General features: G+C 66.4%; 62 protein-coding genes and 2 tRNA genes (1 of these 64 only partly in view). 37 read left to right on the plus strand and 27 right to left on the minus strand.

Features of this window, described 5'->3' with window-relative positions; all coding sequences use genetic code 11:
• On the plus strand, positions 1-239 hold the final stretch of the coding sequence (hydA, locus tag Q0Q36_RS00515) for a dihydropyrimidinase (protein ID WP_293794799.1). 1,243 nt of this gene lie to the left of the window's left edge; 239 of the gene's 1,482 nt are visible here — the last part of the coding sequence; its start codon lies beyond the left edge, outside the window; its stop codon occupies positions 237-239.
• A gap of 121 nt (positions 240-360) precedes the next feature.
• Here hydA and Q0Q36_RS00520 read toward each other — a convergent pair whose 3' ends face one another.
• Positions 361-900, minus strand: coding sequence for a LysE family transporter (locus Q0Q36_RS00520; RefSeq protein ID WP_293794801.1), 540 nt, complete (start codon positions 898-900; stop codon positions 361-363).
• Positions 901-927: 27 nt separating this feature from the next.
• Here Q0Q36_RS00520 and Q0Q36_RS00525 point away from each other — a divergent pair, with 27 nt between their 5' ends.
• The gene (locus Q0Q36_RS00525; RefSeq protein ID WP_293794803.1) at positions 928-1,125 is read left to right on the plus strand and encodes a hypothetical protein; all 198 of its coding nucleotides are present in this window, start codon (positions 928-930) and stop codon (positions 1,123-1,125) included.
• 99 nt (positions 1,126-1,224) lie between these two features.
• Here Q0Q36_RS00525 and Q0Q36_RS00530 read toward each other — a convergent pair whose 3' ends face one another.
• Complete coding sequence (locus Q0Q36_RS00530) at positions 1,225-1,881, minus strand: O-methyltransferase (protein WP_293794805.1); 657 nt, start codon at positions 1,879-1,881, stop codon at positions 1,225-1,227.
• Between the two features lie 94 nt (positions 1,882-1,975).
• On the opposite strand from Q0Q36_RS00530, the gene Q0Q36_RS00535 reads away from it, so the two are divergent.
• From Q0Q36_RS00535 to Q0Q36_RS00565, 7 genes are all read left to right on the plus strand, one after another.
• Complete coding sequence (locus tag Q0Q36_RS00535; RefSeq protein ID WP_293794901.1) at positions 1,976-2,641, plus strand: TetR family transcriptional regulator; 666 nt, start codon at positions 1,976-1,978, stop codon at positions 2,639-2,641.
• Positions 2,642-2,876: 235 nt separating this feature from the next.
• Positions 2,877-4,376 carry a PLP-dependent aminotransferase family protein gene (locus Q0Q36_RS00540; protein WP_293794807.1) on the plus strand — a complete coding sequence of 500 codons (1,500 nt, stop codon included), beginning with the start codon at positions 2,877-2,879 and terminating at the stop codon, positions 4,374-4,376.
• 114 nt (positions 4,377-4,490) lie between these two features.
• Entirely contained in the window at positions 4,491-5,264 is a 774-nt protein-coding gene (locus tag Q0Q36_RS00545) for an ABC transporter ATP-binding protein (protein WP_293794809.1), read from the plus strand.
• A gap of 31 nt (positions 5,265-5,295) precedes the next feature.
• Complete coding sequence (locus tag Q0Q36_RS00550; protein WP_293794811.1) at positions 5,296-6,078, plus strand: transporter substrate-binding domain-containing protein; 783 nt, start codon at positions 5,296-5,298, stop codon at positions 6,076-6,078.
• 47 nt (positions 6,079-6,125) lie between these two features.
• Complete coding sequence (locus Q0Q36_RS00555; RefSeq protein ID WP_293794902.1) at positions 6,126-6,824, plus strand: ABC transporter permease subunit; 699 nt, start codon at positions 6,126-6,128, stop codon at positions 6,822-6,824.
• A complete protein-coding gene (locus Q0Q36_RS00560; RefSeq protein ID WP_293794813.1) occupies positions 6,821-7,552 on the plus strand; it encodes an ABC transporter permease in 732 nt (243 codons plus the stop codon). The genes Q0Q36_RS00555 and Q0Q36_RS00560 overlap by 4 nt, the downstream gene beginning before the upstream one ends.
• Positions 7,539-8,324, plus strand: a complete 786-nt coding sequence (locus tag Q0Q36_RS00565; RefSeq protein ID WP_293794815.1) for an inositol monophosphatase family protein — start codon at positions 7,539-7,541, stop codon at positions 8,322-8,324. The genes Q0Q36_RS00560 and Q0Q36_RS00565 overlap by 14 nt, the downstream gene beginning before the upstream one ends.
• Positions 8,325-8,761: 437 nt before the next feature.
• Here Q0Q36_RS00565 and Q0Q36_RS00570 read toward each other — a convergent pair.
• Together Q0Q36_RS00570 and Q0Q36_RS00575 are read right to left on the minus strand one after the other, a co-directional pair.
• Positions 8,762-8,846 (minus strand) — tRNA-Tyr (locus tag Q0Q36_RS00570).
• Between the two features lie 274 nt (positions 8,847-9,120).
• Positions 9,121-9,678 carry an AAA family ATPase gene (locus tag Q0Q36_RS00575; protein WP_367187141.1) on the minus strand — a complete coding sequence of 186 codons (558 nt, stop codon included), beginning with the start codon at positions 9,676-9,678 and terminating at the stop codon, positions 9,121-9,123.
• A gap of 98 nt (positions 9,679-9,776) precedes the next feature.
• Between Q0Q36_RS00575 and Q0Q36_RS00580 the strand changes: the two genes are divergently transcribed.
• The 4 genes from Q0Q36_RS00580 to Q0Q36_RS00595 all read left to right on the plus strand — a co-directional run bounded on the left by Q0Q36_RS00580 (position 9,777) and on the right by Q0Q36_RS00595 (position 13,221).
• A complete protein-coding gene (locus Q0Q36_RS00580; protein WP_293794816.1) occupies positions 9,777-10,577 on the plus strand; it encodes an RNA methyltransferase in 801 nt (266 codons plus the stop codon).
• Between the two features lie 273 nt (positions 10,578-10,850).
• Complete coding sequence (locus Q0Q36_RS00585; RefSeq protein ID WP_293794817.1) at positions 10,851-12,509, plus strand: MFS transporter; 1,659 nt, start codon at positions 10,851-10,853, stop codon at positions 12,507-12,509.
• Between the two features lie 216 nt (positions 12,510-12,725).
• Positions 12,726-13,019 (plus strand): GYD domain-containing protein, encoded by a 294-nt coding sequence (locus Q0Q36_RS00590; RefSeq protein ID WP_265059977.1) that lies wholly within the window; start codon positions 12,726-12,728, stop codon positions 13,017-13,019.
• A 127-nt stretch (positions 13,020-13,146) separates the two neighbouring features.
• Positions 13,147-13,221 (plus strand) — tRNA-Thr (locus Q0Q36_RS00595).
• 61 nt (positions 13,222-13,282) lie between these two features.
• Here Q0Q36_RS00595 and Q0Q36_RS00600 read toward each other — a convergent pair.
• The gene (locus tag Q0Q36_RS00600) at positions 13,283-13,774 is read right to left on the minus strand and encodes a DUF3617 family protein (protein ID WP_293794818.1); all 492 of its coding nucleotides are present in this window, start codon (positions 13,772-13,774) and stop codon (positions 13,283-13,285) included.
• A 173-nt stretch (positions 13,775-13,947) separates the two neighbouring features.
• On the opposite strand from Q0Q36_RS00600, the gene Q0Q36_RS00605 reads away from it, so the two are divergent.
• From Q0Q36_RS00605 to Q0Q36_RS00625, 5 genes are all read left to right on the plus strand, one after another.
• Positions 13,948-14,238, plus strand: coding sequence for a hypothetical protein (locus Q0Q36_RS00605; protein WP_293794820.1), 291 nt, complete (start codon positions 13,948-13,950; stop codon positions 14,236-14,238).
• A gap of 82 nt (positions 14,239-14,320) precedes the next feature.
• Positions 14,321-14,833: a hypothetical protein gene (locus Q0Q36_RS00610; protein WP_265059980.1), complete on the plus strand. Its 513-nt coding sequence runs from the start codon at positions 14,321-14,323 to the stop codon at positions 14,831-14,833.
• A 121-nt stretch (positions 14,834-14,954) separates the two neighbouring features.
• Complete coding sequence (locus Q0Q36_RS00615) at positions 14,955-15,380, plus strand: hypothetical protein (RefSeq protein WP_293794821.1); 426 nt, start codon at positions 14,955-14,957, stop codon at positions 15,378-15,380.
• Positions 15,381-15,457: 77 nt separating this feature from the next.
• Positions 15,458-16,441, plus strand: a complete 984-nt coding sequence (locus tag Q0Q36_RS00620) for an MBL fold metallo-hydrolase (protein ID WP_293794823.1) — start codon at positions 15,458-15,460, stop codon at positions 16,439-16,441.
• A 151-nt stretch (positions 16,442-16,592) separates the two neighbouring features.
• Complete coding sequence (locus tag Q0Q36_RS00625; RefSeq protein ID WP_293794825.1) at positions 16,593-17,366, plus strand: NAD kinase; 774 nt, start codon at positions 16,593-16,595, stop codon at positions 17,364-17,366.
• Between the two features lie 6 nt (positions 17,367-17,372).
• On the opposite strand, the gene Q0Q36_RS00630 is transcribed toward Q0Q36_RS00625, so the two are convergent.
• Both Q0Q36_RS00630 and Q0Q36_RS00635 read right to left on the minus strand, forming a co-directional pair.
• Complete coding sequence (locus Q0Q36_RS00630) at positions 17,373-18,587, minus strand: DUF2336 domain-containing protein (RefSeq protein WP_293794826.1); 1,215 nt, start codon at positions 18,585-18,587, stop codon at positions 17,373-17,375.
• A complete protein-coding gene (locus tag Q0Q36_RS00635) occupies positions 18,584-19,663 on the minus strand; it encodes a lytic transglycosylase domain-containing protein (RefSeq protein WP_293794827.1) in 1,080 nt (359 codons plus the stop codon). The genes Q0Q36_RS00630 and Q0Q36_RS00635 overlap by 4 nt, the downstream gene beginning before the upstream one ends.
• A 190-nt stretch (positions 19,664-19,853) precedes the next feature.
• Here Q0Q36_RS00635 and Q0Q36_RS00640 point away from each other — a divergent pair, with 190 nt between their 5' ends.
• The 3 genes from Q0Q36_RS00640 to Q0Q36_RS00650 are packed head-to-tail and all read left to right on the plus strand — an operon-like array spanning position 19,854 to position 21,462.
• Entirely contained in the window at positions 19,854-20,351 is a 498-nt protein-coding gene (locus Q0Q36_RS00640) for a MaoC family dehydratase (protein ID WP_293794828.1), read from the plus strand.
• Between the two features lie 3 nt (positions 20,352-20,354).
• Positions 20,355-21,233 carry a CoA ester lyase gene (locus tag Q0Q36_RS00645; RefSeq protein WP_293794829.1) on the plus strand — a complete coding sequence of 293 codons (879 nt, stop codon included), beginning with the start codon at positions 20,355-20,357 and terminating at the stop codon, positions 21,231-21,233.
• 19 nt (positions 21,234-21,252) lie between these two features.
• Complete coding sequence (locus Q0Q36_RS00650; RefSeq protein WP_293794830.1) at positions 21,253-21,462, plus strand: heavy-metal-associated domain-containing protein; 210 nt, start codon at positions 21,253-21,255, stop codon at positions 21,460-21,462.
• Positions 21,463-21,468: 6 nt separating this feature from the next.
• Here the strand turns inward: Q0Q36_RS00650 and Q0Q36_RS00655 are convergent, their stop codons facing one another.
• Entirely contained in the window at positions 21,469-22,074 is a 606-nt protein-coding gene (locus tag Q0Q36_RS00655; RefSeq protein WP_293794831.1) for a flavin reductase family protein, read from the minus strand.
• A gap of 4 nt (positions 22,075-22,078) precedes the next feature.
• Entirely contained in the window at positions 22,079-22,648 is a 570-nt protein-coding gene (locus Q0Q36_RS00660; RefSeq protein WP_293794832.1) for a nitroreductase, read from the minus strand.
• A 102-nt stretch (positions 22,649-22,750) separates the two neighbouring features.
• Here Q0Q36_RS00660 and Q0Q36_RS00665 point away from each other — a divergent pair, with 102 nt between their 5' ends.
• Positions 22,751-23,668, plus strand: a complete 918-nt coding sequence (locus Q0Q36_RS00665; protein ID WP_293794834.1) for a hypothetical protein — start codon at positions 22,751-22,753, stop codon at positions 23,666-23,668.
• Positions 23,669-23,830: 162 nt separating this feature from the next.
• Here the strand turns inward: Q0Q36_RS00665 and Q0Q36_RS00670 are convergent, their stop codons facing one another.
• The 6 genes from Q0Q36_RS00670 to yidD form a co-directional block, all read right to left on the minus strand.
• Positions 23,831-24,517 (minus strand): GDSL-type esterase/lipase family protein, encoded by a 687-nt coding sequence (locus Q0Q36_RS00670; protein ID WP_293794836.1) that lies wholly within the window; start codon positions 24,515-24,517, stop codon positions 23,831-23,833.
• A 59-nt stretch (positions 24,518-24,576) separates the two neighbouring features.
• Positions 24,577-25,803, minus strand: coding sequence for an OpgC family protein (locus Q0Q36_RS00675; RefSeq protein ID WP_293794838.1), 1,227 nt, complete (start codon positions 25,801-25,803; stop codon positions 24,577-24,579).
• Between the two features lie 373 nt (positions 25,804-26,176).
• Complete coding sequence (locus tag Q0Q36_RS00680) at positions 26,177-26,794, minus strand: GDYXXLXY domain-containing protein (protein ID WP_293794840.1); 618 nt, start codon at positions 26,792-26,794, stop codon at positions 26,177-26,179.
• Complete coding sequence (locus tag Q0Q36_RS00685) at positions 26,794-28,083, minus strand: DUF2157 domain-containing protein (RefSeq protein ID WP_293794842.1); 1,290 nt, start codon at positions 28,081-28,083, stop codon at positions 26,794-26,796. Before Q0Q36_RS00685 ends, Q0Q36_RS00680 begins: the two co-directional genes overlap by 1 nt.
• A gap of 156 nt (positions 28,084-28,239) precedes the next feature.
• Entirely contained in the window at positions 28,240-30,237 is a 1,998-nt protein-coding gene (thrS, locus tag Q0Q36_RS00690; RefSeq protein WP_293794844.1) for a threonine--tRNA ligase, read from the minus strand.
• Positions 30,238-30,302: 65 nt separating this feature from the next.
• Entirely contained in the window at positions 30,303-30,650 is a 348-nt protein-coding gene (gene yidD / locus Q0Q36_RS00695) for a membrane protein insertion efficiency factor YidD (protein WP_293794904.1), read from the minus strand.
• A gap of 101 nt (positions 30,651-30,751) precedes the next feature.
• On the opposite strand from yidD, the gene Q0Q36_RS00700 reads away from it, so the two are divergent.
• Positions 30,752-31,498, plus strand: coding sequence for a hypothetical protein (locus Q0Q36_RS00700; RefSeq protein WP_293794846.1), 747 nt, complete (start codon positions 30,752-30,754; stop codon positions 31,496-31,498).
• Here the strand turns inward: Q0Q36_RS00700 and Q0Q36_RS00705 are convergent, their stop codons facing one another.
• Positions 31,499-31,945: an iron-sulfur cluster assembly scaffold protein gene (locus Q0Q36_RS00705; protein ID WP_293794848.1), complete on the minus strand. Its 447-nt coding sequence runs from the start codon at positions 31,943-31,945 to the stop codon at positions 31,499-31,501. It lies immediately after the preceding gene.
• A 184-nt stretch (positions 31,946-32,129) separates the two neighbouring features.
• Here Q0Q36_RS00705 and folE point away from each other — a divergent pair, with 184 nt between their 5' ends.
• The 3 genes from folE to Q0Q36_RS00720 all read left to right on the plus strand — a co-directional run bounded on the left by folE (position 32,130) and on the right by Q0Q36_RS00720 (position 34,429).
• Positions 32,130-32,774: a GTP cyclohydrolase I FolE gene (gene folE, locus Q0Q36_RS00710; protein WP_293794850.1), complete on the plus strand. Its 645-nt coding sequence runs from the start codon at positions 32,130-32,132 to the stop codon at positions 32,772-32,774.
• A 68-nt stretch (positions 32,775-32,842) separates the two neighbouring features.
• On the plus strand, positions 32,843-33,250 hold the full coding sequence (hisI, locus tag Q0Q36_RS00715; protein ID WP_293794851.1) for a phosphoribosyl-AMP cyclohydrolase: 408 nt from the start codon (positions 32,843-32,845) through the stop codon (positions 33,248-33,250).
• Positions 33,251-33,451: 201 nt separating this feature from the next.
• Positions 33,452-34,429, plus strand: a complete 978-nt coding sequence (locus Q0Q36_RS00720) for a patatin-like phospholipase family protein (RefSeq protein WP_293794853.1) — start codon at positions 33,452-33,454, stop codon at positions 34,427-34,429.
• A gap of 178 nt (positions 34,430-34,607) precedes the next feature.
• Here Q0Q36_RS00720 and Q0Q36_RS00725 read toward each other — a convergent pair whose 3' ends face one another.
• Both Q0Q36_RS00725 and Q0Q36_RS00730 read right to left on the minus strand, forming a co-directional pair.
• Complete coding sequence (locus Q0Q36_RS00725; protein WP_265060003.1) at positions 34,608-35,039, minus strand: CBS domain-containing protein; 432 nt, start codon at positions 35,037-35,039, stop codon at positions 34,608-34,610.
• A gap of 196 nt (positions 35,040-35,235) precedes the next feature.
• Entirely contained in the window at positions 35,236-36,063 is an 828-nt protein-coding gene (locus tag Q0Q36_RS00730; RefSeq protein ID WP_293794854.1) for a rhomboid family intramembrane serine protease, read from the minus strand.
• A 401-nt stretch (positions 36,064-36,464) separates the two neighbouring features.
• On the opposite strand from Q0Q36_RS00730, the gene Q0Q36_RS00735 reads away from it, so the two are divergent.
• Together Q0Q36_RS00735 and Q0Q36_RS00740 are read left to right on the plus strand one after the other, a co-directional pair.
• Entirely contained in the window at positions 36,465-37,034 is a 570-nt protein-coding gene (locus Q0Q36_RS00735) for a PAS domain-containing protein (RefSeq protein ID WP_265060005.1), read from the plus strand.
• 60 nt (positions 37,035-37,094) lie between these two features.
• Entirely contained in the window at positions 37,095-37,709 is a 615-nt protein-coding gene (locus Q0Q36_RS00740) for a PilZ domain-containing protein (protein WP_293794856.1), read from the plus strand.
• Between the two features lie 32 nt (positions 37,710-37,741).
• Here Q0Q36_RS00740 and Q0Q36_RS00745 read toward each other — a convergent pair whose 3' ends face one another.
• On the minus strand, positions 37,742-38,383 hold the full coding sequence (locus tag Q0Q36_RS00745) for a glutathione S-transferase family protein (protein ID WP_293794858.1): 642 nt from the start codon (positions 38,381-38,383) through the stop codon (positions 37,742-37,744).
• Positions 38,384-38,757: 374 nt separating this feature from the next.
• Here Q0Q36_RS00745 and Q0Q36_RS00750 point away from each other — a divergent pair, with 374 nt between their 5' ends.
• Positions 38,758-39,393: a transglutaminase-like cysteine peptidase gene (locus tag Q0Q36_RS00750; protein WP_293794859.1), complete on the plus strand. Its 636-nt coding sequence runs from the start codon at positions 38,758-38,760 to the stop codon at positions 39,391-39,393.
• Positions 39,394-39,536: 143 nt separating this feature from the next.
• Here the strand turns inward: Q0Q36_RS00750 and Q0Q36_RS00755 are convergent, their stop codons facing one another.
• Complete coding sequence (locus Q0Q36_RS00755; RefSeq protein ID WP_293794860.1) at positions 39,537-40,067, minus strand: gamma carbonic anhydrase family protein; 531 nt, start codon at positions 40,065-40,067, stop codon at positions 39,537-39,539.
• Positions 40,068-40,121: 54 nt separating this feature from the next.
• Entirely contained in the window at positions 40,122-40,448 is a 327-nt protein-coding gene (locus Q0Q36_RS00760) for a hypothetical protein (protein WP_293794861.1), read from the minus strand.
• Between the two features lie 163 nt (positions 40,449-40,611).
• On the opposite strand from Q0Q36_RS00760, the gene Q0Q36_RS00765 reads away from it, so the two are divergent.
• Positions 40,612-41,331 (plus strand): hypothetical protein, encoded by a 720-nt coding sequence (locus tag Q0Q36_RS00765; protein WP_293794862.1) that lies wholly within the window; start codon positions 40,612-40,614, stop codon positions 41,329-41,331.
• Between the two features lie 51 nt (positions 41,332-41,382).
• On the opposite strand, the gene Q0Q36_RS00770 is transcribed toward Q0Q36_RS00765, so the two are convergent.
• Entirely contained in the window at positions 41,383-41,595 is a 213-nt protein-coding gene (locus Q0Q36_RS00770; RefSeq protein ID WP_047578697.1) for a DUF3126 family protein, read from the minus strand.
• A 129-nt stretch (positions 41,596-41,724) separates the two neighbouring features.
• Between Q0Q36_RS00770 and Q0Q36_RS00775 the strand changes: the two genes are divergently transcribed.
• Together Q0Q36_RS00775 and Q0Q36_RS00780 are read left to right on the plus strand one after the other, a co-directional pair.
• Complete coding sequence (locus Q0Q36_RS00775; protein ID WP_293794865.1) at positions 41,725-43,140, plus strand: serine hydrolase; 1,416 nt, start codon at positions 41,725-41,727, stop codon at positions 43,138-43,140.
• An 87-nt stretch (positions 43,141-43,227) separates the two neighbouring features.
• On the plus strand, positions 43,228-43,566 hold the full coding sequence (locus Q0Q36_RS00780; RefSeq protein WP_293794866.1) for a hypothetical protein: 339 nt from the start codon (positions 43,228-43,230) through the stop codon (positions 43,564-43,566).
• Here the strand turns inward: Q0Q36_RS00780 and glyA are convergent.
• Positions 43,563-44,885: an aminotransferase class I/II-fold pyridoxal phosphate-dependent enzyme gene (gene glyA, locus Q0Q36_RS00785; protein WP_293794867.1), complete on the minus strand. Its 1,323-nt coding sequence runs from the start codon at positions 44,883-44,885 to the stop codon at positions 43,563-43,565. The two genes, Q0Q36_RS00780 and glyA, sit on opposite strands and share 4 nt — an antisense overlap.
• A 125-nt stretch (positions 44,886-45,010) precedes the next feature.
• Between glyA and Q0Q36_RS00790 the strand changes: the two genes are divergently transcribed.
• The gene (locus Q0Q36_RS00790) at positions 45,011-45,901 is read left to right on the plus strand and encodes a LysR family transcriptional regulator (RefSeq protein ID WP_293794868.1); all 891 of its coding nucleotides are present in this window, start codon (positions 45,011-45,013) and stop codon (positions 45,899-45,901) included.
• Positions 45,902-45,906: 5 nt separating this feature from the next.
• Here Q0Q36_RS00790 and cysE read toward each other — a convergent pair whose 3' ends face one another.
• Both cysE and Q0Q36_RS00800 read right to left on the minus strand, forming a co-directional pair.
• Entirely contained in the window at positions 45,907-46,755 is an 849-nt protein-coding gene (gene cysE / locus Q0Q36_RS00795; RefSeq protein ID WP_293794870.1) for a serine O-acetyltransferase, read from the minus strand.
• Positions 46,756-46,944: 189 nt separating this feature from the next.
• Positions 46,945-47,712 carry an alpha/beta fold hydrolase gene (locus tag Q0Q36_RS00800; RefSeq protein ID WP_293794872.1) on the minus strand — a complete coding sequence of 256 codons (768 nt, stop codon included), beginning with the start codon at positions 47,710-47,712 and terminating at the stop codon, positions 46,945-46,947.
• 117 nt (positions 47,713-47,829) lie between these two features.
• Here Q0Q36_RS00800 and Q0Q36_RS00805 point away from each other — a divergent pair, with 117 nt between their 5' ends.
• The 4 genes from Q0Q36_RS00805 (at position 47,830) to Q0Q36_RS00820 (ending at position 50,765) form a co-directional block, all read left to right on the plus strand.
• A complete protein-coding gene (locus Q0Q36_RS00805; protein ID WP_293794873.1) occupies positions 47,830-48,789 on the plus strand; it encodes a heparan-alpha-glucosaminide N-acetyltransferase in 960 nt (319 codons plus the stop codon).
• A 78-nt stretch (positions 48,790-48,867) separates the two neighbouring features.
• The gene (locus Q0Q36_RS00810; RefSeq protein WP_293794874.1) at positions 48,868-49,119 is read left to right on the plus strand and encodes a zinc-finger domain-containing protein; all 252 of its coding nucleotides are present in this window, start codon (positions 48,868-48,870) and stop codon (positions 49,117-49,119) included.
• 85 nt (positions 49,120-49,204) lie between these two features.
• Positions 49,205-50,380: an FAD-dependent monooxygenase gene (locus Q0Q36_RS00815; protein ID WP_293794875.1), complete on the plus strand. Its 1,176-nt coding sequence runs from the start codon at positions 49,205-49,207 to the stop codon at positions 50,378-50,380.
• A gap of 70 nt (positions 50,381-50,450) precedes the next feature.
• Positions 50,451-50,765: a hypothetical protein gene (locus tag Q0Q36_RS00820; RefSeq protein ID WP_293794876.1), complete on the plus strand. Its 315-nt coding sequence runs from the start codon at positions 50,451-50,453 to the stop codon at positions 50,763-50,765.
• A gap of 3 nt (positions 50,766-50,768) precedes the next feature.
• On the opposite strand, the gene chrA is transcribed toward Q0Q36_RS00820, so the two are convergent.
• Positions 50,769-52,166: a chromate transporter gene (chrA, locus tag Q0Q36_RS00825; RefSeq protein WP_293794877.1), complete on the minus strand. Its 1,398-nt coding sequence runs from the start codon at positions 52,164-52,166 to the stop codon at positions 50,769-50,771.
• The gene (locus tag Q0Q36_RS00830) at positions 52,163-52,996 is read right to left on the minus strand and encodes a sulfurtransferase/chromate resistance protein (RefSeq protein WP_293794878.1); all 834 of its coding nucleotides are present in this window, start codon (positions 52,994-52,996) and stop codon (positions 52,163-52,165) included. The genes chrA and Q0Q36_RS00830 overlap by 4 nt, the downstream gene beginning before the upstream one ends.
• Positions 52,997-53,108: the final 112 nt, after the last annotated feature.

The raw sequence follows: 53,108 nt of genomic DNA on the forward strand, positions 1-53,108 counted from the left end.
CCGACGCGGCGATGCATGACTTAACCGGCTTCACGCCCTTCTCGGGGCGCCGCGTCACCGGCTGGCCGGAGCGGGTTATCGTCAGGGGCGAAGATGTCGTGGCGGGCGGCTCATGTACGGCGGTACCGGGCTCGGGCCGCTGGCTCGGCCGCAAGGGCGGGCCGGCGGCAACACCGACCGGCAGGCTCGTTGCCGATATCGATCCCGAGCACAATTTCGGGGCGCGCCTGCTCGATTGATGCGTTTCTGACGCCTGTCGATCATCCACCGCGTGACGCTCACCGTGCAAGATCGGGGGAAACCGGCATCGGAAAGCCGAAGACATCCTGCATCGGCTCAGGCTCGCGTCCGCAAATGAGCTCAAGCAGACCGGCGCAGGCTGTCCACCATCAGCTTGACGCCCAGGGCTCCAGCCACAGCGCCAGCCGTTCGGTCGATCCAGACCTTGGAGCGGAGATAGACCGCCCGCGGCGTTGGGACGAGAACCCGACAGCGACGACCGTGTACCAGCCGAACTCGATCAGGAAGAGCATCGGCGGCAGAACAAACAACATCCAGGATGGTGGGGGCCGGCAGCAGCGCGGCGAGCATCGACGCATAGAAGATCGCCGTCTTGGCATTGGAGAGCTGGACGAAGAGCGCTCTCAACAACGAGGTCCATAGCGTGCTCTGGCGCTCGCTGACGGTATCGGCAACCTCGAGCGGTTCGGGAGCAGCGCGCCAGATGTTGATGCCGAGCCGACGAGCTCTGCGGGCACGACACAGAGCGCCGTGCAGATGAATAGTTTGATCAATACTGGCCTGTGCGTCGTGGGCAAACCGGCTACGAGCTTCTCGTCCATTCCCCGCTCCCCTTGCTTTTGCGGTCGAGCGCAGACGACGGGTCTTCGCTTCGATCAACGACGATTGGCGCCGGGGAAAGGGGCCGTGACGCCATCCGGCAAGATTCTCCGGCTCGACCACTTCCTTCGTCGGCAGACATCGATCGATTGGGACCAGCCGCAGACGCGCTGGATCAAGGAAGGGCTTCGCGAGGAGTACGCCCCCAATCCGATCTCTGGCGCCAGCGTCCTCGCTCAGAACCGGATCAATTTCCGACTGTTCGAGGCCTGGGCGAACGCGTGAAACGGGGGAGCCAACCGGGGATGCCACGCGTCAGGATCATCGAGGGGAACGCGATGCCAACCGCCACGTCGCCATAGACGTTGGCCGCTTCCTTCGGGATCAGCGGATACGCATCGACAGCTCGACATCCTCGGCAAAGGGGACGGACAGGTAAGCGCCGCCCGATGCGCGCACGCGCTCGAGATATTCCGGGCTGTGATCGGCATTGTCCGCGACGATGAGTGAACCCGGGCGCAGGCTGCCTTCGACAAGATCAAGAATGTCGGGATAAAGCGACTTTGCGCCGTCGAGCAGCAGCAGGTCGACCTGTGCGGGCAGGCCGGCCGCGAGCGTCTTCAACGCATCGCCTTCCCGGATGTCCACGAGGTCGGCGAGGCCGCCAGCTTCCAGGTGCTCACGGGCCCGGGCCACCTTGGACGGCTCGAATTCGGTGGTGATCAGGCGTCCTCCGCCATTGTCGCGCAGGGCGGCCGCAAGATGCAGGGTCGAAATGCCGAGGGACGTGCCGAATTCGATGATCGTTCGGGCGCGGCTGTTTCGGGCGAGCATGTACAGCAGCACACCCGTCTCCCGCGAAACGGGAAGCCAGAGATCCTTCAGACGGCTGTAGAGGTCGAGATACTCCGTCTTGCTGCGCATGAGGCGCTCGCGCTCATCCCCGGAGAAGCCGGCGAACGCCGAGTCTGGGGTTGCGTTCGCTTGCGCGAACAAGCGGTCGAGAAGCGAGGCAAGCGGCGCGGTGGTCAGTGTCGTCATGGAAGGCTCCGAGCGGATCGTGGGATGTTCTTGTCTCGGAGCGGAAAATACGAATAATTCGTCGCGTTTTCTATTCGCATTGCTGGAGCGCACCATGGCCGATCGGCCAACCGCCCGAATTTCCTCGCGAAAAACGCCCAGGCAGACCCGTTCGACCGAGCTGGTCTCCGCTATTCTGGAGGCTGCTATTCAGGTTCTGGCGCAAGAGGGTGCGCAGCGCTTTACGACGGCCCGCGTCGCCGAGAAAGCCGGCGTCAGCATCGGCTCGCTGTACCAGTATTTTCCCAACAAGGCGGCCATCCTGTTCCGCCTGCAAAGCGACGAATGGCGACAGACTCATGCGATGCTCACCGACATCCTCGGCGATGCCGCGCAGCCACCGCTCGCCCGGCTGCGCACGCTCGTGCGGGCCTTTATCCGTTCCGAATGCGACGAGGCTGCCGTGCGGATCGCGCTCAGCGACGCAGCTCCACTGTACCGCGACGCGCCGGAGGCACGGGAGGCACGAGCGGCCGGCGCTCGCCTGTTCAAGAGGTTCATGGAGGAAGCGCTGCCAGATGTCTCGGCCGGCGAGCGCGCGCTGGCAGGCAATCTCATCACCACGACCATGAGCGCCGTGGGCAAGGAGTTCTCGGAGATCCCGAGAACCAATATCGAAATTCAGGCTTATGCCGATGGCCTCGCCGACATGTTCTGCGCCTATCTCAGAACCCGGGGCGGTTCTTCGCCGGAGGATGGTATGCCGGCGCAACCGAGCTGATCATCAACTCCCATGCGCATCATTGTTTCCCGTCCTTTTGTTATTCGCAGGGAGACAGAGTGTGCGCTTTTGCGTGACAGGGCGCGCACACGCCCGACCAGCGAGGCTATATCCGAACTCACGCTAGCCTGAACGGGATGCCATGGGATCGCGAGCCGGCCGGGAAGCGAAATCCGCTTGGAGAATCCGGCGCCTGCGTCCATTCGGAAGAAGGATGTCAGCCTGACGAGGGCGAATGGTCAACCGGTTCAACTATCCCGTCTGGAACCTGATCAGGCTGGAGCGCGACAGCGACACCCCGCTCTATGAGCAGATCTTCGCCCAGTTCCGGACGGGCATCACCGAAGGCGTGATTCCGCGCGGGACGCGCCTGCCGCCCAGCCGCATCCTGGCCAAGGAATTGCCGCTCGCCCGCAATACGGTGGTGCAGGCCTATGACCGGCTGGAGGCCGAGGGCTACGTCAGACGTGCCCATGGCTCCGGCACCTTCGTCGAGGCGGTGCTTCCCGAAGATCATCAGACGCGGGCCAAGCCTGCTCCTGCCATGCCGCAGCTGGCCGAAACCGCGCTGTCGGAACGTGCGACGCGGCTCCTCGAAACGCGCTTGCCGCCCGAGCGCTCGGAGACATTGGGGCTCAGTCCCGGCGTGCCCGCCCTCGACGAGTTTCCCTACGAGATCTTCAGCCGGATCGCGGCCCGGCACTGGCGTTCGCGCGCGATCTCGCAGACGGGCTACGGTGTCGGCCAGCCGCGCGCCGGCCTGACCCATCAGATCGCCACTTATCTCGCCGAGGCGCGCGGCCTGGCCTGTGCGCCGGAACAGGTCATCGTCGTCGGCAGCACCCTCCAGGCCGCCGCGCTCGCCGCCCATGTCCTGCTCGATATCGGCGATACGGTCGCGGTCGAAGACCCCGGCCATCTCGCCGAACTCGCCACCTTCGAACTCAGCGGCCTGCGCATCCGGCCGGTGCCGGTGGACGAGATGGGGCTCGACGCCGCCGCGCTTCCGTTGTCGGCAGACGCGGAACCGCTGCCAAAGCTCGTCGTGGTCTCTCCGGTCGAGCAGTTTCCGTTCGGATGCTCGATGCCACCCGCGCAATGCCGGGCACTGCTCGCCTGGGCACAAGCTCATGGAAGCTGGGTGCTGGAGGACGATTTCAACAGCGAGATCCGCTGGTCGGGGGAGGCGCAGACGCCTCTCTTCGCGGCCGATCCGCAAGGTCGCGTCATCTATACGAGTTCGTTCAACCGAGCTCTGGCGCCCGGTCTCAGGCTGGCCTATCTCGTCGTGCCCCCCAGCCTGGTCGAAGCCTTCACCCAGGCACAGCGCGTCTTCTCGCTCTATGCGCCGCAGCCGGATCAGGCGCTCGTCGCGGCCTTCATGGCCGAGGGGCATCTGGCGGCGCATCTGCGGCGGATGCGGGCGATCTACCGCGAACGCTCGCTCCTGCTCTGCGAGCACTTGCGGCAGCGCCTCGGCGATCGCTTCATCGTTCCCGAGGTCACCGCGGGCCTCCATCTCACGATCAGGCCGCGAGTCCCGTTCGACGACACCGCCGCCTCGGCGACGCTCCTGGGCCGGGGCTTCGACTGCCCGCCTTTGTCGCAATATTGCCGCGGCGAGGGCCGGCGCGGGCTCGTTCTCGGCTTCGGCAATACCGGCACCGAAAAGCTCCCAGCCTGCGCTGAAGCCGTTGCACGCGCCGTCGAGGCCGCCTGTGGAGCCCCCGAGTAGGCTGCGCCGGCGCGCTTTCCATTCCGGCCGAAATTGGACCCCATCGAAATCACGAAATTGGACCTTGGGGGGCTCCTGCTCGCCTCGCATGTTCTCCGTAGCAGCGGAGTCCTCATGAACGTCGAACGCAGCACCGTCCTGGAAGTCGAGGGTATCCGGAAGAACTTCGGCGATCTCGCCGTCCTCAAGGAGCTGAACCTCACGGCGCGCAGCCATGATGTCGTGACGATGATCGGGGCCAGCGGCTCGGGCAAGAGCACCTTCCTGCGCTGCATCAACTTCCTCGAATTGCCCGATGCCGGCACCATCCGCTTCGAGGGCGAGACCGTCCGGCTGGCGCAGCAGGGGGCCGGCCGGGGCCAGCTCGACCGCAAGCAGATCAACCGGATGCGCAGCCGCATCGGCATGGTGTTCCAGAGCTTCAATCTCTGGACCCACCTGACCGTGCTGGAGAACGTCGCGGTGGCGCCGATCAAGGTGCTCGGCCTCAGCCGCAAGGAAGCGACGGAGCGCGCCGAGGCCTATCTGGAAAAGGTCGGGCTGATCGAGAAGCGCCACGCCTATCCGGCCCATATCTCCGGCGGCCAGCAGCAGCGCGTCGGCATCGCCCGGGCGCTGGCGATGGAGCCGGCGCTGCTGCTCTTCGACGAGCCGACCTCGGCGCTCGATCCCGAGCTGGTTGGCGAGGTGCTCGCGGTGATGCGCACGCTCGCCGCCGAGGGGCGCACCATGATCATCGTGACCCATGAGATGGGCTTCGCCCGCGAGATCTCCAGCGAAGTCCTGTTCCTGCATCAGGGCGTCGTGGAGGAGCGCGGTCCGCCGGAGCAGGTCCTCGGCCACCCGCGTTCCGAGCGCTGCCGCGCCTTCCTGCAACGCGTCCTGTGAACCGAGCCGTCAAACACAAGGGGAGAACGACATGCTGAAGCCATTTCTCATCGCTGCCGGGTTGCTCGGCGCCTTCACCGCGGGCGCTGCGGCAAGGGACATCAAGGTCGGCAGCGAATGCACCTATCCGCCCTTCAACTACCGCGATGCCAAGGGTGAGTTGCAGGGCTTCGACATCGATGTCGCGCGCGAGATCGGCAAGCGCCTGAACGCCAACCTCGTCTTCGTCTGCCAGCAATGGGACGGCATGATCCCGGCGCTGCTCGCCGGCAAGTTCGACCTGATCGTGGCGAGCATGTCGATCACCGACGAGCGCAAGAAGTCGATCGACTTCAGCGTGCCCTACCGCTCCTCGACGGCCCGGTTCGTCGGCGCCAAGACGCTGAACGTCCAGCCGGTCGGGGCCGACGGCAAGCCGGACCCGAAGGCGCTGGCCGGCAAGACGGTCGGGCTCCAGCGCTCCTCGACCTACGAGCAGTTCATGACCAAGGAATTCCCGGGTGTGAAGCTCGCGCAATACGACACGGTCGACAACCTGCTGCTCGACCTGCAATCGGGCCGGATCGACCTCGCCTTCGCCGGGCCGATCAAGCTCGACGGCGATTTCCTGCAGAAGCCGCGCGGCGAGAAATTCCATTTCGTCGGCCCCGAGATCAACAACGTCGCCCTTTTCGGTCCCGGCGTGGGCGTGGCGCTGCGCAAGGAGGACAGCGCGCTCCGTGACCAGATCGACGCGGCGCTGACGGCCTCGTTCAAGGACGGGTCGTTCAAGGCGATCAACGATCGCTACTGGTCGTTCAGCGTCCTGCCCTGATCACTTGAAACAGGGCAGCCGGCCGGAGTGCCGCGGAGGTCGTGACGATGGATGTCCTGATGGGCTGGGGCGGTCAGCTCCTGCATGGTGCGCTGACGACCCTAGAGGTCGCTTTCGCTGCGCTGGCGCTCGGGCTCGTCTGGGGCATCCTCGGCGCGCTCGCCCAGCTCTCGCGCTGGTGGCTGGTCCGACAGCTCGGCTTCCTGTTCACGCTGATCATGCGTGGCACGCCGGAGCTGCTGATCATCTTGATCATCTATTTCGGCGGCTCGGTCACGCTGACCGGGCTCGCCAAGTCGATCGGCCTGGCGGCAGGCTTCGTCGAGATTCCGGCCTTCGCCGCCGGCGTCTTCGCGCTCAGCCTCGTCTTCGGCGGCTATGCCGCGGAGGTGCTGCGCGGCGCCTTCCGCGCCATTCCGAAAGGCCAGATCGAGGCGGCGGAGGCCTTCGGCTTCTCCTGGTGGGACGCCTTCACGACGGTGCGCCTGCCGCAGATTTGGCGCTTCGCCCTGCCGGGCCTCGGCAATAACTGGGTCTCCCTGATCAAGGACACTTCGCTCGTTTCGGTGGTCGGGCTGGAGGAGATCATGCGGGTCAGCGGCATGGCGACGGCAGTCACGGGCGAGCCGTTGCGCTTCTACCTGATCGCGGCGATCATCTTCTACGCGCTGACCACCAGCAACGGGCTCATCGTCGCGAAACTGGAACGCCGGGCCAGCCGCGGCGAGCGGGAGCTGGCGCGATGAACCCCGCCCTGATGATCGAGAGCCTGCCTGCGCTGCTGGAAGGAACCTGGCTCAGCCTGCAACTCCTGACGGCCGCGCTCGTGCTCGGCATGGCGCTGGCCGTGCCGATGGCGATCGCCCGGCTGGAAGCGCCCGGCCCGGTCCGCGCGGTGATCGCCTTCTACATCTCGTTCTTCAGGGGCACGCCGCTCCTGGTCCAGATCTTCCTGGTCTATTACGGCCTGTCGCAGTTCGACGTCATCCGCGAGAGCGCGCTCTGGCCCTTCATCCGCGAGCCGTGGTTCTGCGCGGTCCTGACCTTCGCGCTGCACACCGCAGCCTATACGGCGAACATCCTGCGCGGCGCGATCCAGGCGGTGCCGGCCGGCGAGATCGAGGCCGCTCATGCCTGCGGCATGTCCGGCCCGGTGGCGTATCGCGTCATCATCCTGCCGCGCGCCTTCCGCCTCGCTCTTCCGGCCTATGCCAACGAGGTCGTCAGCATGCTCAAGGCGACCTCGCTGGCGAGCACCATCACGATCATGGAGCTGACCGGCACCGCCAACACGATCGTGGCGCGCACCTTCGCGCCCTACGAGCTCTTCGTCACGGCGGCGGCGATCTACCTCGTCATCGCCGCCATCCTGACCGCAGCCCTGCGAGCCCTCGAATACCGGCTCGCCAGACATCAGCGTGCGCCCGCCAGCACCGCGGCGGTGATCGCCGGAGACGCCCATGTCCAAGCCTGACATCCACGCCTTCGCCGGCTTCGCCGAGCGGCTCGCCGATCGCAGCGGCGCGATCATCCGGGAAGCGATTGCCAAGGGCCGCAGCTTCGACACCAAGGCTGATCGCAGCCCGGTCACCGAGATCGACCGCCGCGTCGAGGACAGCCTGCGCCGCGAGCTCGCCATCGCCCATCCGGATCACGGCATTCTCGGCGAGGAGTACGAATCCATCGGCCTCGACCGCGATTTCGTCTGGATCATCGATCCGATCGATGGCACCAAGGCCTTCATCACGGGCATCCCGACCTTCGGCACGCTGATCGCACTAGCCTATAAGGGCACGCCGATCCTCGGCGTCATCGACAATCCCGTCACGGCCGAGCGCTGGATCGGCGGTGACGGCCTGCCGACGCGGCGCAACGGCGAAGCAGTGCAGACCCGCAAGGGCGCGTCGCTGGCCGACGCCATCCTCGGCAACGGCAATCCCGAGCCCTTCGATGCCGGCGAGCGCGCCGCCTTCGAGCGGCTGCGCAGCGATACGAAATGGTGCGTCTATGGCGGCGGCTGCCATGCCTATGGCCGCGTCTCGGACGGCGCGCTCGACATCAGCATCGATGGCGGGCTCGACCCGTTCGACTACTGCGCGCTGACGCCGATCGTGCGCAATGCCGGCGGCGCGATCACCGACTGGGAGGGCCGCGAGCTCACGATCCATTCCGGCCATCGTTGCGTCGTTGCGAGCGGCAGCCCGGCACTGCATGGAGCCGTTCTGGACAGACTAAGCCGCCATTGATGAACCGCGCCTTCCGAAGGCGAATCTTTCGGCTGTCCGCCTCCAATTGTGTCGAAAGGACCAGCCTTTCAGCGCCGTCGGGAAAAGCGCCGAGATCAGCCGACCTGCGGCATCCGCTCAGGCGACGAGAACTCGCGGTCTCATTGGCATCAACTTCGCCATTGTCCTGAAGTTTTGGGCGGTGGCCCCGAGAAGGAACCCGTTGCGGGTCCGCATAACCGCGGCGCCTCGGACGCGCAGCTCCACTCAATCTTCGACTGGAGCAGTCGCGGAATGGCGACGCTCTACATCAATAGGCGAACCCGTACCCGGCTGGCTCAAGAGGCGACTTCGCTCCCGATTCCGGCACCGAAATCGAACGTCTGTTCCCGCACCTCATCATCAGGTGCTGGGAACGCCGCGAAATCAGAAGGAAAATCACATGCTCGGGAAAAAGGTGGTGGGGGAAGCAGGACTCGAACCTGCGAAGGCATAGCCAGCGGATTTACAGTCCGCCCCCTTTGCCGCTCGGGACATTCCCCCGCCTGCGCCCTTGATCGGCTCTGTGAGCCCAGGGCCACCGATATGTCACTTTCGCGACGACCGGTAGGCGCGGCCGGACTTATGGTGACCGGGCCGCGCCCTGTCAACGGCAAAAAGACCGATGCTGCGAATTCGTTGTGAAGGAGCGGGACGGGCGCCGCGCCGACACGAGGCCAAACCCGCAGGGCCCGTAAGGACGAGCGCCCGCCAGCCGATCCGGCCGCCCCAGCGGGGCGAACCTGGGCGAGATATAAAAAGCGCACCGGGAAATCGATCAGCTTCCCCCTGCCCCATGGTTCAGGACGAAAATCACCCGCTCGGCCACGCTCGCACGGGGCAGCTCGACGAGCGCATAGCCATAGCGGGGATAGGTCTCGGCCATGGCCGCATAGGTCCGCTCCGCCTCGGCGAAATCCTGCTTCCGCTCGGCATCCTGCGCGAAGATCTCCCGCCAGGGCGGCGCGATGAAGACGGTACGCCGATAGCGCAGGTCCCGCGCCACCCGGTCGACGTGATCGGGAATAGGCCAGCCGCAGAGAGTCAGGTACCCGACGATGTCCGGCAGGCCGCGATCGAAGAAGACTTTGCCATGTCCCGCAACGGCCTCGGCATGGCTGCGCAGGTCCGCTGCCAGCATCAACTCGGCGAAAAGGCCGGGATCGACCGAGGGCAGGCCCCGGCCGCCCATCATCTGCTGGTTGCGGATGACGGCGCGCCCAGCCTCCGGCCGCACTGCGTGGCCGGCTGCCGCCAGAGCCTCGATCAGGCTCGTCTTGCCCGCGCCCGGCCCTCCGGTGATCACGATCAGCCGGTCGGTTTGCTGTGGCATCATGGCTCCTGTCCTCCTGGATATGTCGGCAAAAGGGTGGTTCGCGCTGGCCAAGCGCCCCGCGGCGTGGCACGGCAATCCGGCAATCACTGGAGAGAGCGATGGCTCCGCCGTTCCGCCCGAAACATGCCAGGCCCACGGGGGGCCGACCGGGCGCCCGCCGCCCTGACGGCTCGTTGCCGCATCGGCCGGGCGATATCGACGAGGCCGTGCTTTACGGCGTGCATCCGGTCGTCGAGGCGCTGAAGAATCCGCAGCGGCGCTTCCGGCGGCTGCTCGCGACCGAGAATGGCCTGCGCCGTCTCCAGGAGCAAGTCGGGGACCTGCCGCTCGAAGCCGAGATCGTGCGCCCTTCCGAGATCGACCGCCTGCTCACCCCCGATTCGGTGCATCAAGGCCTCTATCTCGTCTGCGATCCCCTGCCCTCGCCCGATCTCGACAGCCTGCCGGACGACTGCCTCGTGCTCGCGCTCGACCAGATCACCGATCCGCACAATGTCGGCGCCATCCTGCGCTCGGCTGCCGCCTTCGCCACTGCGGCCGTGATCGTTACGATCCGTCACTCCCCGGCCGCGACCGGCGTGCTCGCCAAATCCGCCTCCGGCGCGCTGGAGCATGTCCCGCTGATCGCCGTGCGCAATCTCGGCGACGCGCTCGAGACGCTCGGCAAGCGCGGCTTCCTGCGCATCGGCTTCGATTCGGACGGCGATGTCGCGCTCGACGATGTCGCGCTGCGCCGTCCGCTCGTCATGGTGATGGGCGCCGAGGGCAAGGGCCTGCGCCAGCGCTCGCGCGAGCTCTGCGACCATGTCGCCCGGCTCGAAGTGCCCGGCACGATCACCAGCCTCAACGTCTCGAACGCGACCGCGATTGCGCTCTACGCGGCCAGCCGGCGCCGCTGAACCGCGCCCTCCAGGGCACCGGCGAAAGGGCGATTCCGCGCCCCTTTCCGAGCCGGCAGCTTCCCTCGCCGATAGTCTCATAGACGAACGGTGCAAGACCAAGTGCCTGATTGCTCCTGCGACAATCTGCGCGCAATCCTCTGAAGCGAGCTGGAATGACGGGACTCACCCGCCGTCCGGCAGCGCGGCCACCGTCATTCAGAACGTGAACCGCGCGAAACGAGGTTGCCGGGCATGCCCGGCTTCAGGGCTTCACCAGGGGAGACAAGCGCCATGAGCATGGCATCACAAGCATCGGACTCGCGGGCCGCGCCCCGGCCGATGACCAAGGAGGAAAGGAAGGTCATCATCGCCTCGTCGGCCGGCACGGTCTTCGAGTGGTATGACTTCTATCTGGCGGGCTCGCTCGCCGCCAACATCGCCCAGACCTTCGTGCCCGGCGACAACGATACCGCGAAGTTCATCTTCGTGCTGTTCGGTTTCGCCGCGGGCTTCGCGGTCCGTCCCTTCGGCGCCCTGTTCTTCGGCCGCCTCGGCGACATGATCGGCCGCAAGTACACCTTCCTCGTCACCATGACCGTAATGGGCCTCGCGACCTTCGTCGTCGGCCTGCTGCCCAGCTTCCAGACCATCGGCTACGCCGCGCCTGCGATCTTCATCGCCTGCCGCCTGCTGCAGGGCCTCGCGCTTGGCGGTGAGTATGGCGGCGCCGCGACCTATGTCGCCGAGCATGCCCCGATGGGCCGTCGCGGCTTCTATACCTCGTGGATCCAGACGACCGCGACAGTCGGCCTCTTCCTCTCGCTGATCGTGATTCTCGGCCTGCGCCTCAGCATGTCGCCGGAAGCCTTCGCGGCCTGGGGCTGGCGCGTTCCGTTCCTGCTTTCGATCATCCTGCTCGGCTTCTCGATCTGGATCCGTCTTCAGCTCTCCGAATCGCCCGCCTTCGTGAAGATGAAGGAGGAGGGCACGCATTCGAAGGCGCCGCTCTCCGAGGCCTTCGGCAACTGGAGGAACGCCAAGATCGGCATCATCGCGCTGCTCGGCGGCACCGCCGGCCAGGCCGTCGTCTGGTACACCGGCCAGTTCTACGCGCTGTTCTTCCTGACGCAGACGCTGAAGATCGACGGCACGACCGCCAACCTGCTGATCGCGCTCGGCCTGCTGCTCGGCACGCCGTTCTTCATCTTCTTCGGCTGGCTCTCGGACAAGATCGGCCGCAAGCCCATCCTGCTCGCCGGCTGCCTGATCGCGGCACTGACCTATTTCCCGCTCTTCACCATGCTGGCGAAGACCGCGAACCCGAACCTGATCAGCGCGACCGAGAACGTGAAGCTGGTCCTCACCGCCGATCCGGCCGAATGCGGCACGCTGTTCGACCCCGTGGGCGTGCGCACCTTCACCAAGCCCTGCGACGTCGTGCGCCGCTCGCTGGCGACCGCCTCGATCCACTACGATCTGGCGGCCGGTCCCGCGGGCTCGCCGCTCAAGGCGACGATCAACGGCAAGGACGCCCCGAGCGCCTCGGCCGAACTCATCGCCGCTGCTCAGGCTGCCGGCTATCCCAAGCCGGGCGATGCCAGCATCCTGAAGACCCCGACCTTCGGCGAGATGCTGTCCAGCCCTCGCGCCATGCAGGCTGTCGGCATCCTGTTCGTCCTCGTCCTCTTCGTGACGATGGTCTACGGCCCGATCGCGGCCCTGCTGGTCGAGCTCTTCCCGACCCGCATTCGCTATTCCGGCATGTCGCTGCCCTATCACATCGGCAACGGCTGGTTCGGCGGCTTCCTGCCCCCGACCGCCTTCGCCATCGTGGCGGCCAGCGGCAACATCTTCTCCGGCCTCTGGTATCCGATCATCGTGGCGCTCGGCACCTTCGTGATCGGCCTGCTCTTCCTGCCGGAAACCAAGAACCGCGACATCCTCGACTGATCGTCGTTTACCCCAATACCGGCCCCGCCTTCCAAGGCGGGGCTTTTTTGTTGCCTCCTCGCGAAGCGCCTTTAGCGCCCTACTCAGCCGCGTGCTGTGCTATGCTCGCAGGCAAGGTCCGGCAGATGGCTAAAAGCCATCCCGACCGCCGGCGACGATCAAGCCGCCGCCAGATACTTCCGATGAACAGGCCGGGCCGTTTCAGGGAGTAGCGCTATGACAACCTATGTCATGCTCGCCAATTGGACAGATCAGGGGGCGCGCAACGTCAAAGCCTCGCCGACCCGTCTCGATGCCGCCAAACAGCAGCTCAAGGAGATGGGGGGCGACTTCAAGGCCTTTTTCATGACCATGGGCAAATACGACATGGTGATCGTCTGCGAGGCGCCCGACGATGCGGTCCAGGCGCGCTTCTGCCTGCAGCTCGCCCTGCTCGGCAATATCCGCACCGAAACCCTCAAGGCCTTCCCGGAGGCCGCCTATCGCGAGATCATCCGCTCGATAAGCTGAGGCCGAGCCGAACACGCATCTCGAGCAGCGCAGGGGCGCTTGCTCTCACCGCCATCGGCTGGTAACCGCTATCGAACTGTCGGCGAGAAGCTTCCGCCGGCGGCGATCCTGGTCGACCAGCCAGAATGCCGGCATAGCACAGCGGTAGTGCAGCGGTTTTGTAAACCGAAGGTCGGGAGTTCGATCCTCTCTGCCGGCACCAGCCCTCCTTAGGGCTTATCTCGAACATCAAGCGAACCGCATGCTTTCAAGCATGGACAGCGCTATGGCGCGGGCTTCGCCGAAGGCATCGAGATCACCTTGCCGTCCGGCATGATGATGTCGCCGGGCTTCTGGCCGGCAGCGCATTCGCCGAGGCGTTTCGCTTCCACCACGAGCTTGCGCTCGACCGGGCCCGACTGGCCAGGCATGCCGCTCAGCTTGGTCGTGCCCTCGGTGCGGACCGATGTCTCGAAATCGCCGGTGATGACGCTGCTGCCGGAGGCCCTGATCTGACCGACCGCGCATTCGGTCTCGACGGCGTAGCCCGTCGCCGTCTTGGTCACCAGCATCTTCGAACAGGCTCCGGCAGTGAGGCCGCCGACGATCGATTGATCGGTTCCCGGACCGACGCATTGCTTGGCGAGGGTCTCGCCCTCATTGCCCACCGACTTGGTTTCCCACAGCCCGGGCTTGCGCTGCGGAAGCTGTTGTTGCTGTGCCGCGGCGGGCAGCGCAACGAGGACACCGAGAGCGGCTATCAACGCGATTTTCATGGCGTCGTTCTCCAGGAGGAATCGGGTCCCGACGAGACAAGACGGGCGCCAAGGCCAGAATGAGGCGATCCGATCGGAGGCCAACCTTCGGATGCGTCTTGACAGACCGGTCGCTCCGGGAACGTTTGGCGAGTCGGGCGGTTACTCGCCTATCCAGGCTTCGGGAGGCTTTAATGAAAGCCCTTGTCCTCACGCTCGCCCTCCTGTCGAGCGCAAGTATGGCGGCGGCACAGACGCGCCCCTCGACCGTCACTCGGCCTTGCGCAGCGAGCCAGCGCGACGTTCAGGCCAACGGCGCCATCGTGCTGGGTACCGGCGGCTACACCTATGACCGCTTCGTGCGCGATCGCAGCTTCTGCGAGAGGGACGAAAGCACCGAGCCCGCCTTCGTGCCGAGCAGGGACAACCAGTCCTGCTTCATCGGTTATCGCTGCAAGAGCCGTTCGAACTTCTTCGACGATTGAGGCCTGTTCCTCCGTGGAACCTCTCACGCGCCACCACGTTTTTTCGGTGGGGCGAAACCTCGGTTTTTCCAGGGAGGTTCGCATGCGTCGCCTACTTTTCGTCACGGCTTCCGTGGCGCCGTTGCTTTTGGTCGCCAGCCTGCCGGCGGCGGCCCAACCGCATTTTGGTGGCGCCGGCTTCCGGCATGGTGGTTTCCACGCTCGCGGCATCGGCATGAGGCCGCTTGGAATGCGGCCGGCATTCCCCGGCTATCGTCCGGGCTTCCGCTCCGGCTGGTATGGCGGTGGTTGGCGCCACGCCGGCTATTATCGCGGATATCGCGGCTACCCCTATTGGGGCGCAGCCTCAGGCTTGGCGGCAGCAGCCGCACTCGGCGCAATCGCCGGGTATCCGTATGCCGGCTATCCGTATTATGAGCCCGTCTATCCCGCCTATCCGGTCTATCCCGTCTATGGAGCTGCGCCCGCGGCGGCGGGCGGGATGTGCAGAACGCCGGTCAGGACCTGTGCATTGTACGAGCCGGCGCCGCTGGGGGTGGGATGCTCCTGCCGCGCGCCGGGCGGCCGCGCCAAAGGCGTGGTCGTCGGTCCTTGAGCACTCGACCGGCCCGCCCCTGCATTCCATGACTGGCCGGCAGGCGCGATCATGGGTTAGATGTCCGGCATAGGTGCCGCGCAGGCGCGGACCGACCTGGGCAAGCTTTGCACGGACCGGAATGGACGACCGGACACAACTTCTGACGCTCGCGGACCGTTGCGAGGCTTCCAGCAAGCCGGATCGCGAGCTCGATGCCGATATCTACGAGGCGCTGGGCTTCGTCGTCCGGCGCAAGCCGACTCGGCTGGTCAACCGCCGCACCCCGGCGGGCGGCATCTACCAGCAGGGTTCCTTCTGGAAGACGCTCGGCACCGTCAGCGCTGATATCGACATTGCCGTATCGCTGTTGCGGCAGAAGGCGCCGGGTTGGAGCTGGAGCCTGCAATGCCTTGCCGGCGAGGACAGCCTCGCCTTTCAGGCGCTGGTTGCCGATTGCTCCGGCCAGGGCGTCATGGGCTCGCTCGCGCTCTGCGCCGCGATGCTGCGCGCCCTCGCCCGGCGCGAACCGTCTGCGCCGCCGGAATCGCGCCTCACGGAAACTTGACCTGCCTGTCTTTCCAAGGGGTTGAACGCGGGCAGGTCGTCGCTAGTCTGCCTGCGATCCGAGGGGAGAACAGATACATGCAGGACACAGATTTCACGCGCCGTGCCGCTCTGGCCGGTGCCGGTGCTTTCGTTGCCGCTGCGACACTCGATCTGCCCGGTTTCAGCCCGGCCCACGCACAAGGAGTTTCCGTGAATCAGGCTCCCGGTTTCTACCGTTACAAGATCGGCGATATCACCCTCACCGCGCTCAATGACGGCTTCGGCAAGCGCCCGCTCGAAGGCTTCGTCCGCAATGCCGAGCTCGCCGACGTGAAGAAGGCGATGGCGGAAGCTTTCCTGCCGCAGGATGCGCTCAACATCACCTTCACGACGCTGGCCATCCAGCACGGCGGCAAGCTGACCCTCATCGACACGGGCAACGGCGACTCGGGCGCGCCGACCTCCGGCACCTGGATGGCGAATTTCAAGGCGGCGGGCTTCGACCCCAAGGATGTCTCCAGCGTCGTGTTCAGCCATTTCCACGGCGACCACATCAATGGCTTCCGGTTGAAGGACGGCACGGCCGTGTTCCCCAATGCGGAAGTGATGGTTCCGGCGGCCGAATGGGCCTTCTGGATGGACGACGCCAAGATGAATGCCGCGCCCGAGGCCATGAAGGGCGCGTTCGCCGGCGTGCGCCGCGTCTTCGGCCCCGTCGCCAAGGATGTGAAGCAGTTCGAGCCCGGCAAGGAGCTCCTGCCGGGCCTGACGCCGATCGCAGCCCCCGGGCACACGCCCGGCCACACGGTCTTCGCGCTGAGCTCCGGCAACGGCAAGATGATGATCATGTCCGACACGACCAACCACCCGGCCCTGTTCGTGCGCAACCCGGACTGGTCGGCCGTGTTCGACATGGACGGCCCGCAGGCGGTGGCGACGCGGCGCAAGCTCCTCGACATGGTTTCGGCCGATCGGATGCAGGTCGCCTTCTACCACGCCCCCTTCCCGGCGACCGGCTTCATCGCCAAGGACGGCAACGGCTTCGAGATGGTGCCGGTGCAGTGGAGCGCGGCGCTCTGAGCGCCATCCCCACGTCGTTTCCTATCAAGGCCGGGCGAAAGCCCGGCCTTTTTCGTCGAGGGACTTTGTTGCCGCCATGGCCTCGCGGCCGGGCATCCGGACGTGTTAAGCCTGCCTCCACACCGCAGGGCCTGCCGTTCCAGGACACGCTATGACCGAACGATTCGGCGCGATCTCCTTCGTCGCCAGCGAAACCCCAGAAGCGCAGGCGGCGCTCGACAAGCTCGTCGAGCGCTACGGCAATGCCGATCCGGCTCAGGCGGATGTCGTGGTCGCGCTCGGCGGCGACGGCCTGATGCTGCAGACGCTTCACCGCTTCCTGGGCACTGGCAAGCCGATCTACGGCATGAATCGTGGTTCGGTCGGCTTCCTGATGAACGAGTTCAAGGAACGCGGCCTGACCAAGCGGCTGGATGCCGCCCAGCGCAGCATCGTGCACCCGCTCTCCATGCAGGCCATCGACCGCAGCGGCGCGACCGTGCAGGCCAAGGCGATCAACGAGGTCTCTTTGCTGCGCCGCTCCTATCAGGCCGCCAAGCTGCGCATCTCGGTCGATGGCCAGGTGCGATTGGCCGAACTCATCGCCGATGGCCTCCTGCTGGCGACGCCTGCCGGCTCGACGGCCTATAACCTCTCGGCCAACGGCCCGATCCTGCCGCTCGATGCGCCGCTGCTGGCGCTGACGCCGATCTCGGCCTTCCGGCCCAGGCGCTGGCGCGGCGCCCTGCTGCCCGACCATGCCAAGGTCTTCATCGAGGTGCTGGAAGCCGAGAAGCGCCCCGTCAGCGCCGTCGCCGATCACACGCAGATCGACGAAGTCAGCTCGGTTTCGATCGAGATCGACCGAACCGTCGACCTCGTCATGCTGCACGACCCCGGCCACAGCCTAGACGAGCGCATCCTGCGCGAGCAGTTCGGCTACTGAGGCTCTTCAGGCCGCGTCGCGCAGATCGCTCTCGGCGAGTTCGATCAGGAAGGACGGGTCGGCTTCGACGAGCAGCGCCAGCGCGGCATCGTCGGCAAGCGAATCCGCGAGATTGCGGGCCTCCTCGCGGGCAGCCTCCGCGTCCATGCGGCGCAGCATGGCCATCAACCCGTCTGCTTCCGGTCCTTCACGCGTCTCGCAAACAATCAAGACCGCACGCAGCAGCCCGCGATCCATGCCCTGATGGACACTGCCCCGATCGAAGCCGCGCGCGTTGAGCGCGAGGATGGCAGCGGTGAAAGCGGGCTCCAGTGCGGCCGAGAGCCCCGCCTTGCGGCAGAGCGCCTTGAGCCCCGCCCCGCGCTTGTCGCGCAGCAGCGCCGCCACCCGCTCCTCGGGCAAGCCGGACAGCGCGACGAAGGCCGCCTCGGCCAGAGCCGGTTCGCCACTGAGCAGCGAGCGCAGCATCAGCCCCGGCGTCAGCCGGCCGGTGACCCTGAGGACCTCGACGATGGCCGGCGCATCGCTAGCCTCGCCGCCTGCCGCGAGCGCGACTGCGACCCGCTCCGTCGACTCGCGTGCCAGCCGCGCGCTGCGCTCAGGCGTCAGCCAGCCGCAGCCCGCGACGAAGCTCGCCAGCGTGTCGGAGACACGAGCAGCAATGGCCTGCCGCAGCCCTCCCGGCAGGTCGACGCGCTCCAGCAACGCCTCGCGCAAGCTGCCGCTGTCGCCATGGCGCTCGATCATGCGTTCCAGCGAGAATTCGGGAATCTCGGCCGTGCGATTGCCGGCCAACGTAATGAGCGCTTCCTCGCAGCCGACTTCGGCCAGCGCCGCGCAAACGCTCAATGGCAGGCAGCGGCGCATGGCGATGGCCTTCTGGGCGAGCGCATCGCCGACAGCAGCGGCATCGACCAGATCTGCCTCGGTCAGCACCGGCGAATGCGCCAGAACCAGCGCCGCAACATCGCTCTGCTCGGCGATCAGGCTCAGCGCGAGATTGCGTGGCGTGTGCATCGAAGGCGCCATCTCCTCGGCGATCGCCCGACGCACCAGCGGCGAAGGGTCGTCGATCAGCGCCATCAGCGCCGTCTCCGCCTCCTGCTTGTCATCGTCGGACATCTCCGAGCGCAGATAGGCGCCCGCCAGGCTGGCGGCGCCGCTCGCGCGTGCCTCCGCCGGCGCGGTGCGGGCCCAGAGCAGGAAGCGCCGAACGATCATGCGCCGCTCCGCTGGATCATGAAGGAGGAGAGATCAAGCGGCCCGCGCCGCGATCGGCTCACCGGCTGCGACGTTGCCACGCTGGGCTGGGACAGATCGCTCGGCCGCGAGGGCGGCAGAGGCGCGCTGACGGTCTTGCCACCCACGCCGGCCGCAGCAGCAGTGCCCGCAACCGGGTTCGCGTCCGACATGGTGGTCTCGCCCTGGCCGGAGCGCGGGAAATAGCGTTCGCCGCCTTCGAGCGAGGCCATGCGCGTGCCGCCGCGAGGCGGCGTCGTCCAGAGATTGGCAACGGCCTTCGAGACCGGGTCGCGCGAGCCATTGGTCGAGAACAGCCCGACGAGCCCCTTGGCACGGCCTTCGCGCAAGCCAGCAGCGACTTCGGCGACGGGAACATCGCTCTGCCCCGCTTGCGGGTTCTGCGCGACGTTGGCCGCGACCTGGGTGCTGGCGTGGCTGGCCGCCAGCACGCCATAGACCTCCTGCACGCTGCGCGCCCGCCCGGCCTTGTCGTAGAAGATCGAGCGATTGGCCGCGGCCGCATCCGGGAAATCCCGCGCCGCGACGCGGTTGGGGTCATTGGCGGCTGCGCGGATCAGGTCGGAAGCGCCGCGCGCCCCGAGCACATGCGCCATGTAGAGCTCGCCCGCCTGCGGCTGGCGGCCGAGGCTCGACGCGAGCTGGTCGCGATTCTTCTGGGTCAGCGCCCCGGCCATCACGGCCGCGACCTGCGGATCGTTACGCAGCTGGAGAATCTTCTCGCGCGCAGCCGGATCGGAGACGCTGAGGCGCCCTCCGTTATCGCTGATCGCGTCGGCATATTGCGAGAGGCCCTGTTTCGGCCCCTCCTGCTTGACCATGGCGAGCCAGGTCTGCTCGATGAACTGGAAGAGACCTGTGGCGCTGGATGTGCCGGCCTTGGCCGTTGGCTCCAGCGAGGATTCGCGCTGTGCCGTCTTGAGCAGATAATCGAACCCCGCCCCCGTCCGCTCCGCGCCTTGGCGGATGGCGCTGACGACCGGGTTCGCTGGCTGCGTTTCGCGGCTCTGGCTCTGCGGCGTGGTGAAGAGGAACATCGAGACCTTCGGGGGCGGCCCGCGCGCATCGCAGAGCACACCTCGAAATTGCCTCCATTATGGTAAGCGAAACGTTAAGATCGGTCCTGTGCCGCGATGTGTCCGCGCTTTCCGCTTCCCTCCCGATGGCGGTCCCTCTACGACTTCTCGTGCTGGCTCAGCAGCCGGCATGTTGAAGACGGAGGCGTCGATGACGGATGTGGTGCGTCACAAGCGTGGCGGGATCTATTTCGATGATTTCCAGGTCGGCGCGGTCATCGAGCACGGGCTGACCCGCACCGTCACGCAGATGGACAACATGCTGTTCTCCAACATGACGCTGAACCCGCAACCCCTTCATATCGATGCGCATTTCTGTGCGACCGAGACCGAATGGGGCAAGCCGCTGATGAACTCGCTGTTCACGCTCGGCCTGATGATCGGCATCTCCGTCAACGATACCACGGTCGGCACCACCATCGGCAATCTCGGCATGACCGATGTGCTGTTCCCCGCTCCGCTCTTCGAGGGCGACACCATCAATTGCACCACTGAAATTGCGGCCAAGCGCGAGTCGCGCTCGCGGCCCGATGCCGGCATCGTCGAGTTCGTGCACAAGGCTTACAAGCAGGACGGCACGCTGGTCGCCCAGTGCCGCCGCCAGGCCTTCATGCGCAAGCGCCCCGCCCCCGACATGGTCGCGGTCTGACCGATGCGCTCGCTCCTGTTCGTGCCCGGCGATAGCCCGAAGAAGCAGCAGAAGGGCCTGGAATGCGGCGCCGACGCGCTGATCCTCGACCTCGAGGATTCCGTCGCGCTCGATAGCAAGCCGCAGGCCCGCGAGATCACCCGCGCTTTCCTCGAAGCGACCCGCCCCCTGTCGAAGCGCCCGCTGCTGATCGTCCGCATCAACGCCCTGACGACCGGCATGAGCGATGCCGATCTCGACGCGATCATGCCGGGCGCGCCGGACGCGATCATGCTGCCGAAATCGGAGGGGGGCACCGATGTCGGCCATCTCGCTGCCAAGATCGCGGTGCGCGAGGCGGAGTCGGACCTGCCTGATGGAACGACGCGCATCCTCCCGATCGGCACGGAAACCGGCAAGGCCATCTTCGGGCTCGGCAGCTACAGCCGCTCCTCGCACCGCCTGATGGCGCTGACCTGGGGGGCGGAAGACCTCTCCGCCGATCTTGGCGCCGAAACCAACCGGCTGGAGGACGGCTCCTATGCCGATCCGTACCGCCTCGCCCGCTCACTCACCCTCTTTGCGGCAACTGCGGCGCAGGTCGACGCGATCGACACCGTCTTCACGAATTTCCGCGACGATGCCGGCTTCCGCGCCGAATGCCTCGCCTCCCGCCGCGACGGCTTCACCGGCAAGATGGCGATCCATCCGGCGCAGGTCCCGATCATCAACGAGATCTTCGCGCCCTCGCCGGCAGCGCTCGCCAAGGCGCAGCAGATCATCGCGCTGTTCGAGGCCAATCCCGGTGCCGGCGTCATCGGGCTCGATGGCGAAATGCTGGATCGTCCCCATCTGATCAAGGCACAGCGGCTCGTCGCGCGAGCTCGCAAACTGGCTGAATAAAGTGCCGGAGGCGATTCCAATGACTCAGGTTTTCGAGGTTTCAGGCATGCATTGCGGCGGCTGCGCCTCGCGCGTCCAGCGCGCCGCGACGGCGCTCGCTCCCGGCGCAACGGTGACGCTCGATCCGCCGCGCCTCACCCTGCCGGACGGGGCCAAGCTCGACGCCGAGGCGATCAACAAGGCGCTGGCGGAATTCGGGGATTACAGCGCTAAACCTCTGGCGGGTTGAAATACCCTACCCGCCTGCCGGACGGGTGATCGAGAACAGGCTCGTCACCTCGGCATAGTCGGCATAGCCGCAGCGCGCGATCGGGTTGGCGCCGGCCGTATCGAAACGCCCCTCCTTGACGAAGGCGTCATCGATGAAGGTGCCGACGACCTGCCCCAGCACCATCCAGCGCGGCACGACATTGCCGTCGAGATCATGCAGCTGCTGGATCGAGAGCAGCTTGCATTCGAGCGCGGCCGGCGTGCCGGCGACGCGCGGCGGCTTGACGAAGCGCGAGGGCGCCATCGCGAGCCCGGCATGAGCATATTCGCTCTCGCCGCGCGGCAATGGCGCGGAGGTCATGTTCATCGGCCCGGCCAGTGCCTTCGTCACCAGGGAGCAGGTGAATTCGCCGGTCTCCTCGATGAAGGCGACGGCGTCCTTCTTGTTCTCCGAGGAGAACATCACGATGTTCGGCCGCGACGAGATCGCGTTGAAGAAGCTGTAGGGCGAGAGATTGACCTCTCCCTTGGCGCTCAACGCCGTGATCCAGCCGATCGGCCGCGGCGCGACGATCGCCTTGAACGGATCATGTGCGAAGCCGAGATCGTCTTTCGTGGCCGAATAGATCATCGCGTCAGGTCCCGTAATAGCTGACGATATCGGCCATGACCGGCCGGTCGCGATCGGTGATCGGCGCCGTCGGCGTCCCCAGATGCACGAAGCCGGCCATCCGCTCGTCTTCCGCCAGCCCGAACGCGGTCAGGACCTCGCGATCGAACGAGAACCAGTTCGTCAGCCAGGAACCGGCATATCCCATGGCGCAGGCGGCGACGAGCATGTTCATGCAAACCGCGCCGGCCGAGAGTTCCTGCTCCCAGAGCGGAATCTTGACGTGCTGCCGCGCGCGCGAGACCACGCCGACGATGACCGGCGCGTGCAGCAGGCGCTTGCGCTCGAACTCGACCTGGTCCTCGCTCGCCTGCGGGTTCTTCTCGCGAAAAACCCGGGCGACGATCTCGGCCGCCTCTTCGCGGGCCGCGCCCTTGAAGACGATGAAGCGCCAGGGCGCGAGCTTGCCATGATCGGGCACGCGCGCGGCGATGGCGAGAAGCTCATCGAGCTGCGCGCCGTCGGGGCCGGGAGCCGTGAGGAACTGCGGCGGCACGGAGCGACGCAGCTTGAGCAGAGAGAGCGTATCGGTCATGAAACATCCGGACAGTGGCTTTGGATTGACCTATTCCTTCGCCATGATGAGGACAAGCGGAGCTGCTCATACATCGCCGCAGAGCCGCCGAGGACGAAAAGCATGCTTGAATTGGAGGGCTTTAAAGCTCGCCGCCTGACCGCGGTCGCCTTTGCTGCGGCCGTCTTGCTTGCGCCGAGCCTCGCGGGTGCCCAGACCGCCGATCCCGGCCCCGGCGCCGATGCTCCGGCGCCCGCGCCCTTGCAGGGCCAGCCGGTCGCGCCGAACGGATTGGCGCGTCTTTCCGTCTCTGCCCAGTTCGCCGCCGACCGCAAGCCGATCCGCTCCGGGCTCAATTGGCGCGTGCTCAGCGAAAGCGCCGATGGCAGCTCCCCCAAGATCATCGCGCGCTCGTCCGAGCCGGAGCCGGCATTCTCGCTGCCGCCCGGCAACTACATCATTCATGCCGGCTACGGCTTCGCCAGCGGAACGAAACGGGTCAGCCTCGGCCAACAGGGCCTGCGCGATCAGGTTCAGATCAGTGCCGGGGCGCTCTCGCTGGCGGGCTCGATCGGCGATGCCCCGATCCCGGCTCCCCTGCTCTCCTTCTCGGTCTTCGTGCCTCTCCAGGGCAACTCGGAAGGCCGGCTGATCACCAGCGATGCCAAGGCGGGCGAGGTCATCCGCCTGCCCGAGGGCACCTATCACGTCGTCTCGACCTACGGCGATTCCAACGCGATCCAGCGCGCCGACGTGAAGGTCGAGACCGGCAAGGTCACGGATGCGACGCTGCATCACCGCGCTGCCAAGGTCACGCTCAAGCTCGTCGCCAATGCCGGCGGCGAGGCCTTCGCCGGCACCGCCTTCAGCGTGCTGACGCCGGGCGGCGACGTGATCCGCGAGGCGATCGGCGCCTTCCCGCAGGTCATCCTGGCCGAAGGCGACTATGTCCTGATCGCCCGGCAGGAGGGGCAGGTCTATTCGCGCGACTTCAAGGTCGAGTCGGGCAGCGACCGCGATATCGAGGTTTTGGCGAAGTAAGTCGGTAGCCGCTTCGCAAGCCCGGTGTCATTCCGGGGCGCGCCGCAGGCGCGAACCCGGAACCCACGACTGGGTAGGACAGTCGGCGCGCGATTGTTGGCGGCTCACCCGGTCGTGGGTTCCGGGTTCTTCGCTACGCGAAGCCCCGGAATGACAAGGGCCTCAGTTCATCGGCTTTCCGGCCCCGGCCGCCTCGATCCTGACCGGGCCGATCCCGGCTACGATCCCGTCGGCGAGCCGCAGAGCCAGGCAGCGATAGCCGGCATCGACCAGGTGCAAGCCATCCATGCCGACGAGTTCCTCCGGCGTGAACTGGCGCGAGTTCGACCAGCCCTTCATCATCGCATAGCGCGGGAACAGCGAAATCCCCTGGTCCTGAGCCGTCTTGACCAGCACGGCGCGATAATCGTCGTAATGCGGATAGCGACCCTCGCGCGGCAGCCAAGGCAGGTCCATCAGGATCATCTCGATCCCGGCGGCGCGGGCCTTGCCCACGCCCTTGCGCAGGATCTTGGCGAGCTTGTCCTCGCCGATATCGCGGATCGCGTCGTTGATGACGGTCTGCCAGATCACGATTGCCGGCTTCTCGTCGATGACATCGGCCTGCATGCGCAGCAGCATGTCATAGGCCGACTGGCCGCCGACACCCTTGTTAAGGACCCTGACCTCGGCCCCCGGCAAGCGCCGGCTGAGCTCCGCCTGCAGCACGGCCGGGTAGCTCTTGTCTTCGGCACTGGCGCCGGAACCCGCCGTGGCTGAGGAGCCCAGTGCAACGATCGTCAAACGGCCGGTCTCCTGCAGCGCCTTGCGCGCAGCCGGCAGGTTGGGCTGGAAGGTGGTCTTGGCCACTTCCGCGCGGCAACGGACATCGAGCGGTGGCGGAAGCGGCGCCGCGATCGATCCAGAACTCAGCGCGAGGACAAAGAAGGCCGCGGCAGCTGCGCGCCACGGGCCGGGGCAGACTCGGCGCTTGCGCCGCGTTTCGTGATCGAACGGTACCACGACAGGAAAATCCCTAACCCTGTCAGAATTGTAACGCCAGCCGTGCATATCAGCAACTGAACGCTCAAATCGAAGGAAGTTTCCGCCAACACGATCTGCCCGCTGATCGAAAGCACGATGCCCGCACAGAAGACATGCAGCGAATTCTGCCCGGCGCTGGCGAGAATACGGCCCGGAGCAACCTTGGCCATAGCGCTCCCCGCCGGCAGCCAGCGGATCGCCAGCCAGGCCAGCGCGCCGATATGCAGGAGGCGCGTCCAGGCGAGATTGGTCTTGTCCGAGCCGAGCTGCACCGAGTCGAACCAGTCGTTCAGCGCGGCGATTCCGGTCGGGTTGCCGCTGGACGTCTTCACCACCCACGCGAAGGCAATGAAGGCGACAGCCGCGAGATCGAGCCAGATCAGCCGCGGCGCGCGGATGCCGAGTTGCGCCGCCCGGCCGATGACGACGCCGAGCGTGAAGATCACCTGCCAGGCGAAGGGGTTGAAGAACCAGACGCCGGCGCTGCCATTAGGCAGGTTCAGCTCGAAGGCGAGCGCCGCCTGCCAGATCGCGAATGAGCAGCCGAGCGTGAGCAACGGGCTCAGACGTGCCGCGTAGTAGATCACGGGGAACAGCGCCAGCAGCACGATATAAAGCGGCAGGATATCGAGATAGGACGGCTGATAGGTCAGCGTCAGTGCGCCGATCAGCGCCTCGACCGTGTCGCGGAAGAAGGGCTGGATGTTGATCGCCTCGATATAGAGCGGGTTCTGCGTCCGTGTGACCGCCGTGGCGACGACGCCGCAGACGATGATGAACACCGCGATATGGGCGATGTAGAGCGTCCAGAGCCGCGCCGCGAGCTTCAGGCCTGCGACCGCGAATCCGCGCTGCTCGATCAGCCCGCCATAGGCCAGCGTCGCCGAGACGCCGGCCAGCAGGACGAAGATGTCGGCCGCATCCGAGAAGCCGTAATTATGCGGCATATAGGCCGAAACCACGTTCCCCGGCATGTGATTGATGAAGATGATCAGCAGTGCGAGCCCGCGAATAACGTCGATCCGCGCATCCCGCCCTGGCGCGGCCAGCACTGCGTCCACGGCCGGGCGGCCGAGAAGCAGGAAGCGCCTGAAGGAGGAATGGGAGGACACGGGACGCAAGTCCTTCAGCAGGCTGGAGATCAGGATTGGAACGCCGGCAGCCGATACGGGTTCCCGACGGGCAGCTCTCAGGATGAACGTTCGTTGTCGAAGCTGTTCATCTCCCGTTCATATAACTCCCGAGGATTCGCGTCACGCGGCGCGTTGTCACAAGCACGTGTGGCGCATCATCAGCGGCTTTGCGGCAGGGGTGAGACGAGACGGCGCCGACACGGCAATGTGATGCCGCACGATCTCGCTACGCGACGATGGTTAACGAAATGTGCCGGCTCGGTGCGGCTCAAGCCACCCGCTATTCATAGCGCGGGACACGATGCGCAGCCTCGGCATCCGCACGGCTTGGAAGTCGGTCGTCAACACCGTTTCAATACGGCGGTTCGGCATAGACCGGCTTGCCGTCGATCAGCAGGCGCTTGATCGCAGCCTCTCCTGACGACGAAACGGCGGCCACCACTTCGATCCGGGCCTTGTCGGTGGTCTCGATCGCCTTGCCCTCGCCCTGCGGCACGAAATAACTCTCGAGCCCATAGGCAATGCGCAGGCGGTTGCGCCGGCCGCTGCAATCGAAGGTGCCATCCGCATTGGTGGCGCAAGCCGAGGTCGAAACCACGCGTCCGGCGATGACGACCGTGCCGTCAGCCGGTTTCGGCCAGTCGCGTGAAACGCCGTTCGCCTTGGCAAAACCCTGCTCGTCCTGGCCCAGTTTGACATAGACGCGTTCGCCGCGCTCGAAACCCGCCATGCCGGCCGTATCGGCGTCAACCGTGCTGATCGGATAATTCAGCACGACATAGTCGCCGCGGAAGAGGTCACGCGGATCGATCGGGACGGTCTTCAGGCGGATTTCGGTGCCGCCACGCAGGATCTGCGCCCGCTGCTCGACCAGTGCGAACAGCAAGAGCACCAGCAACAGCGCGGTCGCCAGCGCGCGCCAGACCAGCGGCACCTTGGCGACGAGCGTATCGGCCGAAAGCACGCGCATCAGGCGGCTTCCTTTTCAGGCGGGTTGAGGCGGGCGAAGAGGCGCCGCGCGCCGGAAGCGATCGCCAGAAGCGCCGCACCCGCGACGAGGAAGAACAGCGACTGGTCGAGCAATGTGCCGATCGTCTGCCAGAGCAGGATCAGGATCGCGACGCCGAACAGGACCGAGCCCGCCAGGACCAGCCGCCGGATGCCTCCGACCGACCCCGCCACCACCAGTGCCGTCGCCGCCAGCAGCACGAGGCTCGCGACGACGATCTTGCCCGCCATGGCCGTAACGATGCCGGTCCAGAATACGGCCGGCACCAGCAAGGCAAAGGCAAGCCCCGCGGCCAAAGGCCAGGCGAAGCGCCGCTCCCGCGCCAGCGCCGCAAGGCAGGCGACGACCGGAAGCGCGGCGGCATAGGCCATGAAAACGAAGCGGAAGGCATGGCCGGCCCGGGCCTCGTCGCGATCGAGGATGCGGATCAGTTCGGTGTTCAGCACCAGCACCAGCCCGAGCAGTCCCCAGGGCAGGCAGGCGGTCAGCACCGGGGGCAAACCGCGATCGAGCGCCAGCGCGCCCAGCGCCACATAGAACACGGCAAGCGCCAGCCCATAAGCCAGGAGCCCATAGTCGAAGCGATCGAACAGACCATAGCCTGGCACCATCGCGAGCCATGCCGCCGCTGCCAGCACGACGAGATGGTGGACCAGCCGGTTGTCGCGCGACAGCGAGAGCCAGAGCGCCGGCAGGTAGAGGATGAAGAAGCCGAGATGAGCGCCGCTGCGTGCCTCCTCCCAGCGCCCACCGCTCCAGGCGCAGATCGCGATCAGCGCGATCGCCAGCGCGCCGTTCGAGCGCATCAGGACGGCGGCGATCAGGCCGCCGAGCGCAATCAGCAAGGCCCCGCCCGGCCAGTCCGCCGGCAGATGATACATCTGGCCGACCAGTGCCAAGCCCGCGCCGAAGATCAGCACGCCGCAGGTCACGGCAGCATCGGCACCACGCGGCGAGCCCTGGCGCTCCAGCCGGAAGGCATAGGCGATGCAGGCCAAGATGGCCGCGAGGATCATACCGAGCTTGACGAGGCGCGGGATATCCTCCCAGCCCGCTGCGACGAAGGCAGCGACGCTCGCAGCGATCAGCAAGCCGCCGAGCAGGCCAAGCGCGGCCGGCAGGCGGATGCCGCCCTGCTCACGCGCGACCGAGCGTCGGATAGCCGTAGCATTCTCGGCGCTGAGCCAGCCTTCGGCCACCCAGCGAGGAAGATCGGCTTCGAGCCGCTTGCGATAGGAACCGGTCAGCATTGCCGGCAATCTGGCATGGCGAGGCCGGGATTCGCTAGGGGAGCACAGCCCACCGCCATCATTCTCGGGCGAAGCAAAGCTTCGATCCGAGAATCTCAGGCAGAACCGGCTGATTTCCGAGATGGCCGGGTCAAGCCCGGCCATAACGGCAAATCGTCAAGCGGCCTTCACGGCCTTCCGGCGCGCCAGATCCGGCGCCAGTGCCTCCTCGCCCAGCGCCGCGAGCGCTTCCGACAGCGTCATCACCGTCTGCGCCTGGCTTCCGAGGCGGCGGACCGTCACGGTCTTCTCCTCGGCCTCGCGCTTGCCGACGGCGAGGATGACCGGGACCTTCGCCAGAGAGTGCTCGCGCACCTTGTACGAGATCTTCTCGTTGCGCAGGTCGGCGCGGGCCCGCAGGCCGGCGCCCATCAGGGCCATCGTCACCTCCTCGGCATAGGCATCCGCCTCCGAGGTGATCGGGCAGACCACGATCTGCTCGGGCGCCAGCCAGAGCGGGAAATGCCCGGCATGGTGCTCGATCAGGATGCCGGTGAAGCGCTCCAGCGAGCCGCAGATGGCCCGGTGAACCATCACCGGCTGCTTCTTCTCGCCATCGGCGCCGATATAGAAGGCGCCAAACCGCTCCGGCAGGTTGAAGTCGACCTGCGTCGTGCCGCATTGCCAGTCGCGGCCGATGGCATCGCGCAGGACATATTCGAACTTCGGCCCGTAGAAGGCGCCTTCGCCCGGATTGATCTCGGTCTTGATCCGGTTGCCGGACTGCTGCGCGATCCGCTCCAGCACCTTGGTCATGACGTCCTCGGCATGGTCCCAGACCGCGTCGGAGCCGACACGCTTCTCGGGCCGCGTCGAGAGCTTGATGACGAGATCGTCGGTGAAGCCGAAATCCTCGTAAACCGAGAGGATCAGGTCATTGATCTTCAGGCACTCGGCCGCGAGCTGCTCCTCCGTGCAGAAGATATGGGCGTCGTCCTGTGTGAAGCCGCGCACCCGCATCAGCCCATGCAGCGCGCCCGAGGGCTCGTAGCGATGGACATTGCCGAATTCGGCCAGCCGGATCGGCAGATCGCGATAGCTCTTCAGCCCGTGCTTGAAGATCTGGACATGCCCCGGGCAGTTCATCGGCTTCAGCGCGAAGACGCGATGGTCGCGCTCGGCATCCTGCGGGTTCTCGAAGGCCGCAGCCGATTTCACCGCGAACATGTTGTCCTGGTACCAGCCCCAGTGGCCCGAGGTCTCCCAGAGCGACTTGTCGAGGATCTGCGGCGCGTTCACCTCCTCATAGTCGGCGGCGAGGCGCCGGCGCATATAGGCGATGATCTCCTGGAACAGGCGCCAGCCCTTGGAGTGCCAGAACACGACGCCCGGCCCCTCCTCCTGGAAGTGGAACAGGTCCATCTCCCGGCCGAGCTTGCGGTGGTCGCGCTTCTCCGCCTCCTCGAGCTGCTTGAGATAGGCGTCGAGCTCTTCCTGCTTGGCGAAGGCGGTGCCGTAGATGCGGGTCAGCATCGCGTTGTTCGAGTCGCCGCGCCAATAGGCGCCGGCCGTCTTCATCAGCTTGAAGGCGTTGCCGACCTTGCCGACCGAGGTCATATGCGGGCCGCGGCAGAGATCGATCCACGCTCCTTGAGCATACATCTTCAGCGTCTGGTCGGCGGGGATCGCATCGACCAGCTCGACCTTGTAGGCCTCGCCCTTGCTAGCAAAGAAGTCCTTGGCCTTGTCGCGGCTCCAGACCTCCTTGGTGAAGGGTTTGTCGCGCGCGATGATCTCGCGCATCTTCTTCTCGATCGCCGGGAAGTCCTCCGGCGTGAAGGGCTCGTTGCGGGCGAAATCGTAGAAGAATCCGTTCTCGATCACCGGGCCGATCGTCACCTGCGTGCCGGGGAAGAGCTCCTGCACGGCCTCGGCGAGGACGTGGGCGGTATCGTGCCGGATCAGCTCGAGCGAACGCGGGTCTTCCCGGTTCAGCAGCTCGATCTTGGCATCAGTGGTGATCGGGTCGGCGAGGTCGACGACGGTGCCGTCGAGCGCCATCGCGACGGTGCGCTTCAAGAGAGAGGGAGAGATGCCCTTGGCGATCTCGACTCCGGTAATGCCGGAGGGGAATTCGCGCTTGGCGCCATCGGGAAATGTCAGGGAGATCGTCATCGATCGTGCTCCTGCTCACTCGGGGATACGGGCCCCGTAAGTCAGACCGGCTGCGAATGTGAGGGTTACGTCCCGTCGCCCGCAGTCGGTTCGGCGTCGGAATCGAAAGCCGCTGGCACGTTTGTCCCGCGCCAGCGGCCATAGGACCATGGCCTATACCACCTCGCCGCGGGCGGCAATGCCTCGCAGACGATGTCGACGCCGCTCGTGCCCCATGGATTGCAGCGGCAGATCCGGGCGAAACCGACCCAGCCGCCGCGCCACAACCCGTGGCGCAGGATCGCCTCGTCGGTATAGGCCGAGCAGCTCGGCCAGTGTCGGCAATGCCGCCCGACCAGCATGGAAAGACTCAGCTGATAGCCGCGAATGGCGAAATGCGCGGCCTTTCGGGGGAAAAGCGCGACGCTTCGCAGCAGCGAAAATCTTTGCTTAACAAAGAGACGCTGGAATAGATCGTCTGCTTCGTTTCGTTCAGCCACAACCAGAACCGCTTCCCTTGCTCGACACCGGACACATGATGCGCGCCGTTCGCTTTCGCCAAGCCCTTGTTCGCCAGGCCCTTCTCGGCGCCGGCCTCGCGCTCGGCCTCGGCCTCGCCACGCCGGCCTTCGCTCAGCAGCGGCCTTACCTGCTCTGGCTCGACGGTGCCAAGCTCGACATTGCCCATATCATCGGCCTGCCGCCGGCGCAGAACAGCCCTGAGGCCAAGGCCGAGTTCGAACAGGTCCAGCAGATCACGCAAGCGCGCACGCCTGAACGCGAGAAGCAGGCGATCGCCGACCAGCGCCAGGGCCTGGTGAACTTTCTCAACGGCATGGACACGCGCTATGTCGACGGCACGCATCGCGAGGTGCGGCTGCTCTTCCGCGAGGCGCAGGTCGAGCTCGGCATCCTCCTGAAGAGCGTCCACCGCCTGACCAGCCGGCAGCGCCCGTTCCAGCTCTGGTCGAAGGTGCGCGTAAAACCCTGCCCTGGCGCCCGCCCGGAAGGAACCTCCTTCCCGTCCGCCCATGCCGCGACCGCCGCGCTCTATGCCGAGCTGCTGAAGACAGCCGTGCCGGAGATGAGCGACAAGCTGGAAGAGCGTGTGAAGAGCTATGACGAGAGCCGTCTCGTCTGCGGCTTCCACTTCCCCAGCGACATCGTCGCGGGCGACAAGGTCGGGCGCGCCGTCGCCAAGGCCCTGCTCGCGGACCGGGCCTTCAAGGTGCGGTTCGACGAGACGCTGCCCGAGATCAAGGTCGTTTTCGGCGCGAAGTAATCAGGCTGCGGCCTCGCGCCGCTTCGCCTCGATCTGGTCGATCGCGTCGACCACCGCATCGAAGGTGAGCATCGTCGAGGCGTGGCGCGCCTTGAAGTCGCGCACCGGTACGAGCACGCCGAGATCCGCCCATTTACCCTCGGGCGGCTCGGCATCCTCCTTCAGGATGGCGCGCGCCTGGTCGCGCACCTCCCGCAATTCCGCCGCCGTCGAGCCGACGACATGGCGCGCCATGATCGAGGAGGAGGCCTGCCCGAGCGCGCAGGCCTTCACCTCATGGCCGAAGCCGGTGACGACATCGCCTTCCATGGTGACATCGACTGTCACGGTCGAGCCGCACAGCTTCGAATGCGCACGAGCCGTCGCATCGGGAGACGGCAGGCGCTGCAGCAGGGGGATGTTGGCGGCAAGCGAGAGGATGCGCTTGTTGTAGACGTCGTCCAGCATGGTTCGATCTCTCGCCGGTCTGGAATGACCGGCACGCAAACCCAATATAGGGTTGATCGCCGCAAAACGGGAGGGCATGGGAACCTCTTCCGCCGCGAGGCATCAAACTTGTCGCATCGGCCAAGCGGCCGCAGCCTTTAAGGGGCGGCGCGCAGGGCTTCATCGTCCCAACGGGAGGCACCACATGATCCCTGTGGTTAAGTCCTTGTCCGTCGAGGGGGCTGTTGGCCCCTCCGCTGACAAGTTTCTGGTTCGCAAGCCGTCGCAGGAAGAGGCCGAGGCCGCCGTCCGCACGCTGCTGCTCTGGGCGGGCGACGATCCGTCGCGCGAGGGGTTGGCCGATACGCCGCGGCGCGTCGCGAAGGCCTACAAGGAATTCTACAAGGGCTATGCCGAGGACCCGCACCATATCCTCGACCGCGTCTTCGAGGAGGTCGAGGGCTATCGCGACATGGTCCTCGTCCGCGACATCCCGTTCTATTCGCATTGCGAGCACCACATGGTGCCCTTCGTCGGGAAGGCGCATATCGGCTACTACCCGTCGAAGGGCGTGGTCGGCCTGTCGAAGCTCGCCCGCATCGTCGACGTCTATGCCCGCCGCCTGCAGACGCAGGAAACCATGACCGCCCAGATCGCCGATGTGATCGAGGAGGCGCTGGAGCCGCGCGGCGTCGCCATCCTCGTCGAGGCCGAGCATATGTGCATGTCGATGCGCGGCGTGCAGAAGCAGGGCTCATCGACGATGACCACGCAATATCGCGGCGTATTCCGGGACGATCCGGCCGAGCAGGTCCGCTTCTTCACGATGGTAAAGTCACTGGGGCTCTAGCAGCTCCGCCTGGCCGCGCCCTTGTCGTTTCCATACAAGGCGCATGACCGCCTTTCCCCGGAGCCGAGATGAGCCTCTTCCCCGCCGCGTCCGACAAGCACGCCCTTGAAGAGGGAACCGTGCTCAGCCCCCGCTTCGACGCGAACGGCCTTGTCACGGTCGTCGCGACGGAGGCCGATTCCGGCGCGGTGCTGATGGTCGCCCATATGAACGCCGAGGCGCTCAAGCGCTCGATCGAAACCGGCGAGGCCTGGTACTGGTCGCGCTCCCGCCAGGAACTCTGGCACAAGGGCGCGACCTCCGGACAGATCCAGACCATCGTCGAGATGCGGGTCGATTGCGACCAAGACGCGCTCTGGATCAAGGTGAAGGTCGGCGGCGACGGCGGCTGCTGCCATACCGGCCGCTGCTCCTGCTTCTACCGGGTCCAGCCGTTGCGGGACGGAGCGGAGAAACCGTTGATTGTCTGCGACTGAAAGAACTGACCCCGGCGCGCACCAGCGATGCGGCCGGCGCGCCTTCACGGATTCGTCAAATGAGAGCGATAATCGCCGAAGGCTGCCGTTCATCTTTCGCTCATCGGCTTTTGAGACCCTCTCATTCCACGGAGGGACGAGCCCATGCGGTGGGATGGTGTCGCGCGGCGAGCCTTTGGTCTCGGCGGAGGTGGTGCCGCAATGAATGACATGCGCCCGGTCGAGGGTCAGCCGGCCCTGATCAGGCCAAAGATCGGCCTCGCGCTCGGCGGCGGCGCTGCGCGCGGCTGGGCCCATATCGGCGCACTTGAAGTGCTCGTCGAAGCCGGTTTCGCTCCCGATGTCATTGCTGGAACCTCGATCGGCGCCGTGGTCGGCGGCTGCCTCGCCGCCGGCAAGCTGCCCGAGCTCACCGAATTCGCCACCAGCATGACCAAGCGCCGCATCGTCGGCCTGATGGATTTCCACATCGGCGGCGCCGGCCTGATCGCCGGCGGGCGCCTGAAGCGCCTGCTGGATCAGCACCTGAACGGCATCCGGATCGAGGACCTGAACCATCGCTTCGTCGCCGTCGCGACCGAGCTCGGCTTCGGCCACGAAATCTGGCTGACGCACGGCCCGCTGGTCGAGGCGCTGACAGCCTCCTACGCCCTGCCCGGCATCTTCGACCCCGTGAAGCTTGGCGGCCGCTGGCTGATGGATGGCGCGCTGGTCAACCCCGTTCCAGTCACGGCGGCACGCGCGCTTGGCGCCGATGTCGTGATCTGCGTCAATCTCAACAGCGACCTCACCGGCCGCGGCACCACCATCCAGGATCAGAGCGCCGATCCCGATCCGCTCATGCCGGAATTGCAGGTCCAGCCGGAACCACGCTGGTATGACGGGATCAGCGGCGCAGCCAAGCGCGTCCGCAACATCGTCGGCCGCCCGGCCGAGAACCGCCCCGGCCTCGCCGGGGTGATGATCGACGCCTTCAACATCACGCAGGACCGGATTTCGCGCTCGCGGCTGGCGGGCGATCCGCCGGACGTGATGATCGGCCCGAAGCTCGGCCGCATCGGCCTGTTCGATTTCCACCGCGCCGGCGAGACGATCGAGCTCGGACGGCAGGCGGCGCGACGGTCGCTCGACGACATCGCCGCTCTCGTCGCGGCAAACCACATCATGCCGGAGAGCTGACGCTCTCCGGCCTCTTCGATCGAGCGTTGATTTTGCGCTGAAACACGCCGTCATCCGGGGCTTGACCCGGGATCCATGCCGGAGCGCCTCCAATCGAGGTTCTGGCATGGATCCCGGCTCTACACTTCGCTCCGGCCGGGATGACCCGCGTTTCAATGGAAACGCGAACAGGCTTCCATCAGGCCATCGCGATATAGTCGCGCATCGCCTTGCTCTCGGCCTCGATCGCGGCGACCCGGTGCTTCACCACGTCGCCGATCGAGACGATGCCGGTGACGCGCCCGTTCTCCACGACCGGAACGTGGCGGAAGCGCCCGGTCGTCATGATCTCCATCAGTTCGTCGACGCTGGTCTGCGGCCGGCAGGTCACGACCTTCGAGGTCATCGAGCGCGAGACCGCGCTCTCCAGTGCGCTGGGGCCCAGCTCACCGAGCGCCCGGATGATGTCGCGCTCGGACAGGATGCCCACCAGCGCCCCGTCCGCTCCCATGACGACGACGGCACCGATGCGCTTCTCGCTCAACGTGCGGATCGCCTCGGCCAGCGTCCGATGCGGCTGCACCGAGATCACATCGTGTCCCTTGCCGCTCAGCAACTGCTCGACATTCATGGACAGTCCCTCCTCGCAGGCGCGCCGTCGCCGGCGCGCGGTTTCGCTGGAACTCCGCGAGGGCCGGCAAAACTCTTCATGCCGGGCCGGCTCGGGAAGTGCTTCGCAATGGTGCGAGTGTGGGCGAAGACCTTGGCGCAGGCAAGGTTCACGGGAGCGCAATGCACTCAGGCTGCGGCCCGCCACGTAGCCAGCCTCAGCGCCCCTTCTGACCCCGGTCGAACAGCGGAAACAGCAGCAGGCCGACGACAAAGCCGCCGATATGCGCCTCCCAGGCGATGCTGGTCTCCTCGCCGAAGATCGGCACGAGCCCGGCGCCGAACAGGATATTCGTCACGAACCAGATCGCGATGAACAGCAGCGCGCGCGAGTTGCGCCAGAGCTGCCCGAGAGGCTCGACCGGAATCGCGCGAACGACGGCATCGTTGCCGAGCTCGCCGAAGCGCAGGCCCGGCGCGAAGACGAAGCGGATGGCGGCTGCCGTCGCACCCGAAATGCCGGCCGAGGCGCCGACCAGCGGCAGCACGTCGAGATCCCGCGACCACCAATGCAGCAGCGCGCCACCGATGGTAGACAGCGCCATCAGGTTGAGGAAGCGCCCCGGCCCGAGCCTGCGGGCGACCGGGCTGCCGAAAGCCGCGAGCCAGACCGCATTGGAGACGAGGTGCAGCCAGGAGCCGTGCAGGAAGCCGTAGGTCAGGACCGTCCAGAGCCGGACGCCGCCATCGGCCAGCAGCAGCCTGACGAGTTGCAGCCGCTCCGCGACATCCTGCCCAGCCGTGGTCTGCGCCATCGCGCCGACGACATCGTCGATTCGCCCTGGCGAAAGCCAGAGCGTCAATCTGGCCGGCACGAAAGCAAACCAGGACATCAGGACATAGTCGTCATAATCCGACAGCAGCGAGCGGCCGGCCTGGATCAGCACCAGCGCCGCCAGCAGCCAGACCACGACCGAAGGCAGGTTGAAGACGGGCTCGCGCCCCGGCGGGGAAGGACGTTGGGAGGAAGGATCTTGGGAAGCCATTTGGCCGTCACACTTGCCGAAGCGTCCGCAGGGCGCAAGCGGCGGGCATATCACGAAAAAGGGGAGCGGCTTGCGCCGTCCCCTTTTCCGCCGGCTGTGACGCCGCCCGGTTGTGCCGGACGGCAGGCTCACGCCCCCTCCACCTCTTCCTGCGTACGCTGTCGGCGTCCGCGAATTCCGGCGCAATTCATGCGCATTTTAACGATCATCCACAATCGTAACACTTGGTTAACCCTAACGGCCCGGTCGCCTCCCCCGACTCAGCGGGGGGTGGCAAGACGGCACGGCGGATGCGTCCTCGATTCTTCCAGGGACTGATTCGTCCTCCTTTCGAACGGATCCGCGTCATCTTCGAACGCCGGGCCGCTCCAGGGAGAGACACCGGGCGATATGGGCACAGAATGAAGAACGCGAGCACACGTCTGGTTTTCGAATATTGGGACACGCTACGCGGCGAGCGGGCCGCGCCGGAGCGTGGCGAAATCGAGCCCGGAGCGTTGCGGCATGCCCTCGCGGATACGTTCGTCCTCGAGAACGAGCCGATCGGCCCGGTCTTTCGGCTCGCGGGAACACGGCTTTGCGCCCTGATCGGCCAGGAATTGCGCGGGCGCGCCTTCACGGCGCTTTGGCCCGATGTCGAGGCCCAGGGCGACATGCGCCGCCTCGTCCAGACCGTGATGGACGAGAGCGCGGGAGCCGTCGCCGGCCTCTCCGGCAAATCGGTCACCGGCACGCCGATCTATCTCGAGCTGCTGCTGCTGCCGCTGCGCTATCGCGGGCGGACGCATGCCCGCGTGCTCGGCGCGCTGTCCCCGGCCCTGTCGCCGGATTGGCTCGGCCTGGACACGATCGAATCGATGCGAATGATCTCGCTCAGGATGCTCTGGCCTGCGGCGACCGCGCGCCCCCCCGTCGCGCCACGCCGTGCCGAACCGCCCCGCCTCGTGGTATTGCCGGGTGGGCGGGCCTGAGCGGAACGATCCGTTAACCCAAACCCGCCTAGGATCGCTAGGGAATCCAGGTCGGTATTGATGTTGAGCGCCCTCAAGACGCCCCGTACGGCTGCCTACCCTGCCGAGCGCAGGCGGCATCATCGTATGAAGGTCGTGCTGTTGGGCCGCTATATGCTCCCGAACCGCATGGAATACCCCTGCCAGACGATCGACATCTCGCCCGGCGGCCTCCATCTCGCGGCGCCGGCCAAGGCCAAGCCCGGCGAGCGTGTCATCGTCTATCTCGAGCATCTCGGCCGTATCGAAGGCAGTTGCGTTCGCACCACCGCCGAAGGCTTCGCGATGACCATCACCGCGACCAGCCGCAAGCGCGAGAAGTTCACGGCGCAATTGACCTGGCTCGCCAACCGCGAGGAACTCGGGCTGCCCGAGGACCGCCGCCACGAGCGCATCGTGCCGCGCAACCCGCGCTCGACACTTGTGATGGAGGACGGTAGCGAGCATATCGTGCGCGTCATCGACATCTCGCTCTCGGGCGCCGCGTTCTCCAGCGAGCTCGACCTGCCGCTCAACACGCCGGTTCGGCTCGGAACCACGCCGGCCCGGGTCGTGCGCCGTTTCGACGGCGGCTATGCCGCCGAGTTCCGCTTCCCCCTCTCGGCCGATCTGCTCGACGAGAACCTGGAGCTCTGACGCCGCTTTCCCGGCGTCTCCCAGCCTGACCTTCAGATCGCGCGCCGTTTCATGTCCGCGGCCTTGAAGAGAGCCGCCTGGTCGGCCTGGGCCTTCCTGAAGGCCGGGCGATCGGTCGCGCGAAGAATATAGGCCTCGCTCGCCGGGCGATCGCCGAAGGCACGAACCTTCTCGACCCGCAGCACATCCGCCATCAGCAGGTCGGCCACGGTGAAACGACCAGCCGCAAGCCATTCCCGCTCGCTCAGAACCTGTTCGAGCTGGTCGAGGCGCTTGCCCATCCATCCCGTCAATTGATTGTCCGCAGCGCCGGTGACGGTCAGGAACCACCAGGGAACGGAGACCATCTCGATCGAATTGAGCGCAGCCAGAGTCCATTGCAGCGTCTCCGCTGCTCCGGCCGGGTCGAGCGGCATCAGCGTCTCGCTCTTCCGCGCCAGGTGCAGCAGCCCAGCCCCGCTCTCGAACAGCTTCACCTCGCCATCGTCCAGAAAGGGAATCTGGCCGAAAGGCTGCCGCGCGAGGTGATTGCTCTCGCGTCCGTCGAAGGGAACTGTGCGGACATCATAAGAGAGCCCTGCCTCCTCGCAGGCCCAGCGCAATCTGAGATCTCGCACGAAGCCCCAGACGGCCTCGGGCACCCAGTCGTAAGTCCAGATCGTCAGTTCGCTCATCGCCGCAAGCCTTTCCAACCCATCCGCTGGAACAATCCCCCATCAGGGGCCGACGTTCCATGCCGCCCAGCCCTATCCGAAGCGCAACAACCCGCAACCTTCGGCAGAAAAACCCGCAGCCGAGGCCGCTCGGGGACCCGTTCGCGCGTTAACGGATGCGTAGGTTAATCGTCTCTTTCAGCACAACAAACAATTAATGGTTACCAATTGGTTTTATGATCAACGCAAATCGTTACTTCCGGTTTCGAACAAGGTTGATCCTGATTTTTACTTGGGGCCAACCACGGCCGAATACATAAATTTGTACGTTTCCATTTCAGGCCGAATCCATTTGCCGCCGCGCATCGTCATCCCCGGGACAGAAAGGGGACGACATGTTTTCACTTCATCGCAATCTGATTGGTACCGCTCTCGCCGCCATGGTCGTCATGACCGGCGCAGGCACGGCTAAGGCTCAGGGTTCGGCCGGCATTCCCGTCGCGAGCCTTCCGGCCGAAGCTTCCGGCGACGCCCGGGCGCCCTATGCCTGGACAGATTTCTGCAAGCGCATGCCGTCGGAATGCCGCGTCGACACCCGCGAGGCCGAGCGGATCACGCTCGATACCAAGCACTGGAAGACGATCGTCGGCGTCAACAATACCGTCAACCGCGAGATCGAGGCGATCACGGACGAGGACCATTGGGGCGTCGTCGACCGCTGGGACATCCCGACCGATGGCAAGGGCGACTGCGAGGACTACGTGCTGCTGAAGCGCAAGCGTTTGGCCGAGGCCGGCCTGCCGCGCCGCGCCATGCTGGTCACCGTCGTGATCGATGAGGAGAATGCCGGCCATGCCGTGTTGATGATCCGCACCGATCGCGGCGACTTCATCCTCGACAACAAGCGCAACGCGATCCTGCCCTGGAGCCAGACCGGCTACGTCTACGTCAAGCGCGAGTCGCAGTACCGCACGGGCTGGACCTCGCTCGGCGGCGCGCAGACCCCGACGGTCGCTTCGGTGCAGCGTTGATGAAGAATGCCGCAGCCCCGCTCGGGCCGCGGTAACGAGGACGGCGAGGCTCGGTCACGTCCCCACCCACCCGTCCCCAAGGATCGGGTTTCGCCAAGGGCCGGCTTTCCTCAACGGGGAGCCGGCCCGCTTCGTTTGGAGCATCAGTCCAGTCGTTCGAGCCCGGCCGCGAATTGCCGCCAGCGCCGGACATAGGCCTGCGCCGAGGCGGTGATTCCTTCCGCCGCCTTGTCGTCGAGCGTCCGGATCGCGCGCGCCGGCGAGCCCACGATCAGCGAATTGTCGGGGAATTCCTTGCCTTCCGTCACCAGCGCATTCGCGCCGACAAGGCTGTTGCGGCCGATCTTCGCGCCATTCAGCACGGTCGCGCCCATGCCGACGAGGCTGTTCTCGCCGATCGTGCAGCCATGCAGGATGGCGCGGTGGCCGATCGTACAATTGGCGCCGACCGTCAGCGGATAGCCCATATCGGTATGGAGCACGCAACCTTCCTGAAGATTGCTGCCCTCGCCGATGGTGATCCACTCGTTGTCGCCGCGCAGCACGGAGCCGAACCAGATCCCGACGCCTTCAGCCAGCCGGACCCGGCCGATGACATGCGCATCGGGCGCGAGCCACCATTCGCCGGCTGCGGCGGTTTCAGGCCTGGTTCCATCGAGCGCATAGAGGGGCATCGGCTTGTCCTGACGGTTCGAGGCGTCAGGATTGCAGCCCGGCGGGGCCGGCCGTCAAGCGCCGAGGAAACGCAGCAGGTCGAGCACGACGCGACCGGAGACCAGGCTCCAGATACCGGCGCTCAGGCCCGCGAGCATGAGGAAAGACAACGGCCGCCCGTCACCCTGTCGGCCACGCATCGTATTGCGCAGGATCAGGAAGGGCGCGCTGAAGATAACCACCGGCACGCTGGCCACGGCAGCGAGCCCGCCGGTTTGCAGCAGCTTGAAATCGGCGCGCCGCCTCGTGAACAGCTCGAACGCACTGGCAAGCAGGCCGGCAAAGGCGAAGCCGAGAAACAGCGACTGCAACGCCTCGACGGCGGAAGGCTGGATGGTCACGAACGCAAACTCTCGACCCGAGCGACGGCCGAACCTGCCGCGCGGCCGGCGAACTGTGAAGGACAGAGTTTACCGATGGTTAACCGTAGCGGCGCGGTTATGGTTTACGCCCCATTAAGCCGTCAGTGATTCAGTGGTTGCCACTTGAGTACAAGGCACCGGAATGACCGCATCGCTGCCCTATCATCGGCCCAGCCACCAGGCCGCCCATCTGACTTCCATGGTGCGCATGCGCCTGCAGCAGCACGCCGCTCCTCTGCCGCGTGCGGATGGTGCCTTGCTGAAGGCGGTACTGTTCATCCTGATGGCGGGCACTTTGGCGACCGCCCTCGCCGTCTATCTCACCCATCGCCGCGACGAGCCGATAACGGCGCCGCAGCCGGCCCGCGTCGGTGATGTCGCATTGATGATCCCGAAGGACCTCACCGGCGTGGATGACGAGGGCGATACGAGCCGGCTCGTGGGCATGGTCCGCCTGCGCCTGGATTGGCCGAGCCTTGGCCCGGCCCAATTGGACAAGCGCAAGCGGCTGCTGATCACATTGAGCCCGCCCGACAAGGTCAACGAGCCGGCCCGGCAGCTCGCGACCTATGCCCGCTTCCTGACGCCGACAGTCTGGTCGAATCCCGGCGGCCTCGTGGTGCGCGGCTTCCGCAAGGGTTCGCCTTTCGAGAACGACGAGTTCTACGTCTCCGTCCCCGACGGAAAGGGCTTTGCCGCACGCTGCCCGATCGACACCGGCTCCGGGCTCGAGGAGCCCTGCCGCATCACCTTCCAGCATCGCAGCATGGATGTGAACATCCGCTTCCCCCGCGCCATCATCGCCGACTGGGCGGTGATGCTGGGAGGCGTCAGGCGGACCCTCGACGGGCTGATCCGCTGACGCTTCGAGGAAGCCGGCTCGGCTTCCTCCCAATAGCTGTGGCTGAGCGCCTCAGTCCTCGAGATCGACGTCGAGGATCGCCATGGTGAAGTTGAACGAGCGGTCGCCATCCTCGTCATCGACATGGATGATGCCGATGAACTCCTCGCCCAGATAGACCTCGGCCGAGTCGGTCTTCTTCATCCGGGCGCGCACGCTGATGGCGTGGTTGTTGAAGGTGCGGCGCAGATAGCCTTCCAGCTTGGCGAGTTCTGTCTTGTCCACGGTCCTGGGTCCTTTCGAATTGGCCGGGAGCGATGCCACGACGGGCCACGAAGGGCAAGCGAAAGCAGCCGCTGGAACATGGCAGGCCCCACCCAGCCGGTGGTTGTGGATGCCAAGCGGAATCGTGCCATGTTCGCGAACTTCCGGAACCGTGACGGACTTGAGATCATGAAGCCGTGGCTTGCCCCCGCCCTCGACTATGTCGCGACCTGGCTCGATTTCCAGCGCAGTCTCCATGACCAGCCGGGTTGCGCCGTGGCGATCGCCGATGGCCACGAGATCGTGCTGGAAGCCGCCTTCGGTAGCGCTGACCTCGCGACCGGCGAGGCGCTGACGCCGCGCCACGGCTTCCGCATCGCCTCGCATTCGAAGAGCTTCACCTCGGCCGGCATCCTGCGCCTCGTCGACGAGGGCCGCCTGCGGCTCGACGACGAGGTCGGCAGCCTGATCGACGGTTTGCATCCCGAGATCGCCAAGGCCAGCGTCGGCCAGGTCCTCTCCAACAGTGCCGGCCTGACCCGCGACGGCCCCGATGCCGGCCAGTTCCTTGATCGCAAGCCCTTCTGCAGCAAGGCGGAACTGCTCGCCGATCTCGCCAAGCCGCCGGTCTTCCCCGGCTCGCAGCGCTTCAAATACTCGAACCACGGCTTTGCCCTGCTCGGCCTCGTCATCGAGGCCGTGACCGGACAGAGCTACAATGAGTGGATCACCGACGAGGTCATCGCCAAGGTCGGCCTCACCGAGACCAAGCCCGATATCGGGCTCTGGGGCCAGCGGCCAATGGCGAAGGGTCATACCGGCAGGCAATTGCTCGGCCGGCGCATGGTCATCCCGGCCGACAATCATTGCCATGCCATGGCGTCCGCCACCGGCTTCGTCGGCACCGCCGCCGATGTCGCACGCTATTTCGCGCAGCTCTCGCCCCATGCCGAGCACAGCATCCTCTCGGCCCGGAGCCGCCGCGAGATGACGCGCCGCCTCTGGCCTGACGACGAGGCCAGCCTCGGCCGCCATTACGGGCTCGGTACGATTTCCGGCGGCGAGGGCGACTGGCGCTGGGCCGGCCATTCCGGCGGCTTTCAGGGCTTCATCACCCGCACCGCCACCTTCCCGAAGCAGGGCCTGACCGTCTCGGTCCTGACCAACGCGATCGATGGCCTCGCCCATCCCTGGCTCGACGGCGTCGCCCATATCCTCAAGACCTTCGCCGAGCGCGGCGGCCCTTCAGCCGAAACACGGGACTGGACCGGGCGCTGGTGGACGCTCTGGAACGCGACCGACCTCGTCCCCGTTTCCGACCGCGTACTCTGCGCCGCCCCGGCCCTGTTCACGCCCTTCCTCGACGCCGCCGAAATCGCGATCGAGGCGCCCGACAGCGGCCGCATCGTCCGCGCGTCCGGCTTCCACAGCCCCGGCGAGACGGTCGCGCTGGAGCGCGAAGGCGGGAAGGTTCGTTCGGTCAGACTGGCGGGCTCGCGCCTGCTCAGCGCGGACGCCATGCGCGCCGAGATGGAAGCCCGGTACGGCGGGTCAAAAAGCGCTTAAACACCTGCGCTCGGGTCGAGGCACCCGAGCCATTTCGCCACGCATTCGCCGCCTTCCGGTCGCAGCCTCTCCCGTGAGGGCTGGCCGATGCGCGTTCTTGCCTCGATGATCGCTGCTGTTCTGATCGCGGGAGCGATGCCGGCTTGCGCCCATCAGGCGCCGAGCGGCTGGGATTACCCGTTCTATTGCTGCTTCGACTCCGACTGCTCCCCGATCGACGCCCGGGCCGTGCGGGAAGTCCCCGGCGGCTTCGTCGTGACAATCATGCCCGGCAAGCATCCAATGTGGCCGAGCGAGCGCAAGCAGCCGTTGAGGCTCGAAATCCCGCAGGACCAAGCCAAGCCATCGCCGGACGGCCACTGGCATCTCTGCATCGATGATTCCGGCGAACTGCTGTGCTTCTTTGCGCCGGGGAACGATTCCTAGCGCATGAAATGCAGGTTCCTGAACCGGCCGCGGAAGGCGGTCACGTCCTTCGCCACCGCCTCGGCCGGACGCGAGCCGTTCAGCCCCTCGGCGATATAGCCGGCGAGCTCCGGCATATCGGCCGCCGTCATGCCGAAGCGGACGATCTCGGGCGTGCCAAGCCTGAGGCCGTTGACGTCGCCCTCGACTGCCGGCAGCGGCAGGCCGATGCCGCAGGACAGGATATTGACCGCGCGCAGTCTTTTCGCTGCCGCCTGCCCCCCGCCATAGCCGGCCGCCTCGATCGCGAACTGATGCGAGGTCGTCATGCCCCGGTCGCGGGCGAAGACGGGCACCTGCCGCTCGGACAGCGCCTCAGCCAGCGCTTTCGCGGTCTTCGCCATTTCCTGCGCATAGGCGCGGCCATGCGCCTTCCAGTCGAGCAGCGAGACAGCGAGTGAGGCCGATTTGGCCGCGTCGAAATTGGCGGTGAGGCCGGGATAGGCGATGGCATCGAGCTTCCTGGCGATCTCCGCGTCATTCGTCACGATCAGGCCCGAAGGCGGACCGCCCAGGCTCTTATAGGTGCTCATCGTCATCAGATGGGCGCCTTCCTCCAAGGGCTGCTGCCAGCCATGGCCAGCAATCATGCCGGACATATGCGCCGCGTCGAACAGCACGATCGCCCCGACCTCGTCGGCAATGGCCCGGATCTCGCGGATCGGATGCGGGAAGAGATTGAGGCTGCCGCCGATCGAGATCAGCTTCGGCTTGAGGCGTAGCGCGTCCGCCCGCAACTTCTCGACATCGACGGTGTAATGCACCGGATCGATCGGCGCGGGATGCGTGACGATGCCATAGAGCCCGGCCGCGCCGGCGCCGTGATGGGTGACATGCCCGCCGATCTCGCCGGGCGGCGCGATGATGCAATCGCCGGCCTTGGCCGCCACCATGAAGGCATAGAGATTGGCGATAGCGCCGGAGGGCACGCGAATCTCGGCATATTTGGCGCCGAAGACTTCAGCCGCGAGCTCGGCAGCGATGATCTCGATCTGCTCGATCGCCTCCAGCCCCATCTCGTATTTGTCGCCGGGATAGCCAAGCGAGGGCCGCGCCCCGATCCCCGCCGAGAGCAGCGCCTCGGCCTTCGGGTTCATGACATTGGTCGCCGGGTTGAGATTGACGCAGTCGCGCTCATGGATGGCCCGGTTCTCGGTGGCGAGCGCATCGATCCGCGCCGCGATCGCATCGAGCGGCTGGCTCGCCGTCTCGCCCGCGACCTTGAGCACATAATCCTCGCTCGCCTGCGGAACCCAGTCGCGCCTGCCCAGTGCCGTCATCTCGCTCGTCTCCCGAACCGACCAATCCCGCATTGACGCCATAACAGCGGTTTGCCCGCCTGCTTGCAAACGAGTATTCATCGCTCGCAGGCTGAGGAATTCTCAGCCTGGACGGAGAGAACGCCTTGCCGGTCAAGCCGCCACGTCCGCGTCTGCCCTCGCTCAATGCCTTGCGCGCCTTCGAGGCTGCGGCGCGTTTGGAGAGCTTCGCCAAGGCGGCCGACGAGATCGGGGTCACGCCCGGCGCCGTCACCCAGCAGATCAGGCAGCTCGAAGCGACATTGGGCTTCGCCGTCTTCCGCCGCCTGCCGCAAGGCGTCGCGCTGACCGAAGCGGCCCGCGAGGCTCTGCCACGCCTGACGCGCGGCTTCGACATGCTGGGACAGGCCGTGCAGGCCCTGCGCGAGGCCCAGCCCAACCGCCCGCTCGCCATCGCCGCCCTGCCCTGCATCGCCCAGCTCTGGTTGTCACCGCGCTTGCCGGCGCTGCAGGTCGCGTTCCCGGATTTGCAGATCTCGATTTCAGCGATGGAGGAACCGCCCGATCCGCAGCGCGATCCCTATGATCTCTCGCTGTTCTATCGGGAGGTCGCACCGCACAGTGACGGAGTTCAGCTCGATGCCGACGCGATCCTGCCAGTCTGCACGCCGGCTCTCGCGGCAAAGCTCGCAAAACCGGCCGATCTTGCCGCGCTAACACTGCTGCATGATGCGGTCTGGTGTGGCGACTGGGCGCGCTGGCTCGCCTTCGCCGCACCCGGCGCCAAGAGCGACCCAAGCCGTGGCCCGGCCTTCTCGCTTTACAGCCTAGCGCTCGATGCCTGCCTGTCGGGCTCAGGCGTGCTGATGGGGCGGATGAGCCTCGTAAGCCCGCATCTCGCGGCGGGCAGGCTCGTAGCGCCCTTTCCGCAGGCGATGCCGACGCCGGACCGATTGACGCTGGCGATAGCGACAGCAACCGGCGCGCATCCGCGCCGGGCCGAGATCATGGACTGGCTCGCCGGCTCGTCCGGCTGAGCGCGTCAGATATAGGAACCGCAATCGCCTGTGAGGGTCTGATCCATCGAGCGCGACGGCTCGGCACAGCCCGCCTCCCCGACCACCTTAGCCGGCACGCCCGCCACGGTCTTGTTGCGCGGCACGGGCTGGAGCACGACCGAACCGGCCGCGATTCGGCTGCACTGGCCGACCTCGATATTGCCGAGGATCTTGGCGCCGGCGCCGATCAGCACGCCCTTGCGGATCTTCGGATGGCGATCGCCGCCCTGCTTGCCGGTGCCGCCCAGCGTGACGCTGTGCAGCATCGAGACATCGTCCTCGATGACGGCGGTCTCGCCGACGACGAGGCCGGTCGCATGGTCGAGGAAGATGCCCTTGCCGATCCGCGCTGCCGGGTTGATGTCCGTCTGGAACACCTCGGAGGAGCGCGCCTGCAGGTAGAGCGCGAAATCGCGCCGGTCCTGCTTCCAGAGCCAATGCGCCAGACGGTGGCATTGCAAGGCATGGAAGCCCTTGAAGAACAGAACCGGCTCCAGCACGCGGTAGCAGGCGGGGTCGCGGTCGAGCACGGCCATCACGTCGGCGCGCATGCCGATGCCGATCATCTCGTCGCTGGCCATCGCCTCGGCAAAACCCTGCTCGATCAGGTCGGCGGTGACGGCGGGGTGGCCGAGCCTTGCCGCGACGCGATGGGCGACCGCAGCCTCGAAGCTCGGCTGGTTGAGGACGGAAGCGACGATCAACGTGCCGAGCGCCGGCTCGGCGGCGACGGCCGTTTCCGCTTCCGTACGCAAGCGGGACCAGACGGGGTCGACCCGGTCCAGTCCGGTGGCGAAGTCGCGTGCTTCCACGACGGAGCGCCCTGACGGCATGATCATTCTCCGAAAAGGGTGGTTCGGCGAAAGGACAGCCTAGCCCAAAGCAGGCGTCCGCATCAAAAGCTCAGGCCGAACCGACGTTGAATCGAAAAGCGAGGCAGCGGAATCAGATTTTCAGGGAAGATCGACAACACATTGGCGTCGCCCGTTTTTCCGGTTTGCCTCTCGTCACCGCGGAGGTTCTCACAAACGCGCGAGGAAGTCGAGGACGGCCTGCTTGTGGCTCTTGTCGCCGACCGCGAGATTGTGGTCGCGCCCGACGATGTCGAAGGACACGGCGCCCGGAATGAGCTTCGCCAGTTCGGGACCCGAACCGGAAACATCGTCCTTGGTACCGACGCTGATCAGGGTCGGAACGGAGATCTGGCCGACCTGCTCTGCGGTCAGCGTCTGGCGCGAGCCGCGGATGCAGGCGGCCAGCGCCTTGAGGTCGCTCTTGGTCTGTTCGGCGAAGGCACGGAACATGCGCTGCATCGGATCGGTGAGAACATCGAGCGAGGGCGCCTCCATCGCATCGGCGATGCCGAGCGGCAGCCCGACGCCCTCGACGAGATGGATGCCGAGCCCGCCGAGCAGCAAGGCATCGAGTCGGCGCGGATGCGCCAGCGCAAGATGCGCCGAGATACGCGCGCCCATCGAATAGCCCATCACCGCCGCCCGCGGAATGTCGAGATGGTCCATCAATCGGCGCACATCCTCGGCCATGACCTGCGAGGAATAGGCGGCGGGGTCGTAGAGCTTCTCGCTCTGGCCATGGCCACGGTCGTCGAGCGCGACGACGCGATACCCGGCATGGGTCAGCGTCTTCGTCCACTGGGTATTGACCCAGTTGATCATGTGCGAGGAGGCGAAGCCGTGGACCAGCACGATGGTGCGGTGCTTCGGCTCGTCAGCGGTCGGCGCCATGTCGATGAAGGCGATCTTCACGCCGTCGGAAGAAAAGCTCTGCATGCGGGTCTCGGATCGCAAGATCGGAACGGTCATCCTTCCCTGCCATGGCCGGGGGGATTTGGGTACCCGCCATGGCGCGGCTTGCTTATGAGCGCCTGCCATGATGAACGATGATGCATGAGCCAGCCTGCGCCCCGCGAATCGTCACGCCTCGCTATCGTCGATATCGCTCGCGGCGTCGCGCTGCTGGCGATGTTCGTCTACCATTTCGCCTATGATCTCTCGAATTTCCGGCTGATCGAGACCGATATCGTCGCCGAGCCGGGCTGGCGGCTGTTCGCACGCGGCATCGCCGGCACCTTCCTGACCATCGTCGGCTTCAGCCTCGTCCTCGCGACGCGCAAGGGCCTCGACCTCACGGCCTATCTCAAGCGCCTCGCCATGGTCGCGGGCGCGGCGGTGCTGGTCACGCTCGGCACCTGGCGGTTCATGCCGGGCGACTTCATCTTCTTCGGCATCCTGCACCATGTCGCGGTCGCAAGCGTGCTCGCCCTGCCCTTCCTGCGCCTGCCGATCATCGTCGTCGCGCTCGCGGCGGTTGTCGCCTTCGCGCTGCCCTCCTTCGTCGCCCATCCGCTGCTTGACCAGCCCTGGGCCGACTGGCTCGGCTTCTCGCGCGCGCCGATCCAGACGGCCGATTTCGTGCCGGTCTTCCCCTGGTTCGGCTGCGTGCTGAGCGGCATCGTGCTGGCCCGACTCATCCTGCCGCGTCTGGCCGGCACCGCGATCGCCGGCTGGCGGCCCGGCAACAAGGCGACCCGAATCGTCGCCTGGGGCGGGCGCCACAGCCTGCTGGTCTATCTCGTCCATCAGCCGCTCTTCATCGGCGCGCTGATGCTGGCGACGCAGGTCGTCTCCCCGTCCTCACCGGAGGAGCGTGCCTTCCGGAACGAATGCCAGCGCAGTTGCGCCGGCCCCAATGCTCCCGAACAGGTCTGCCGGATGGTCTGCGCCTGCACCGTCGATGGCCTCAAGCGCGAGCAGCTCTGGCAGAAGGCGCTCGACAACCTGCTCTCGCCGCAGGAAAGCGCCCGCATGACGGAGCTCGCTCGCGCCTGTCTGCGCGACGGACGCTGATGCAAATCGCGCACTGGCTTTAGAGCGGCTCACGCGATAGGTTGTGCCGCAATTCCAGGCTTTCGAAGAGCGACGACCATGGCCGCGACCGGCATCCCGCATTTCCACAACGACCTCGGCGTCCCCGTCATCAAGGTCGGTGCGCATGAGTTCATGTGCATCGGCGCCAAGCCGCCCTTCGATCATCCGCATGTCTTCCTCGACATGGGCGCGGACCACGAGATCATCTGCCCCTACTGCTCGACGCTGTTCACATACGAGCCGTCGCTGAAGGGCGCCGCCTGCATCCCGCCGGAATGCGCCTACACGGATTCGGCCAAGGCGGCCTGAAAGAGCCAACTTCATCGGGCGCGCGGGTTCTGAGGGGCATCCGCGCCTCGTCTTCCATCTCCGTCGTCGAAGGCGTTCGATACCCGTGTCCGCTCCTCATTTCGTCATCGCCGGCGCCGGCATCGGCGGCCTGACCATGGCCCTGTCGCTGGCGCGGCGCGGCATCGCGACGACCGTCGTCGAGAAGCGTACCGGCTTCGGCGAGCTGGGCGCCGGCCTCCAGATCACCTCCAATTCCGGCCGCGTGCTCGATGCGCTGGACCTCGCCTTGCCGTTGAAGCGCGTCAGCGTCTCCTCCCACGGCCTGATGATCCGGCGCTGGGCCAATGGTGCGCGGGTGCTGGAAATGCCCTCCAGCCCCGAGCGCATGCCGACGCCGTTCCGCATGATGAAGCGCAACGACCTTCATACCGTGCTGCTTGACGCTGCCCGCGCCATGCCCAACATCCGCCTGCTGGTCGGCCGCGGCGTACAGGAAGTCAGCCAGGACGCGGACGGAGTCACGGTCGCGCTCGGCGGCCAGAATGGCGAGGCCATCTCCGCGCTGGGCCTGATCGGCGCGGACGGCCTGTGGTCGCGCGTGCGCGATCTCACCGGCGATGCCTCGCCGCCCGTCTTTACCGGCTACGAGGCCTGGCGCGCCGTGGTGCCAGCCCGCGCCGGCGACAAGCCACGCGTGACGCTGCATATGGGCCCCGGCCGGCACGCCGTGCATTACCCCGTGGCCGCTGGCAGGGAGATCAACCTCGTCGTCGTCCGCCAGGCCAAGGAGGCCCGCGAGGGCTGGTCCCGCGATGGCGACCGCGCCATCGTGACCGAGCATCTCGCCGGCGCCTCCCAATCGCTGCGCGATCTCACCGGCGCGGCCGAAGGCTGGCAGGTCTGGTCCTTGTTCGACCGCAAGCCGGCCGCCATGGCCAGGGGCCGGATCGCGCTGATCGGCGACGCCGCCCACCCGATCCTGCCCTTCCTCGCCCAGGGCGCCTCGCTCGCCATCGAGGATGCCGCGGTGCTCGCCCGTCTGCTCGCCGACACGCTCGGCCGCGAGGGTGCTGCCGGCGTTCCCATGGCCTTCGCCGCCTACGCTGCCGCTCGCGCCCAGCGCGTCGCCCGCGTACAGGAGGAAAGCCGGGGCAATGGCCGCAACTACCACATGGGCTGGCCGCTCAGCATCGCCCGCGATTTCGCGCTGAAGCGGCTCGGGCCGGACGGCCTGCGCAACCGCTATGGCTGGCTCTACGACTGGCAGGATGCGGCCTGAGCGCGCACCCGACCTCGCCAAAGCCGCAATCGCTCCCTATCTCTGCATTCAAGGGAAGGGACCGAACCACATGATCCGCGTCAATCTCTACGAGCAGCTCAATGGCCGCGCCCGCGCTGTGCCGCGCTGGCAGGCCTGGCTCGCCATGGCAGCGAGCCTCGTCGTCGGCGTCACGCTGTTCCTGCTCGCTGCAAGCCTCGCGCTCATCCTGATCCCGGTCGTGCTGGTCGTTGGCGCGATCGCGGTCTGGCGCCTCAAGGCCAAGCTGAAGGCGGCCGGCATCGACCCCGCCAACCCGTTCGCAAACCAGCCGCGGCAGCCGGATCGCGTCGAGGTCATCGACGCCGAATACCGCATCATCGAGCCGGACGAGCCGCGCCGCTGAGGCTTAGAATCCGCCCTTCAGCGCAACGCCGGCAACAGCACAGATCGCCAGAACCGGCATCATCCCGAGCTTGAAGCGCAGCAGCGCGACGGCCGCCCCGGCTGCCAGCACGGCCGCGCGCCAATCCAGCGAGGTCAGGACCGGCACTTCGGGGCTCATGCCGAGAATGGGCAGGCTGTAGACCTCGCGAAAGAGGACGTGCAGCCCGAACCAGAGCGCGAGATTGGCGATAACGCCCACCACCGCGGCGGTGATCGCCCCGAGCGCCGCCGAAATCGCCCGGTTGCCGCGCAAAGCTTCGACATAAGGCGCGCCCAGGAAGATCCAGAGGAAGCAGGGCGCGAAGGTTACCCAGACCGTCAGCAGCGCCCCCAATCCGCCGGCGACGAGCGATGGCAGGCTGCCCGGTGCCCGTAACGCCGCGAGGAAACCGACGAATTCGAGCACGAGGATCAGCGGTCCCGGCGTCGTCTCGGCAAGGCCGAGCCCGTCCAGCATCTCGCCGGGAGCCAGCCAGCCGAAGCCCTCGACCGCCGCTTGTGCAACATAGGCCAGCGCCGCATAGGCGCCGCCGAAGGTCACGACCGCCATCAGGCTGAAGAATCCGCCGATCTGCGTCCAGACGCTGGAAGAACCAGCCACCAGCCAGAACAGGGCGACGGGCCCGAGCCAGAGCGGCAGCCAGGTCATCAGCACGCGCGCTGCCCGTCCCGCTGAAGGCTTCACATGGTCGAGCTCTCCGCGCTCAAGCAGGCCATCGAGCAACCCGGCTCTCGCAGCGTCCGCGGCGCCACCCGCACCTGCCTTGCCTAACCAGCCAGGCCGGATGCGGTTGCCGACCCAGCCTGCGAGGGCCGCCAGCAGGACGATCAGCGGGAAGGGCAACTTGAACAGGAAGATGCCGGCGAAAGCGGCGACGGCGACGCCCACCATCGCACCGGTCTTCAGCGCCCGCCGACTGATCCTGAGGCCCGCCTCGATGACGATGGCCAGCACCGCCGCCTTCACGCCGAAGAACACGCCGTCGATCAGCGGGACGTGGCGCCAGGTCACATAGAGAATGCTGAGGCCCAGCATCACCAGTGCGCCGGGCAGGATGAACAACAGTCCCGCGATCAGGCCGCCGATCGTCCGGTGCATCAACCAGCCGATATAGACGGCGAGCTGCTGCGCCTCCGGTCCGGGCAGCAGCATGCAGTAGTTCAGCGCATGGAGGAAGCGATCCTCGCCGATCCAGCGGCGTTCCTCCACCAGCTCCTTGTGCATCAGCGCGATCTGGCCGGCAGGTCCGCCGAAGGACAGAAGCCCGATCTTCGCCCAGATGCGGGTCGCCTCGCCAAGCGTCGGCAAGCGGTCCGCCGATTGCACTGCCATCTCGGCATCCGTTTCCACGGCGCTCATCGCTTCGCCTCCCCGGCCGGCTTCGGCACGGGCCAGTTATGGGTTTCCTCGCCCGCGTCACGGCACCAGCGATAGAAGGCGTCATAGAGCAGCATGCCGGCCTCGAGTTGTTCGAGATCGTGCTTGTACATGCGCGACAGCCCGAGCGAGGCTGCGAGCAGCCCGGCAGCCTGTGGCTCGGCCTCCAATGTCGCGGTATCCGCTGCCCGCACGATCCGCGCCAACCTGTCGAGCGCCGGCGAAGCCAGACGGAATTCCGCGATCATCGTGTCGAAGGTGCAGAGCGGCCCGCGATGGCTCCAGAACACGCCATCGATATCGAAGGGCGTGGCCCCGAAGCGATCGGCCACCGCCTCGACCTCGGACGCTGCAACGAAGAGGAACACCGCCTGCCGATCGATGAAGCGTCGGATCAACCAGGGGCAGGCGATGCGATCGATTTTCGGCCGCGCCCGCGTCACCCAGACGCTGCCGCCGGACGGGCCCGGTGGCGGCAAACGTTCCGGGGAGAAGGTCAGCCCGCCGGCCTGGCGCCAGGCCTGATGCCCGCCTTCGAGGCTCTCGGCCGCTATGCCGCGATGGCGCAACCAGGCAGCGACGCCCTCACTGAGCTTGAGACCCTGGTGGCAGACGACCGCCACCCGGCGTTGGCCGGCATAGTCAGCTGCCCAATCCGCGACGGCGCGGTAATCGTGGCGAACCGAGGCGGGCAAGAAGGTCGGATCGGCGGCGACATCCTCGTCGATGCGGACATCGATGATCGCCGGCGCATCGGGAAGGCCGACCAGCCGTGACAGCTGGGCGACCGTGATCTGTTCGTTGGAAGACATGGCTTGCGTCCATCCCGAAGTGAGGAAGTTGGACGCGAACATTGGGCCTAAGCCTCACGGGGTGGTCGCGATGCACCCCTTGGCGACGACTACACCACGGAGGCTCCGCCGG

It is taken from the genome of uncultured Allobosea sp. (assembly GCF_945957345.1).
Taxonomy (GTDB): domain Bacteria; phylum Pseudomonadota; class Alphaproteobacteria; order Rhizobiales; family Beijerinckiaceae; genus Allobosea.

Excerpts from the sequence above, each read along its gene's own strand:
- Q0Q36_RS00650 (WP_293794830.1), top strand. The coding sequence starts at position 21,253 with ATGACTCAGGTTTTCGAGGTTTCAGGCATGCATTGCGGCGGCTGCGCC.
- Q0Q36_RS00545 (WP_293794809.1), top strand. The coding sequence starts at position 4,491 with ATGAACGTCGAACGCAGCACCGTCCTGGAAGTCGAGGGTATCCGGAAG.
- Q0Q36_RS00745 (WP_293794858.1), bottom strand. The coding sequence starts at position 38,383 with ATGAGCGAACTGACGATCTGGACTTACGACTGGGTGCCCGAGGCCGTC.
- Q0Q36_RS00605 (WP_293794820.1), top strand. The coding sequence starts at position 13,948 with ATGAAAGCCCTTGTCCTCACGCTCGCCCTCCTGTCGAGCGCAAGTATG.
- cysE (WP_293794870.1), bottom strand. The coding sequence starts at position 46,755 with ATGCCGTCAGGGCGCTCCGTCGTGGAAGCACGCGACTTCGCCACCGGA.
- Q0Q36_RS00810 (WP_293794874.1), top strand. The coding sequence starts at position 48,868 with ATGGCCGCGACCGGCATCCCGCATTTCCACAACGACCTCGGCGTCCCC.
- Q0Q36_RS00580 (WP_293794816.1), top strand. The coding sequence starts at position 9,777 with ATGGCTCCGCCGTTCCGCCCGAAACATGCCAGGCCCACGGGGGGCCGA.
- Q0Q36_RS00645 (WP_293794829.1), top strand. The coding sequence starts at position 20,355 with ATGCGCTCGCTCCTGTTCGTGCCCGGCGATAGCCCGAAGAAGCAGCAG.
- Q0Q36_RS00625 (WP_293794825.1), top strand. The coding sequence starts at position 16,593 with ATGACCGAACGATTCGGCGCGATCTCCTTCGTCGCCAGCGAAACCCCA.
- Q0Q36_RS00805 (WP_293794873.1), top strand. The coding sequence starts at position 47,830 with ATGAGCCAGCCTGCGCCCCGCGAATCGTCACGCCTCGCTATCGTCGAT.
- Q0Q36_RS00620 (WP_293794823.1), top strand. The coding sequence starts at position 15,458 with ATGCAGGACACAGATTTCACGCGCCGTGCCGCTCTGGCCGGTGCCGGT.
- Q0Q36_RS00535 (WP_293794901.1), top strand. The coding sequence starts at position 1,976 with ATGGCCGATCGGCCAACCGCCCGAATTTCCTCGCGAAAAACGCCCAGG.
- Q0Q36_RS00665 (WP_293794834.1), top strand. The coding sequence starts at position 22,751 with ATGCTTGAATTGGAGGGCTTTAAAGCTCGCCGCCTGACCGCGGTCGCC.
- Q0Q36_RS00655 (WP_293794831.1), bottom strand. The coding sequence starts at position 22,074 with ATGATCTATTCGGCCACGAAAGACGATCTCGGCTTCGCACATGATCCG.
- Q0Q36_RS00820 (WP_293794876.1), top strand. The coding sequence starts at position 50,451 with ATGATCCGCGTCAATCTCTACGAGCAGCTCAATGGCCGCGCCCGCGCT.
- Q0Q36_RS00740 (WP_293794856.1), top strand. The coding sequence starts at position 37,095 with ATGTTGAGCGCCCTCAAGACGCCCCGTACGGCTGCCTACCCTGCCGAG.
- Q0Q36_RS00765 (WP_293794862.1), top strand. The coding sequence starts at position 40,612 with ATGACCGCATCGCTGCCCTATCATCGGCCCAGCCACCAGGCCGCCCAT.
- thrS (WP_293794844.1), bottom strand. The coding sequence starts at position 30,237 with ATGACGATCTCCCTGACATTTCCCGATGGCGCCAAGCGCGAATTCCCC.
- hisI (WP_293794851.1), top strand. The coding sequence starts at position 32,843 with ATGAGCCTCTTCCCCGCCGCGTCCGACAAGCACGCCCTTGAAGAGGGA.
- Q0Q36_RS00830 (WP_293794878.1), bottom strand. The coding sequence starts at position 52,996 with ATGTCTTCCAACGAACAGATCACGGTCGCCCAGCTGTCACGGCTGGTC.
- Q0Q36_RS00575 (WP_367187141.1), bottom strand. The coding sequence starts at position 9,678 with ATGATGCCACAGCAAACCGACCGGCTGATCGTGATCACCGGAGGGCCG.
- Q0Q36_RS00735 (WP_265060005.1), top strand. The coding sequence starts at position 36,465 with ATGAAGAACGCGAGCACACGTCTGGTTTTCGAATATTGGGACACGCTA.
- Q0Q36_RS00685 (WP_293794842.1), bottom strand. The coding sequence starts at position 28,083 with ATGCTGACCGGTTCCTATCGCAAGCGGCTCGAAGCCGATCTTCCTCGC.
- Q0Q36_RS00530 (WP_293794805.1), bottom strand. The coding sequence starts at position 1,881 with ATGACGACACTGACCACCGCGCCGCTTGCCTCGCTTCTCGACCGCTTG.
- Q0Q36_RS00600 (WP_293794818.1), bottom strand. The coding sequence starts at position 13,774 with ATGAAAATCGCGTTGATAGCCGCTCTCGGTGTCCTCGTTGCGCTGCCC.
- Q0Q36_RS00640 (WP_293794828.1), top strand. The coding sequence starts at position 19,854 with ATGACGGATGTGGTGCGTCACAAGCGTGGCGGGATCTATTTCGATGAT.
- Q0Q36_RS00660 (WP_293794832.1), bottom strand. The coding sequence starts at position 22,648 with ATGACCGATACGCTCTCTCTGCTCAAGCTGCGTCGCTCCGTGCCGCCG.
- Q0Q36_RS00615 (WP_293794821.1), top strand. The coding sequence starts at position 14,955 with ATGGACGACCGGACACAACTTCTGACGCTCGCGGACCGTTGCGAGGCT.
- Q0Q36_RS00610 (WP_265059980.1), top strand. The coding sequence starts at position 14,321 with ATGCGTCGCCTACTTTTCGTCACGGCTTCCGTGGCGCCGTTGCTTTTG.
- Q0Q36_RS00560 (WP_293794813.1), top strand. The coding sequence starts at position 6,821 with ATGAACCCCGCCCTGATGATCGAGAGCCTGCCTGCGCTGCTGGAAGGA.
- Q0Q36_RS00635 (WP_293794827.1), bottom strand. The coding sequence starts at position 19,663 with ATGTTCCTCTTCACCACGCCGCAGAGCCAGAGCCGCGAAACGCAGCCA.
- Q0Q36_RS00585 (WP_293794817.1), top strand. The coding sequence starts at position 10,851 with ATGAGCATGGCATCACAAGCATCGGACTCGCGGGCCGCGCCCCGGCCG.
- chrA (WP_293794877.1), bottom strand. The coding sequence starts at position 52,166 with ATGAGCGCCGTGGAAACGGATGCCGAGATGGCAGTGCAATCGGCGGAC.
- Q0Q36_RS00700 (WP_293794846.1), top strand. The coding sequence starts at position 30,752 with ATGATGCGCGCCGTTCGCTTTCGCCAAGCCCTTGTTCGCCAGGCCCTT.
- Q0Q36_RS00630 (WP_293794826.1), bottom strand. The coding sequence starts at position 18,587 with ATGATCGTTCGGCGCTTCCTGCTCTGGGCCCGCACCGCGCCGGCGGAG.
- glyA (WP_293794867.1), bottom strand. The coding sequence starts at position 44,885 with ATGACGGCACTGGGCAGGCGCGACTGGGTTCCGCAGGCGAGCGAGGAT.
- Q0Q36_RS00775 (WP_293794865.1), top strand. The coding sequence starts at position 41,725 with ATGTTCGCGAACTTCCGGAACCGTGACGGACTTGAGATCATGAAGCCG.
- Q0Q36_RS00725 (WP_265060003.1), bottom strand. The coding sequence starts at position 35,039 with ATGAATGTCGAGCAGTTGCTGAGCGGCAAGGGACACGATGTGATCTCG.
- Q0Q36_RS00720 (WP_293794853.1), top strand. The coding sequence starts at position 33,452 with ATGAATGACATGCGCCCGGTCGAGGGTCAGCCGGCCCTGATCAGGCCA.
- Q0Q36_RS00780 (WP_293794866.1), top strand. The coding sequence starts at position 43,228 with ATGCGCGTTCTTGCCTCGATGATCGCTGCTGTTCTGATCGCGGGAGCG.
- Q0Q36_RS00750 (WP_293794859.1), top strand. The coding sequence starts at position 38,758 with ATGTTTTCACTTCATCGCAATCTGATTGGTACCGCTCTCGCCGCCATG.
- Q0Q36_RS00800 (WP_293794872.1), bottom strand. The coding sequence starts at position 47,712 with ATGCAGAGCTTTTCTTCCGACGGCGTGAAGATCGCCTTCATCGACATG.
- Q0Q36_RS00590 (WP_265059977.1), top strand. The coding sequence starts at position 12,726 with ATGACAACCTATGTCATGCTCGCCAATTGGACAGATCAGGGGGCGCGC.
- Q0Q36_RS00755 (WP_293794860.1), bottom strand. The coding sequence starts at position 40,067 with ATGCCCCTCTATGCGCTCGATGGAACCAGGCCTGAAACCGCCGCAGCC.
- Q0Q36_RS00705 (WP_293794848.1), bottom strand. The coding sequence starts at position 31,945 with ATGCTGGACGACGTCTACAACAAGCGCATCCTCTCGCTTGCCGCCAAC.
- Q0Q36_RS00680 (WP_293794840.1), bottom strand. The coding sequence starts at position 26,794 with ATGCGCGTGCTTTCGGCCGATACGCTCGTCGCCAAGGTGCCGCTGGTC.
- folE (WP_293794850.1), top strand. The coding sequence starts at position 32,130 with ATGATCCCTGTGGTTAAGTCCTTGTCCGTCGAGGGGGCTGTTGGCCCC.
- Q0Q36_RS00565 (WP_293794815.1), top strand. The coding sequence starts at position 7,539 with ATGTCCAAGCCTGACATCCACGCCTTCGCCGGCTTCGCCGAGCGGCTC.
- Q0Q36_RS00730 (WP_293794854.1), bottom strand. The coding sequence starts at position 36,063 with ATGGCTTCCCAAGATCCTTCCTCCCAACGTCCTTCCCCGCCGGGGCGC.
- Q0Q36_RS00540 (WP_293794807.1), top strand. The coding sequence starts at position 2,877 with ATGGTCAACCGGTTCAACTATCCCGTCTGGAACCTGATCAGGCTGGAG.
- Q0Q36_RS00550 (WP_293794811.1), top strand. The coding sequence starts at position 5,296 with ATGCTGAAGCCATTTCTCATCGCTGCCGGGTTGCTCGGCGCCTTCACC.
- Q0Q36_RS00555 (WP_293794902.1), top strand. The coding sequence starts at position 6,126 with ATGGATGTCCTGATGGGCTGGGGCGGTCAGCTCCTGCATGGTGCGCTG.